This is a genomic window from Sphingomonas sp. jy18 (assembly GCF_056931895.1).
In genome coordinates, this window is sequence record NZ_JBXPBT010000002.1 from 677,133 (window position 1) to 734,803 (window position 57,671).

Sequence of the window (57,671 nt, forward strand, 5' to 3'; positions counted from 1 at the left end):
GGCTTCGCTGCGCTTCGTACCCCGCGGCGAGATGGAGAGCCAAGGTTACGGTGAATATCTCAACCAGGTGGAGGATATCTGATGACGACTGAACGCGCTGTTCTCGCCGGCGGCTGCTTCTGGGGCATGCAGGATCTTATCCGCAAGCTGCCCGGTGTAATCTCCACCCGTGTCGGTTACACGGGCGGCGATGTGCCGAATGCGACATATCGCAATCACGGCACTCATGCCGAGGCGATCGAGATCACCTTCGATCCCTCTCAGACCACCTATCGCCGATTGCTTGAGTTCTTCTTCCAGATCCACGACCCGACGACGCTCAACCGTCAGGGGAACGACCGAGGCGCGAGCTACCGTTCCGCGATCTATTTTACCAACGACCAGCAGAAGGCCGTTGCGCTCGATACGATTGCAGATGTTGAAGCGTCGGGCCTATGGCCAGGCAAGGTCGTCACCGAGGTCGAGCCAGTCGGTGATTTCTGGGAGGCAGAGCCCGAGCATCAGGATTATCTCGAGCGAATTCCCCACGGGTACACCTGCCACTTTGCACGTCCGGACTGGGTGTTGCCGCGCAGGGCCGGTGCTGCCGCTTAGCAAACCTGCGGCTCGTGGTTTAACGCCGCGAGCCGACATCGGAGGGCTTCATGGAAACGGGAATTGTGGGTCTGCCTGCCCCTCCGCTGGAGAATATCCGGTGGATCGATGAAAATGGTGACGAGCGTAGCTCCTTGACCTTGGCCGAGTTGGGGCAAGGTTTCAAAATATTGTACTTCTTTCAGGATTGGTGTGCAGGCTGTCATGCACATGGTTTTCCCACATTCGTGACCCTTGCCGAGGAATTTCGCGATAAGGGAGTTGGCTTGGCGGCGATACAGACTGTGTTCGAGGGTTCGGAAGTCAATACCTTCGATCGTCTGCGGGAAAACCAACGCCGATATGGACTGCGTCTTCCATTTGGTCATGCTGTCGCGGGCTCGGGCTCAGTAGACGCTGCGCCAGCAATCATGGAGGCCTACCGGTCCGGCGGAACCCCATGGTTTGTGGTGATCGCACCCGATGGTCGCGTCGTGTATAACGGGTTTCAGCTCGACGCGGAGAGCCTCATCCAGAAACTTCGGCCGCTCACGGCCTGATAAAAGGAGCCTGGATGCCGCGGCGGCCCAGCGGTATAATTCCCGGGCCGGTGAAGTCGTGCGCAGCCCTAGATGATCTCCGCAACGCATTCCGACAGAGAAAGAGAAAGAGAGAGAGAGAGAGAGCCCTGTCCTCGATGATCCCGCATCAGGTGCTCTATGCTATCTGATCAGATCGCGGGCAAAGCCTTTTCCTTTCTTGCGCAATCGAGCATTCCGAGAGCCGACGCTACGATTCCCTTCAGCAAAGCTGGCTCGGGTCGCACGCGCGCGAGCACGCGCAATCCCATCAGCACGCTCAGGAGATGCCGTGCCATATCCTCTGCCGGCAGCAGTGATGCGATCGTGGCATCGGCCTGACCCGACTCTATTCGGCCCAGGAAAAACATCTCGATGCGCATGAGCACGGCCGCGACGTTTTCCCGGAACGCTTCGTCGGGGGGTGCCGCGTCGAGCGCGGTGTTCACGAGCATGCATCCCTTGCGCTCAGGATCCTCAAGCGAGCGCTTCAAGACATCGGAAAAGAACGCTTCGATGGCTTCGCGGGGCGGCAATGCCTCGCAACGCCGGATCCGATCCGCAACGCTGTGTTCGACATAACGGTCCAGCGATTTGATGAAGAGCGCGCGTTTATCCCCGAATGCGTTGTAAAGGCTCGCACCGGTGATCCGGGTCTTGTCGATAAGATCGCGCACGGATGTTGCCTCGTATCCGCGGCGCCAGAAGCACTGCATTGCTGCGTCGAGCACGGCTTCCTCATCGAATTCTCTTGGTCTTGCCATCCGGCGCTCTCGCAAATTCCAGCTTCGCGTCTTGCCATATTGTCCGCGCCGATGCATTCTAGAACAAATGGACTAAAACTCAAGGTGTGACCGCCGTCATCGTTTCTCTGCCGGCAGCCTTGGACGATCCAAAGGCTGGAATCATGGCTGCCCAGGAGGCGATTGAAGTTACACGAGCGGAACGCATGGCGGGGCACGCGGCTTGAGGGTCTGCTCTGGGCTGCTCGGAGCCTGCGTCGTGACGGCTCCGGTGAGGCAAACCAGTCCGGCGTATTTTGGGCATGCGGAAAAATGTAATCTTCCTTCGCGAGCATCGTGAGCTCGGCGACGTCGCGTGGCAGCGCGATCACGATCGCAGCCAGCCGCTTGCGGGCGAAACCGCGTATGTACGCGGCCCTGTATGCTGCGCTGCGCCGACTGCACCTCCGTCATCGGACGGTTTGTCAGGACTCGAGATTCTGCGTGGCTGGACGCTGCGAGGGTCGGCATCGTGGCGGATCGTGCAACCCCAATGACGACACCGCTCGAAGCAGACCAAAGCCAATTACAACGAAGAGAGACGTACCAGATGACGCTGTTTGAACCATTCCTGCTGCGCGGTGTAACGCTAAAGAACCGGGTGGTCGTCTCACCGATGAGCCAGTACCGCGCGCAGCACGGCGTGGCGAACGACTGGCACTTGGTCCACCTCGGTCGGTTCGCACTCGGAGGCGCCGCGCTGGTGTTCTGCGAGGCTACTGCGGTGCAGGAGCATGGCCGGCGTACACATGGCGACCTCGGGATATGGTCGGACGCCCACATCGACCGGCTCGCGGCGGTCACTCGCTTCCTCTCGCAAGAGGGAGCAGTTGCAGGCATCCAGCTCGCCCATGCGGGCCGCAAGGCGAGCGAACGCCGCCCCTGGCACGGTGAGACACCGGTCGACTCGGAAGACATCGCACAGCGCGGTGAAAAACCGTGGGCTGCACTCGGGCCGAGTGCGATCCCATACGCGGAAGGCTGGCCTGCTCCGGCCGCGATGAGCATCGAGGACATCAGGGAAGTGATCGCGTCGTTCCGAATTGCCGCTGAGCGAGCACGCGAGGCCGGCTTCCGGGTGATCGAGGTCTACGCCGCGCATGGGTTTCTCATCCACCAGTTTTACTCGCCGCTCGCGAACCAACGGCGCGATGACTACGGCGGAAGCCTCGAAGGACGATGCCGTCTGGCACTCGAGATCGCCGCAGCGATCCGCGAGGTTTGGCCAGACGAATACCCACTGGTCTTCCGCCTATCGGTCACCGACTGGCATCCCGAGGGCTGGCAAGTGGACGACACAATCTACCTCGCACAACGACTGAAGGACCTCGGCGTCGACGCGATCGACTGCTCAAGCGGCGGCATCTCAGGACGGGAACGTCCGCAGGGCATGACCCTCGAGCACGGCTATCAGCTCGCCCTCGCCGCGCGGGTGAAGACGGCAGCACGCATCGCGACGATCGGTGTCGGACTTCTTTGGGACCCGAAGCTGGTCGACCGCTCGATCGACCAAGGCGATATCGACCTCGTCGCACTCGGTCGCGAACTGCTGGAGGACCCGAACTGGCCATTGCAGGCGGCCCGCGAACTTGGCGCCGACGGGGTTCATGGGATGTGGCACCCGGAGTTCGGGTGGTGGCTCGAGAAACGGGCGCGGGCTGTCCGCAGACTCGGGATACGCAAGTGATCGACCATTGATCATCAACAACGCCCTCGGCCCGAAATCCCGGCGCGATTGCTCTTGCCGCGACCCAGGATAGATACAACATCCCTTAGGACAGGAACTCGATGGAGGAGTAGGTAGCCGCGCACTGCGAGATCTAGACATCGTCATTGTTGACGTCGCCCGTGCATGAAGTGGCGGCCCCGTTCGAGATTGAGCAGGTATCGCAGATGAGCTGATAAAGCCTTGGCGGTCTCGGCTATGGTCCTTCACCCTACGATTTGCTGCAGGGCTTGCCGCCTGCACGACGATGGCCATGCGGTTATCTGCACAACGCAAGAGTCTCCCGCCTGAGCGAGCGCGAATGACAGTCGTGCATTCGAAACGTTCCGACATGATGCCCACCGATCTTTTCACACGAACGATTGTACTCGAAGGGCCACTCAATCACTCAATGACGACAGCGCCAGATGATTCTTGGGATAGCCGATCGCTGTCCAGTCGATCCGACCATGGTGCGCGGATCGGATATTCAGACCGGGCTCTATTGAGGGCAAGCTCTGTGGCGCAATGTAGCTGATGTCTATTTTGGTCGCACTGGGAATAAATCTACCAGCATCGTACTTCTAAACGTCAATTCTTTCGGCCGCACCATTGGTTTTTGGATGCATCGCCGAATGCATCGATTCCATAGCCGGAGGTCTTTGGCGGTGGAGACCTACGCTCATATTTTTGGGCTACAGGCATGGAAAAAAGAACACGGACCACCGAAAAAGTTGAGGCAGTGTCGCAGGCGACGTTATACTTTCGATCTTGAGGGAACACGAGATGTATGCACATATTTTGGTCGCAAGGGATGGCTCTAGTCTGGCGGTCGATCAGTCGATAGCCGCTCGAGATTTTCCGATTTCCCCGGCAGCACCTCCTCCATGAACTTGTGAAGGATAAGTCCGCGCTCGCGGCCGCCTCTGCCGCGAAACTATAGCGTGTCGGGGCGTCGTCCATCCATGATAACACTGGCACTAGAGGCGCCAGATAGTTACCCTGTTCCGGCCCAGATGCTTGGATTGATACAACGCCGCATCAACCTGGTGAAAGACGTCGGCCGGCGATTGTGGCCCTTCAAAAATCCCAAGCCCCATCGAAACCGTCACCACACCGTAGGGTTGGTTCCCGGGGTGTGTAATTGCCAACGCACCGACTCGATTCCGCAATGCCTCAAAAAAAGTGTGTGCGTCCAGAGCGGCGCGTGTACGACACGCCATGAGAAACTCCTCGCCGCCGATCCGGAAAAAAAGATCGTCGGCATTTGTTAAATGCGTGCGCAGAACCGTGCCTATTTGGCGCAGAACGTCGTCTCCAGCCGCATGGCCATGCCTGTCATTGTAGCTTTTGAAATTGTCGATATCGAGAATGGCGACGGATCGGAATAGGCCATCGTTGGCCGTGTTGAGATATTCTGGAAATTGTCGTGAGTAGGCATGCCGGTTCGGTATTCCCGTCAACGCGTCGATACTGGCGCTGCGTGCTTCGGTGATATCCGTAAAAATCCAGATTCGCGCAGCCAACCTTCCACCTTCATCGAACGGCACACTGCGCCGCGAAAAAATGCGGCCGTCCTTGAGCAGAATTTCGTCCTCGGAGGTCTCCTGGGCCAGCTGCAGCCGATCCACCTCGCGAAGGAAACCCTCCGGGTCCAGCAGTTGGTCCGTCACGAAAGTGAGCATGCCGAGCTCGTTCTTCGTGCTCACCAATTCGTCTGGAATCTTCCAGAGCTGAGCAAAAGAGCGATTCGCATAGACTACGCGACGCTCGGAGTCGGTTAGTAGGACGCCGTCCGGAAGCGCATCCAAAGTCCGCTCGAACAGCGAGCGCACGGCAGTCCCTCCAAATGTCATGCGCTTCAATCCTCTAGTCCGCCCCAATTGCGCTCGGTCATTGTATCCGGGAATGGTTGTAGTTTCGTCACTTACGCCCTTGCCCAATAGATCGAGGATGCGGTGTTCACGAGCATGCACTCCTTGCGCTCAGGATCCTCAAGCGATCGCTTCAAGACATCGGAAAAGAACGCTTCGATGGCTTCGCGGGGCGGTAATGCACGGCAACGTCGGATACGGTCGGCTACGCTGTTCTCCACATAGCGGTCCAACGATTTGGCGAAGAGCGTGCGCTCATCCCCGAATGCGTTGTAAAGGCTCGCGCCGGTGATCCGGGTCTTGTCGATAAGGTCGCGCACTGACGTTGCCTCGTTGCCTCGTAGCCATGGCGCCAGAAGCATTGCATTGCCGCGTCGAGCACGGCTTCCTCATCGAATTCTCTTGGTCTTGCCATCCGGCGCTCTCGCAAAATTCCAGCTTCGCGTCTTGCCATATTGTCCGCGCCGATGCATTCTAGAACAAGTGAACTAGAACTCAAGGTGTGACGGCCGTCATCGTTTCTCTGCCGGCAGCCTTGGACGATCCAAAGGCTGGAATCATGGCTGCCCAGGAGGCGATTGAAGTTACACGAGCGGAACGCGTGGCGTCATGGCGGGGCACGCGGCTTGAGGGTCTGCTCTGGGCTGCTCTATCGATCGCGATCTTTTCAGGCTGGTTCGTGGTGACCCGGTTCAGCGTCACGCGCGAATTGCAGGTCTGGGACGTGACCGCGCTTCGCTTCGGCGTGGGCGCCGTCCTCCTTGCCCCGGCTGTCCTGCGTCGCGGTTCGCGCCTTCCCATGTCTGCATGGGGTGAGGGGCTTTTGTTTGCATTGCTGTGGGGTGCACCCTTCGTGCTCCTCGTGGCGCTCGGGCTCAAACTGACTTCGGCGGCACAGGCCGCCTCCATTGCTCCAACGACGATGCCTCTCGTCGCAGGAATACTCTCCTTCGTCTTCCTGAAGGAACAGCAGGGGTGGATCCGGTGGACTGGATATGCCGCGATCCTCGCCGGACTGGTCTGCCTCACCGGAGCCGTCACGACACAGGCTCCGCCCAGTCCAGCCGGCGTTACGGCCCTAGCCGCGGCAGGTGGCATGTGGGCGGTCTATACGTTGCTGTTCCGCCGTAGCGGCCTGTCGTCGATCCAGGCGGCGGCGCTCATCTGCATCTGGTCGGCAGCTCTCTTTCTGCCGGCCTATGTCCTCTTCGGTCTCAGCCATCTCGGCCGCGCGTCCGCAAGCGAGATAGCGCTCCAGTTGTTTTACCAGGGTGTGTTGATGGGGGCGGTTGCGCTCGTCACCTTCAATAGAGCGGTTTCGCTGTTGGGCGCCTCGGCGGCGACGGCCATGATCGCTCTCGTTCCCGCTGCGGCATCGCTGCTTGCCATCCCGGCCCTGGGCGAAACGCCGTCGTTCGTCGAAGGCATTGCAATAGCAGTCATCGTTGTGGGCGTCCTGCTGGCGGCCAGCCGGCCATCGTCTGCAACACTGTCAATTCAACCGCAGGAGACACCATGATCCGCTTCTATTTCCATCCCACGCCGAACCCGGCCAAGATTGCCCTGTTCCTTGAGGAGGCAGGGGTTCCATATGAAACCGTGGCCGTCGACACCAGCAAGGGCGAGCAGCACGCTCCGGCGTTCCGGGCGATCAATCCGAACGGCAAGGTACCAGCCATTGTTGACACGGACGGTCCGGGAGGCAGGCAAGCGCGGGTTTTCGATTCCACTGCGATCCTGATCTACCTTGCCGAGAAAACGGCTAAGTTTCTCGGCACGCCGGAGGATCGGCCCGAACTGCTGTCCTGGCTGCTTTTCCTTGGCACGGGTCTCGGGCCTTTTTCGGGACAAGCCGTGCATTTCCAGTTCGCCGCGCCGGAGGGCCAGGAATACGCGACCAACCGCTATCGTCGCGAGGCCGAGCGCCACTATCAGGTCCTGAACGATCATCTTGAGGGGAGGGACTGGATCATAGGCGACAGCTACACGATCGCCGACATGTCCGCCTGGGGCTGGCTCGATCGCGCCTCCCGTGTACGCAAAGGGGCGGAAGACCCGCTGGCGGCCTTTCCCAACCTCAAGCGCCTATTCGAAGCTGTCGATGCACGGCCTGCCGCCTCCAGAGCGCGAGAAGTCGGCAAGGACCACGCCTTCAAGAAAGTGAACGACGAGGAGACAAAGCGCGCGCTGTTCCCGTCGAATTATCCTCCGGCGGCCTAAGCTGGCCATTGAGACGTCACAGGAGCGACCATGACGAATACCGCAGAGTACACGCCGCCGAAAGTCTGGACCTGGGAGAAGGGCAATGGTGGTCAGTTCGCCAGTATCAATCGCCCGATTTCCGGTTCCACCCATGATAAGGAGCTGCCCATCGGCAAGCATCCCTTCCAGCTCTATTCGCTGGGCACGCCGAACGGCCAGAAGGTCACTATCATGTTAGAGGAACTGCTCGAGGCCGGTCACAAGGGCGCCGAATATGACGCCTGGCTGATCAAGATCGGCGACGGCGACCAGTTCGGCTCCGGATTCGTCGAGGTCAATCCGAACTCCAAGATCCCTGCGCTGATGGACCGCTCCGGCCCGACGCCGATCCGCATCTTCGAATCCGGCGCGATTCTGATGCACCTGGCGGAAAAATTCGGCAGCGCCTTCCTGCCGACGGAACAGCCGATGCGCGCCGAAACGCTATCCTGGCTGTTCTGGCAGATGGGCTCGGCCCCGTTCCTCGGCGGCGGCTTCGGCCATTTCTATGCCTATGCGCCGGAGAAGATCAAATACGCCATCGACCGGTACGCGATGGAGGTGAAACGCCAGCTCGACGTTCTCGACCGGCGTCTTGCCGACAACGAGTATGTTGCCGGTTCGCAATATACCATCGCCGATATCGCGATCTGGCCCTGGTATGGCGGTGTGGTGAAGGGCTGGCAGTATGGCGACGCGGCGCAGTTTCTCTCTACGCACGAATACACGCACGTGAATCGCTGGGCCGAACAGATCTATGGCCGACCGGCGGTGACGCGCGGCCGCAAGGTCAACCGGACTTCGGGCGAGCCGTCGAGCCAACTCCACGAACGCCACAACGCGTCCGACTTCGAGAACAGGACACAGGATAAGCTGGAAGGAGCACGCTCGTGAACATTGATGGCAAACGCATTCTGATCACTGGCGGATCGAGCGGCATCGGACTGGCCCTTGCCCACGCGCTTCTGGCCAAGGGCGCGAGGGTAGCTATAACCGGCCGCCGCGCCAAAATGGTCGCGGATGCTGTCACCGAGCTGAAGGCAGGGGACAGTGAGGTTCACGGCGTCGTCGCCGACATTGCCACGCCGGAGGGCCGCGCTACAACGTTGGAAGGAGCGTTGCAAAAGCTCGGCGGCCTGGACATCCTCGTCAACAATGCAGGTGGGGTTCGGGCTGGACGCCTTGAGAACACGCCCGAAGCCGAACTGCAGGCGATGATCGATATCGATCTCGTGGCGCCGATCATGTTGACCCGGGCGGCGCTGCCAGTCCTGCGGGAAGGCGGCGATGCCGTGATTGTCAACATCTCCTCCGGGATAGCGCTCGTCGGTGCACCGTTCTATGCGACCTATGCCGCGGTGAAAGCCGGGCTTGCCAACTTCGGCGAGGCGTTGCGGCGCGAACTGAAGGGTGAGGGCATCCACGTGATGACCGTCTATCCGGGTGGCACCGATACGCCCATGATGAAATCGAACCGCGCCGGACCCGATCTAGGCTTTTCGCGCGAGCCGGCTTCCGCCGTCGCCGATGCGATCGTTGCCGGCATCGAAGCCCGGGCGTTCGAAGTAATCCGCGGCGGCGAGACACGTGCGCAGATGATCGCGCTCAACCGCGAAAACCCGGCCGCAGTCGACGAACGCTTTCTCGGGTTGAAGCGGGCGTTGGAAGAAGCGGTGAAGGACCACTCGGCGCTTTGAGCGCCAAAAGAATTTAACAAGGAGTGCAATTGTGATGCTGCAGAATGGCGACGTCTTTCCCTCATTCATCTTTGGTCGCGCTGGCGGCGGCGAAATCCACTTGCCCGGAGATCTGGCGGGCGGGTTCGGTGTTATCCTGTTCCACCGTGGTTCCTGGTGTCCATACTGCAACGCCCAGCTCGCCGAATTTGCGCGAGCGGCGGACAAGTTCGCCGAGGACGGGATCAGGGTCGTCTCAGTATCGACGGACGATCGGGAAAAATCGGAGGCGCTCGTCGACAAGCACAAGCTAGGGTTTCCGGTCGGCTACAGCGCGGATGCACGAGCAGTTTCCGCAGCCACCGGCGCCTTCGTCAATGAGAATCCGCTAGCCCTCCAAGCGACCGGGTTCGTCATCGATCCAGAGGGCCGGATCGTGACAGCTGTCTACTCGACCCGCGCGATCGGTCGCCTTATGCCCGCCGATGTTCTGAATTTTGTACGTCACTTCAAGTCCCTGGCAGGCAACTAAAAAAACGGTTGATCTGTCGCCGCGGAGCACGGTCAACGATTACTTCCGGCGATGGGACTGGGACGGGGCGCTGGAGCGCATCCATCACGCGCTCTATGTTGCGTGTCGTGAGGCAGCGGGCCGGGAGGCCAGTCCCACAGCGGCGATCATTGACAGCCAGACCGTCAAGGGCGCCGAAAAAAGGGGGCGCTCGGTCGATCCGCCAGGCTACGACGCCGGCAAGAAGATCAAAGGTAAGAAGTGGCACGTCCTGGTCGACACACAGGGCCTGTCGATGCGGGCCATCGTGCATGCCGCCGACGTGCAGGATCGCGACGGCGGTGTGTTGCTGATGGGCGCGCTGTTCGGCCTCTATCCGTTTCTGCTCAAGCTCTACGCCGACAGCGGTTAGCAGGGACCAAAATTCCGCGACGGCCTCGCCGCCGCCGGTGCCCAGGTCAACGTCGAGGTCGTCAAACGCTCGGACGTGCACAGGTTCGTCATCCTGCCTCGACGATGGATCGTCGAGCGCACCATCGCCTGGCTCAACCGTTGCCGCCGATTGGCAAAGGACTGGGAGTACCTCAACCGCACCGGCCTCACCTTCCTGCGCTGGGCCACCGTTCGCCTCATGCTCCGAAAGCTATGCAAAAACACGAATTGATCCCAGATGGACTCTAAGCGATCAAGCACGATCCATAGCGCTTTGTTCAATTCGCCTTGGGGCGCGGCACTGCACACGATTCTTGTCGTCCCACGCCTCAAGCTCATCGACCCGGTAGAGAACCGCTTTGCCGATTTTTACGAACGACGGCCCTATTTTCATCACACGCCAATTCCGAAGTGTGCCAACGGAAACGCTGCCACGATAGCGTTCGGCTACTTCTTCTGGTGTGAGGAATGTGGTCTGTGACATATGCCCTCCTTCAGCAAGAAAACCTGCCGCGGTCATTGTTGACGATCAAGCGCGAGACGCATTCCGAAATGCGTCTGTCATTGGAGAGGCATCGACGCGATGGCCGAGCTTCGATGGCGCACGCTCCTGCACGACCGAACATGAGCGCGCGCAAGTGGCCAGGGAAGTATCAATCTTCAGGCGTAGGGAACGCGGCTAGTCAGGGATATAAATAGGCGGGAAACTGCACGACGCCGACTGGGATGATCAGGCCGCGTGAGGGGCTGCTTGTCCCGCATGAACAGGATGGACGAGCCGGGAGCGCCGAATGGCAAGCCCGCTATTTATCGAGGTTCTTCTGTCGTGAAAATGCGGACAGATCGAGGGTCAATGCTTGCAGTGATCGCGTCGTTTCCACGTCGTGATGCGTCAGGAGATCGACAAGATCCTCTTGGTTCGGCTGTCCCAAAGCAAGGCGATAGAGCAGCCTCTGCGTCCTCAATTTCGCAAATCGATCAATGTCGCGACTTTGGGGAAGCGCGAACAAATGTCGCTTTAGATCTGCGCCTTCCATCGCCCACCACGGGCTGAGGCCGGTTTTATCATTCGCGAATGCCTTGTCGGCGTCGCGTGCGATGATGTCCCACGGCGACGATGCTTGGCCTCGTGCTTGCGCAAGCGCTTGTTCACCTAGTTTTCGGGCGAGCGGTTGTCGGACAGTCAGTCCGCCGAAGCGCTGAACGCGGCCTTCTCGTTGCTCCAGGTCAACCGGGCTGGAACAAAGATCCCAGTGGCCGAGCCTGTCGCACCAACTATGAAAGTCGAGACCTTCCTGTCCGACAGAGGTTGTTGCCAGGACGTGGGGCCAGAACGGCGTGTTGAACGCGCTGCGGATTTCCTCAGAGCGCGCCGGTGGCGGTTCATTGGGTCACGTCCGTCAATGAGGTGTAATTTGGGGTGTGGTCACCGGGCTGCATGGTCAGGCGGCCTTGGGTGTAATCTGTAGCGGCTGAGCCTCCTCGATCATTGGTGTGGCAAGGGCTGCCATGCCCTCGATCTGCATGTAGCGGTGCTGGAGCTGCCACTCGTCATTCTGCTCGAGCAGGACGGCGCCGACGAGTCGGATGATGCTGTCCTCGTTGGGGAAGATACCGACGACGTCAGCACGGCGCTTCACCTCCTTGTTCAGGCGCTCCAGCGGATTGGTGCTGTGCAGCTTGACCCGGTGCTGCTCGGGGAAGGTCATGTAGGCCAGGACATCGTGCTCGGCGTCGTCCATGCAGGTTCCCAGCTTCGGCCAGCGGGTGCGCAGTTGGTCGGCGACCTGGCGCCAGACCTGGGTAGCGGCCGCATGATCGGGCTGGAGGAAGACCTGCCGGATGGCGGCGGCGACCACGGTGTTCTGCCCCTTGGGCACGTAGGCCAGTGCGTTGCGCATGAAGTGGACGCGGCAGCGCTGCCAGGTGGCGCCGAGCACGCGGGTGATCGCCGCCTTGAGCCCCTCGTGGGCATCGGAGATGACCAGCTTCACTCCCTTGAGGCCGCGGCGGGCCAGGTCCTTGAGGAAGCTCGACCAGAACGGCTCGGCCTCGCTGGGACCGATGTGCAGGCCGACGATCTCGCGCTTGCCCTCGGTGTTGACCGCGACCGCTATTATCGCCGCGACACTGACGATACGGCCGCCCTCGCGGACCTTGAGGTAGGTCGCGTCCAGCCAGAGGTAAGGCCAGTCGCCCGCCAGCGGCCGCTTGAGGAAGGCGTGCACGCGTTCGTCGATGTCCTTGCACAGCTTCGAGACCGAAGACTTGGAGATGCCGGTCATGCCCATGGCCTGAACCAGCTCGTCGACGCGCCGGGTGCTGACGCCGGCGATCCATGCTTCCTGGATCACCGAGACCAGCGCCTTCTCGACGGTCTTCCTGGGTTCCAAGAAGCCAGGGAAGTAGGCCCCGGTCCTGAGCTTGGGGATCTTCAGGTTGAGCGTGCCGAGCCGGGTGTCGAGGCTGCGCTCTCGGTAGCCGTTACGCCAGGTCGTGCGGTCGCCGGATCGCTCGTGTCGGCCGGCGCCGATCACGCCGTCGACATCGGCCTCCATGATCAGCTGCAGCACGCTCTCGGCAATGCTGCGCAGGAAATCGCTGTCTCCGGTCTTCGCCATCAGCTCGGCAAGCGGTAGTCTGTCTTCGGTCATCGGGATCAACTCCTCGGGTGGGTGTGACGTGTGGAAACTCCACCTTACCGATGAGCCCGGTGGCCACCGAGATCGAAACTGCTGGTGGTGGGGCATGCCCCACCACCAGCAGCACCTAAATCTCCACCGAAAATTACACCACGAGCGCGGACGCTAACGTTCATTGACATCATGGTCCTGTCGATGCGCCTCTGTCTCGGCGCCCCCAAACGGCACCGCAGCGTGACAACGGATACGAATTTTGTCCTTCTTCTTCGCCCCCTTGAACCCGAAGGTGCCGACGTTCGCTGCGAGCGCCGTCGACAGATCCTCAATCAGCCCATCAGGGTTGACCTTGGATTTGCGCAGCCAAAAATGTTCGTCGAGGACGGCCTCCAGGCAGCCATCAACGCACGCATTCTGATATTTCTGCGTGGCGTCCTCGCCGGGCAAGACCGACCAGAAAACAGGGCGATCCAGATAGGTGCGCAGCCGTGTCCAGCAGAAGCGTACGAGCCGCGCGAAATGCTGCTCCTGGAAATCGAAAAGGTCCGGAAGGTGGCGATAGAGTGCTCGGCCAGTCACGACGCCAGGGGCGCCGAGAGCCATATCCACCAAGGCGTCCAACTCCCACCGGCTTAGCCAGGTGATCGCCTCTGCCTCTTGGCGCTGTTTGAGCAATGTTTGAAGTGTCGCATCCTTCTGTGCGACCCGGCCCCAGTTCTTCTGGACCACCGCGAACTCCCGCGCCAGCGGGGCCTTCTGCGCGTGCTCGATGGCAGCGAGGATCGCCCATGCTGGTTTGCGGCGTCGGTTGCTACGCGCATTCGGAGCATCCGGCGCGATCGTCGGGGGCAACGCCTGAATAATCTGCTGCCGTGCCCTGTCCCTGATCTGCTTCATCGCCGCCTTTCCCTTCACATCGAGCGGATCGACAGCGCGGATCAGGAAGGGGCTCGGGTGAAACAGGGCGAGCGTGGGCCCTTGGTTGGGCTTCGGATTTAGGTGGCGTTTCTTCCACGCGGCGGCGTAGGGAAGACTGCTTTTCCCAACGTATTTGCGCTCGACCTCTAGGCTGACAAGGGCTGCCAGGCTTTGCGGCGTGGCCCTGAACCGGCTGAAGATCAGCATCTTGGGTGATTGCGTCACCTTCGCCCATGGGCCGGAAGGCGCCCACCAAGTCAGCGATGGCAACACCCATGGGAGCGCAAGGGCCTCCGTCGGCACAAGGTCGTTGAGGGCGCGGAGCTTGGCGCTTCCCCAACCGTCTTTGGGCGGCTTGAAGCAATTGGTGACTCCAAGCCGGGGGACGCTGCGCGTGGCTGGAAAATCTATGTCGCGAGAAATCAGGTATCGGTCCCCCAACGCTTGCGCAGGGAGAGGCACTGAAAGCCAGTAGCCGATCGCGCTGCCCGCGAGCTTGGGCGGCACATGGTCGGTGAAATGGCGATAGACGTCGAGATCGTGGGGCTCGATCCTTACGGACGGCGGCGCAGGCTCTCCGGCATGGTCGGAAGCCGGACGCTCGGTCCGCGACATGAGCGGTGTGAGGAGCGCCTCGAGATGATGCTTGAGCGTTTGCGCCTCTTCGATCGCCGCCGTTCGGCTATCGGGTGGCAGGTGGCCGATCAAATGCAGGAGATCGCCAAAACGACGAAATTGGGTTTCAGCCTCAGCGCGTACAGCCGACCCGCCCAGAAATTCGATAATCTCGAAAAATTCGACATGAGGAGCAGCCCCAGCGCCGCTTTCCCAGCGCTCGGCATAGAAGCGATAGGGCGTGGCGGACAGGAGGAGGATCGGCGGCGGCGTCCCTCCATCTATTCCTGCCAGCAATTGACGCGCCAAGGGATTATCGGCGCCTGCGTCGAGCAGCTCGCGATAGCATTGGAACTCGTCGAAAATGACGAGATCGGGCGGGGCGGAATCCAAAGCGGCTTGAGCGAGCGCCTTCCGCATCCGGCCCAAGCTCTGGCCATGTTTGCTCGTATCGATCGCGTGCAGAATGTTTTCGCGGGCCGGCTTGCCAAATTCCGCGCGTAACGCTCGGCCATAAGCCGTCTTGAAGAGGGCGGAGACATTGTCGAACTTGCCTTGAGCTTCCTCGCACGCCCATGGCCAGCCGGACGTTGCGCCATATTCGATATAGCCTTCCGGAAAGGCCGCGGTCAGGCCCGGGTATAGTTCGTCCAACAGGAGCTTGATAAACGCGCGCTCGACAGCCTTTCCGCCGTAGAGGCGCTGCGAGCTGGAGAACGATGTGGTGGGTGTAAAGGCGTAGAGCCGCAGCTTTCCCTTCCGTTTTTCCTCGAACGGAATGAGACCGACCCGGTCGATGATGGAGAGTGCGTCCTTGGCGTCGTCCTTGTCGAGGAAGCGCAGCAGTTCGACCTTGTTCTGGTCCGCGACTTTGAGCCCGCTCGTAATATAATAGACCGTGAACTTACGCGCTTTGCCCGCCAACGCCGCAAGCGTATCTCGGGCGACGACGGTTTTTCCGAGGCCGACTTCGTCCGCAACAAGAAACCGGCGCAGTGGGTTGCATCCCGATAGGGCGGCAGTTGCAGCCTTGACCGTCGCGGCCTGGAAGGGTTTCGATCTTGCGCTCATGAGGCAAGCTGGGTCCGCGCGATAGCCCAGATCTGAGCGAGTTCGTTTAAGTCAGCTCTCTCCGTTTCGCTCAGGTTTTCGCCGTGGGCGAGAAGCGCATCCACATAGGGCGCAAAATGGCGATCGACCCGGCCGAAGGCTTTGCGATCGCGTGCCCAAGCCGTGAGAATATCCTCCAACGTAAGGCGGTCATAACCCAGGCCTTGGGAGCGGTTGCCCCGCGATCCGGCATCGTCATCCCATGCGCCGCCGCCGACCGGAAGCGCGTCGCCGTCGAGCATCGCACGCATCCAGTCATGAAATGCGCGAAGCCCCATGTGGCTGGCCAGCGCGGCTAGATCCCGCTGCTCTTCGAGAGGCGGATCGACAGTGACCCGCTGCATCCACCGCAAATCGCCGTCTGGGCTGCTTATCCTGACCTGAATGAAGGCAGATTGAAGTGACAAGGGGATCGGTCCAAGACCGAGGCGGACGGCGTCGGTCGGCCAAGTCAGCAGGTCGCCATTTGCAGGTCCGGCGTGCAGCACATGGTCAGGGTAGGCGAGCGAAGGAACCGCCCGGGCATCGATCGAGAAGCATTCCCCGTCGCGGCGCAGAACCGGGTCCCAGGAGGCCATGAGCACCTTGCGCGACTCTTCCAGCGCATCGGCTGCACTCACGCTGCCCAGGTCTGCGGCGGCGAGTTCCTCTATGGTGACAGGCGTCGCTTTGCCGACTAGGAACGCCAGGCCGGAAGAGAACGCTTCGCCCGCCTCGAGTTCGACCATGATTTCCGAGTTGCGCCCGGACCATGCCCTTTCGGTCGCATTGGCGCTTCCGACCCTCAAGATGGTCTTCTCGCCCGAGTGGAAGCAGAAGATCTTCGCATGGAGAGCAAGGGGCGCCGGCTCCACATCATCTTCGGCCACGGGTTCGTTGCCGCCGGGCAGAGCGAGCGTAGACTCGTCAGCGAGCACGTCTGGCGCCGCATAGGCCAGGATTTTCGAGAAGCCGGTCAGCGATGTCCTGGACAGGCTGGCGATATCGGCAAGAGCCGGCATCGACGAAATCAGCGTTCTGGATTCAGCGGGCCCCCACTTGCCGGCCCTTTTTAGAAAGTCGGACGATAAGAACGGGCTGATGACCGTTATGCCGTTGATCGCGCCGGATGGCGGCTCCACTGGCAAGGGAACGCCTTGGTCCAGCCCATTGAGGAGGCCGCGTAAGCGAAAGCCGTCGGGCGCATCCCACCAGATCGTCTCCAGCTGCTTCGAGATGTCATCGGCATCCTCGCGCGATGCGGAGCGTGCGAGAGTGCCTCCGAGCGCGCCGACGCCAGGGAGCCGAACCCGTCCCTTCGCGCGCTTTTCGCTGCCATCCAGCAAAACGCCAGCGTCGAGATCCTGAGATCGGGTGAGGTTCCGGCTGCCAATCCAGAGCTTCCAGCGCGTTTCCGCTTTGGGGCAGTTATAGGCGACCAGAGCAATCTTCGGATGCCAGCTGCGCTCTCGTTCATCGTAGGGTTGCTCGACGATGAACTGATCGAGGATGCCTGCGATACGGGGAAGCGCCACCGGGCGCGCGATCCTCCCGCGCTGGATGATGATCCTGACGTGATCGCGCAGCCTGTCTATCGCTTCGGCAAAATCGACCGCTGTTCCGCTGCCCTTGTCATTGTTGCGACCAATCAGGGCGAGCAACACTGCCGCGACCGCAGACAGGTCGACCGAGTAGGTCGCGAACAATGCGAGCTTGACCGTCTCCAATCGTCCAGGCCGCAGTTCGTCGAGGTATGGCTGGCCGTCCCAAGCCTGCCGATCGCTCATACGACATCCTCCAGATCTCGCAGGAGCCGCTTCACATTTCCCCAGCGATAATGCAGCGGCTCGGCGCGACCATGTCGCTCACCCTGCCATTCCATGCGCCGATCGACGCCGAATTGGTTGTTGGCGAGACGCGCACGATCATCCTTCCTGCTGACCTCCGCCCGCGCGTACACGTCGAGCAACGGCATCGGATCCTTGCCATTCGCCCGAACCCAGGCCGAAGTCTCCTTCAGAACCCCTTCAACCGCGGGCGGGAGGTGGCCGATTTCGGCGAGAAACAGGTTCATATCCAGCCGAGCGGCCGGTCCGCCCCATTGCTCGACCGCGTCTTTCAGCGCGGCGCGATGTAAATTTGGCTGCGGCCGCTTGTCGCGCGTTTCCTTGAGTATCTCGACCTGGGCCGCATAAATCGCCCTGCCAATGGCCGACAGCGCCGCCGCCTGGCCGGTCCGCTTCAGCATGGCGGCTTCCTTGTCGGCGAGCGCGAGAATTTCGCCGTCCCAGCAGTGATCTGCCTCGTCGAGCGGCTTTCCAACCAGTTTCGACAAGAGCGAGGGCTCCCCTGGATCTGTCGGTGAGCGAACGGCGCGCAGTTTGGTCGCGAGATAGATCTGCTCCGGCGGTGAAAGCTCGAGCGTGAGTTTCCCTCCGCCATCCCAGTCGCCGGGGGCATCGATCAAGCCTGAGATGGGCCAGGCAACCGTCTCGAAGGGCTTCCCGTCATCGTCATGAAGCGTGCGCTTGCCGACCGCCGCCAAGAGCTTCGCCATATCCGGGCGGCTCCACGGCCGGCCATCCGGGCGGGTGCCGATCAGTCCCCACTTGGCGAGGGCTGTCCAATAGACATAGGCTGGCGGCTGGCTGATCGCTCGGGGGAAGACGTCCCCGCCGATCACCCCATCTTTCTCTCCGCCCACGCCATCGACATATTTGAGACGGCCGGTCAGCTCGTGTTCGAGATCGGAAAAGGCTTGGCCAAAATCCTTGGGGACAGGGCGCTTCGTCCGCAGGCTTTGGTAAAGCCAGGGGATGAGAAGCGCGTAGCGCAGCCGTGTGTGCAGAACCGATGTGCCGGGGAAGAAGTGATCGGCATAGCGCTGGTGGACGATGAGGAACCCGACCTCATCGCGCACCCCCGCTGCGCCGCCGAACATCATCTGTTCGGCCTGGCCCAGCGCTTTGCGCGACAAAAAGGTGAACCCAAAAGATGACACGAAGCCTCCCCCAAGGCGTGATTAAACCTGCAGCTTAAGAATATTTCAGAGTCGAAAGACATCATTCGCTACCAATAATTTTCAACCTCATAGCGCGGGTTTCGAGTAAATAGGTTTCAACCCCGGCAAGGAGATGCAAGCCTTCTTCGCCGATTGCTTGCCGCGATAGCCCGGGTTGCACGATGCGGACGTCGAACTCGAAGCGGTGATCTTGCCACCCGACCTTGAGTTTCTTGATGGCGGCGGCCGAGCCTTGCTCAATCCGAGAACTGAGGCCGCGGTCCCGGCGCATCTTTTCGCGCCTCAGCATATGTTGAAGCATACGGCCTGGCCGGTCGCGCCACCGAGCGGATTTCTGAGCCTGGCCGCAAACCTCGTAGAGGTCGCTGAGACGCGCACCTGGCGTATCCGTCCCGGAATACTTGCAGTGATACAGGGTCACGGAAACGACGCTGTCGGTGATGCGCAGCGCCACGACATCAGCGATCTCGCCTTTGCCATCATCGTCGAAGATCACATCATAGGGATCGGGGGCCGCCAGCAGCGTGTCGATGACGAGACGCTGGACTGAGTCTGCGCGCTTACTCGTGCCTTGAGACTCGACGCGGATATTGGCCTTCGACCAATCCCAGGCTTCGATCTTGTCGGATGGGTAGGGCTCGATCGTTTCGCCTTCGGGCAGAGTGTAGAGATGGCTGTAGATGAGCAGCGAGCCATCGCCGAAGTCGATTTGTGGCGAATCCTCGCCGAAGGATTCGGACAGCGTCTGCATCTTGCTGCCGACCTTGATCGTCGCCTTGGGACCGGCGCGCTGGGGGTAGCGGGCATGCCCATCGCTGAAGACGATCTCGAACTCGGCCGTGTGGTCATCGCTCCGCACGGCGAAGCGCAACGGTCCGGAACGAGCGTTATCGAGCAACTCGATATCGCATTCCGCGAAGGTTACGGGCTCATCGCCGAACGAGATCTCGATCCGCTCCTCAAACTGCGTGATCAAAGATTCAGGCCAATGGATCGCCACGGGTGGAACAGCCGGGCGCTGGCTGATCTGGTGGGGGCGCATCGCGCTCTTGAAGACGCCGTCGGTCGTGATGCTGGGATCGTTCACCGTGCGACCGACATCCTGGCACCAGTCCACCCAGTCGGTCAGGTCATGGACCTTGGCGCTGGACCAGAACTTGCCCTTCGCCGAGCATCCGCGTGAGGCCGGCACGCCGTCGAGAAAACCAGTGGCGAAGATGTTGTTCTTGATCCGCGACTGGGATTTCGCGCTGTCGAGGCCGTCGGCGACGTCCACGCCCATATACATGGAATAGCGGACGCCGCGCCCCTGATGGTGGGTGAGGCCGAGGTTCCGCAGGATGAGCCGCTTGAACCCGTGGAGGCTGCGGAACACTTCCTCGCCTTCTACGCGGCGGGTCGTATCGCCGCAAACCGCCTTTGCCAGGCGGTCGAACGGCCCCTTGGCGGAACTGCTGATGTAGAGCAGGCCACTTGCCTGATCCCAGTGGAGCATGTGCAGATCCCAGGTGACGTTTACCGCCTGCTGCGCCGAGGTCCAGCGCGCCTGTTCCTCCGCCCGAGTCACGAAGATCGCGACCCGGTGATGCGGGTTCAGTTTCATGCCGAGATAGACGCCGGGATTGTAGAGTTCCTCCGCGCGAAACGGATCCCAAGCATCACAGGACGTCCGGTAAAGGACCGCGTTCATTTTCGGCTCGAGGGTCTGGAGCGGAATGTCGATCAGATCCCCCGAAAAGCCCTTGAACATCTCGGCGCGGCGAACCTGGCGTTCGATCTTGGCCGAACTGAGCGCCTCTACCAGCGCGTTCCAGTCGGCGTCCTCGGCGTAGAGCTTGGCCAGCGAACGATCAACATCGTCGATGCCGGTATTGGCGATCACCGTCGCATCACCCAGGGTTGGGTCCTGGCGGGTAAAGCGGCCGACGAACTGGATCGTCACCGCCACGCTCTTGTGATGATCGTGCAATGCAGCGATCTTCAGCTCGGGCAGGTCAAAGCCCTCGCCGAGCATGTCGACACATACGATAATCCGGCTCTCAAAGCGGCGTAGCGCTGCCAGATTTTCACGTCGCTCCTTCAGCGATTGCTGGCTGTGGACGATGACTGGTCGACAGTCCGGATAGGCCGCCGCATAGAGGCTATGCAGGTGCTTGGCGCGTTCGATCGTGCTGCAACGGGCCATAGCCAGATGATTGAGGCCGGCGTCCAGGTCCGAGTCAAGTACTTCGCCGAGTTTGTCGATGATCGCCTGGTCGGCATCGGGTTGATCGAGTCCGAATACGGCCTCGAAGCGGATCGGCTTGAAATAGCCTTCCTGCTGCGCCTTCTTCAGTGGGTAGGTGTAGATGAACTCCCCATCGACGCGGCCTCCATCCTCACGAAACGGGGTGGCTGTGAACTGGATCACCGGAATGGGCGGCTCGTGCTCAACGAAGAGCCCGCGAAAGGACTTCCAAGTCCGTGCCCCGATGTGATGTGCCTCGTCGATAAAGAGTGCGGAGGCACGGGCCGCCATCCGTTCCTGCACCGGCGCCTCCGCGCGGCCCGCGATCTGCATCGTGGTGACGACGACATTGGCGCTGTCGAAGATTTCATCGACTTCGGCCTCGCTCGCCGGAATGTGCGAGAGCCGCATGACCAAAGGGAAGGCTGCGGTCTCATCGAGACATTTCTGCTGTTTCAGGACGCCGAAGGTCTCGAATTTGCCCGCGATCTGCTCACGCAGAGCGTCGGTGGGGACCACCACCAGCAGGCGCTCGAACCGCCGTTTGGCATTGAGCGCCAGCATTGTCTCGGTCTTGCCCGTGCCCGTCGGCATGACGATGGTGGCCGGGTCCGTCGATCGTGTCGCATGGGCAAGCGCGGCGTGAAGCGCGCCGATCTGGGGACGCCGCAAGCCAGGCTGCGCCGGCTGACCGTCCGCCGCGGCTCGTCCCTCGCGCAGATGTATCGCGTCGATCCAGGACGCGGAGACCGCCTTCAGACGCTCGGCGCGTGCGGAACGATCCAGCGTGTCGATGCTGGTCGGCGGTGCATTCATCCACCGGCCTTCACCCAGTTCGAGCGCATCGGCGATCCGTTCCGGATCCGTTGCGCCGGGCACAAGGAGAACGAGATCGGCTTCCAATGGCGTCGCCGTCTTCGCACTGATGATCTTCAGAATCTCGCCGGATTCCAAGGTCGTCTCGTGACCATTGACGCGGCGGATGGCGAAGGGCCGCAGCCGGCATCGCACCCTCAGCGTCGGAACCACCAACTGGCGCACGGGGCTTCCCAGCACTTTGCCATCAATGGCAAGCCGAGCCGGCAGCAGGAGTTCGACCTCGGGATTGAAGAGATCGTCCTGATTGGGGCCGGCGGGGCGCTTGCGGGAGGCCATCGTGTCTCCCTCCGTTAGGTCGCCACCGTCTGTGGCGAGGGCGAGACGGCAATCACCATTCCCCTCGTCATCAGAACGATGAGCCCGCGCTCGGCGCCGGTCATATCGAGATAGGCGCGGACCTGAGCCCGATAGTGGTCGAGCGTTTGAGCCTCGGGATTCACGTCGCTCTTCCAGTCGACAACCACGACGGGCCGGCCATCCTCGCCAATAGTCAGAGCGTCTGTGATCCCGGCCGTTGCGGTTTCTACGCCATCGGACGCCTGTGCGGCATAGACGGGAAATTCGGCCAGAAGGTCCGGCCGCAGGATCGCAATGTCGGGTAGGGCGAGGGTTTGCACGACACAGGCGGCCAGTTCTTCAGCCGACAGCCCCGTCGCCGGGGCGGAGACCGGAGACCGGCCGAGGGCGTGGATGAGGTCGGCCGCCCGGTCGGTCAGGGCGGCTACCGCCTCCGAGGTTTCGCCGGTCAGCACCTCTTCCATGAGCTTGTGGAGGATCAGCCCGCGCTCCCGGCCGCCTTGCACGAGGGCAGCGGCTTCCAGCTCGGGAGGCTGGTCGTCGGCCAACCCGGTCCAGATTGCGGCTTCTTCCTCCCGCAGCACGATCCCGGCGGCGTTTTCGTCGCGGCTGGGAGCAAGCCAGGTCAGCCGCGTCTGCGCGGCTGTGATGGTTTCGGCCTCGGCGGCGAAGGTCGCGCGCGTCTGGGTATTGTCCGTGCCCGCTCCTGCGGCCGTGAGGCCGGCAGGCAGATGGGAGGCGTCCAAGCCGGGCAGGTCGGCGAGCGACAGATCGACGAGACCGATCCAGGCGGATTTCGACGGCGTGGTGTCGAGCCGGGGGAGGACGAGAAGTTCGCGGGCGCGAGTGGCCGCGACATACCAGAGCCGGATGCGTTCGCGGTCCAGCTCTTCCTTTTCCGCTTGGCGCGCGGTTTCGTAGCCTTCGGGTGCGACGCCCAGGACCGAGCAATAGAAAGTCTCGGTCTGGCGGTCGATGACGGCGCTTTCGGGCGCCATGACGCCGGTCATGGTATTCACCGGAATGACGATCGGCCATTCCAGCCCCTTGGCCGCGTGCATGGTGAAGAGCGCGACCGCTTCCTCCTGCGCGTCGGGCCGTCCCTCGACGGCGCGCGCCTCGTCGGACCACGCTGCTGTCATCGCCTCGGCGAAGGCGCGCAGGCCGCGCACGGCGTAGCCGGTCGACAGGCTGAGATAGAGGTCGATGTTGGCGAGCGCGCGCTCGGCCTGGCCGCGATGGCGCTCGAGGAGGAGCGGGCGGACGCGCATCACGTCCACGGCCTGCGAGAGCAGTTCGTGCGGGGTCGTGCTGTTGCCGCGCCGGGAGAGCGATTGCAGCCGCTCGATGACCGCGCGCGCGAGTGAGTGCGTGATGACGGCCGGGTCGATGCTGAGATCCAGGCGCGGAATCCGATCCGGCTGTTCCTTCGAGCGCGGAAGTCCCCAGACGATGTCCAGCAGGTCTTCTTCGGTGAGGCCGACCAGAGGTCCGCGCAGCAGCGCGCCGAGCGCCAGCGTGTCGCGGCGATCGGCCAGGACGCGGGTCAGCGCAATTAGGTCCTGGATTTCCTGGCGGCGGAACAGCCCCTTGCCGGCTTGGGTCGCCACAGGGATGCCCCGGCGCTCCAGGGCTTCCTCATAGCGCCACAGCTCCGCGCCGGTCGGCGCCAGCAAGGCGATGTCGCCCGGCTGGCAGGGACGCTCCGCGCCGCTGCGACGATCGATGATTGGGTGGCTTTCGATCAGTCGGGCGCACAGCTCGGCGATGGCGTCGGCTTCGGCGTCGCGCTGCTGTTCGGCGCTGGCCTTGCCGTTTTCGTCCGCTACCGCGATGTCGAGGGCCGCCACGCACAGGCCGCCTCGGTCGCTATGGAACGGGTCGAGAGCGGTGAAGCCCGGCTGCCCATCGGCCGAGAGCACGGCCTCGAAGCGTTCGTTGACGAAGGTGAGGATCGAGGCGCAGGAGCGGAAATTGGTGGAGATCGACAGGAGACTGTCGGGGTCTTGGACGCGAAAGGCGTCGCGCGCCTGCACATAGGCGCCGACATCGGCGCCACGGAAGCGGTAGATTGCCTGCTTGGGATCGCCGACCAGGAAGAGCGCTCCCGGCCGGATCCGGAAGCGGGTCCAGTCGTCATTGCCTTCGACCGGCTCGCCGCAGAGCCGCCAGAAGATCTCGGTTTGCAGGGGATCTGTGTCCTGGAACTCATCGACGAGGACATGAGCGAAACGCTGTCCCAGCGCGCGGCGAACCTCGTCATGGTCGCGCAGCATATCGCGCGCGGCGAAAATCAGATCGTCGAAGTCGAGCTGGGCGCTTGCGCGCTTGTGGTCGCGGTAGCGTTGCAGGACAGGACGCGCTTCTTCGATCAGCGCCGCCAGGGCCTGGCTGGCCGCAGCCTGAAGAAGCGAAATCCAGGCATCGCAGCAAGCGGTGTAATGAGCATCGGCGTCGTCGTTCAGCCGATCACCATCGGCTTTCGAGAGGCCAGCCTGTTTTGCAGCGGCGGCCCATTTGCCCTTCTTGCGATAGGAAGCGAAGGTGCCAGCCTTGGTGCAAAGGTCGGGATGCGGCCGTGACGTCAGGAGTTGGACGAGGCCGGCGGGGGTTGCGGGATCGGAGCCATTTGCCAACGCGGTCGCCATCTCGACCAGCCGTTCGACGATCACAACCGTTTCCGGCTCGGTCGTCCCTGTCCCATGCATGAAGCCCGCGAAATCCGCCGCGGCCTGCCGGAACGCCGTCAGGCGGCCGTCAAGCGGGGATATGGGCGGCGCGGCGAGGGTACGGCGGCGGCGCAGATTTTCGGCAATCTTGTGAACGAGCGCCACGGTTTCGCCGGGGCTGTGCAACACCATCTCTGCGAGGATGCCGCCCTGGCCGCCGGACAGGCGCTCGCGCAACCAGCCATCAACAATTTCGAGGAAGGTGAGATCGGCCTGATTGCGATCCATGACGCCGGCGCCGGGATCGATGTCGGCCTCCGCCGGATAGGGCTTGATCAGGCGCTGACAGAAGCCGTGGATGGTTGAACAGGTGATTTCGTCGATCGCGGTGCTTGCGGCGGCGAGATTATCGCGATGGGCCTGGGACAGGCCGTGGGGCAGCGCGACGCGCAGCTCGGTCGCGATCTTGCCGTCCGAGAGGTCGGCGACGAATTCGCGGACACGGGACAGCAGCTCGCTCGCGGCGAGTTCGGTAAAGGTGACGGCGGCAATGGCGCGCGGCGAGACCCCTTCGGCAAGCATCGCGGCGATGCGCCCTGCCATGACGGCGGTCTTGCCCGAACCCGCGCCGGCCTCAACGAGGATCGACCGATCATGGAGGCTGATCGCGTCGCGGCGCGCGCCGTCATCCTTCAGCACTGTGGACACTCTGCTCATCATTCCGCCTCCCAGATCTGAGCGACTTCGCCCAGCCGCTCCGTCGCGGCCGGGAGTTTGCGTTTGCAATAGGTGGCGCTGGCGTTGGCCGGCAGGGCGAAGGCGAGGTCGTCATAGTCGCCGCCAGTGTCCGGCCCAGGCAGCGCCGCGCCGCTGGCGAGGCTGGCCCTCGCCGCGCGGAGATAGCCCGTGATTTCCGTGAGCACCGCCTCGGGATCATCGAGCTGGAGATCGACCGGATCTCGCGGGTAGAGCAGCGAGGCGCTGATGGCGACGTCATCGCCAAGGAGCGCTTTCACCGCAAAGGCATAGAGGCAGCGCTGAAGCTCGCGCCCGCCGTTCAGCCGGATGTTTCCCTGCGGCGTCCGGCCCGTTTTGTAGTCGCGAACCAGCGCACGCTTGCCGTCGCCCGAAATGTCGAGCCGGTCGATATAGCCGGCGATATTGAAGCCGGTATCGGGAATCGTGACCGGCGCGGTCGCATCCCATGGGGCCTCCGCTTCGGATTTCGGTTCTGAGCCGCCGAACGGCACCTCGCCATAGGCGCGTGCGCCCGGCAAGGCGTCGTCCCCATAGGACAGGGCGCGGCCCGCCAGCGCGCGGGCGTCGTCGAGGGTGCGGCCCCAGATAACCGCCGGCGGAACAGGGCGTTCGCTTTCCCAATCGGCGGCGACGGTCTGCGCGGCTCGGGCCACTGCGATTTCGATCATGTCCGTGTCGGCAGATGCGAGCCCACCCCCGATCTCGAGGTCGCGCAAGGCGCGGTCGAGAACCAAGTGGACGAGATCGCCGATTCCGAGCGCGTCGAGCACCAGCGGCTCGGCGCTGCTTTGCGGTTCGCGCCATCCGAACGCATAGATCCACACGAAAGTGAGCGGATTGCGTAGCAGACGGCGAAGCGAACTGGCCGACTGGGTGCGATCGAGAATGGCGAGAACGAGCGGATGGTCCGCGCGGACGAGCCCGTCATGGGGCGTGATCTCAGTCTGCCGCCAGTCGCGCCAGCAACCTTGCGCGCCGATCGCTTGCGGATCAGCGGCGAATTCCTGTGGCCGCGCCATAAGACGGTCGGTTTCGCTGAAGGCGTGGGCCGGCGTCGCGTTGCGGCGGAGGTAGGTTTCGGCGCCATGCCCGGCAAGCAATGGGCTGCGTCCCAGGAGACGGCCGTCGCTGTCGCGCCGGGCGCGCGAGAGAACGACAGCGCCAGCCGTCGTGGCGAGGATCGTCTTGAAATCTCGGCGGTCGGCGAGGTTCACCGGAAGCGGATCGAGGACCGGGGTCGGGATGATGTGATCCGGGATCAAACGGTCCTCGGCGATCCCGCGTGGCCAGCGCGAGGAATTGAGGCCCAGCAGCCGCACGAAACGGCGGGGGGATGCCGCGAGCGCGCTGGCCGGCATCCAGGCGACGGAGACGCAGGCTTCCAGTCCGTCGTCCTGTTTCAAGATTTCCAGCGTTGCGTCGATCGAGGCGGCAGGCCCGGCGAGCAGTGCCTTGCGCCAGATTGCGTGCGCTCGGCCCTTGAGGAAGGCTTCACCGATCTCCGCCGCTGCGTCCGATCCTTTCGCCAGAATCTCAACCGCCGAGCGCAGTGTCGGCGCGTGGTTTGCGCCATCGGGCCAGTCGTCTGGCGTCAGCCTGGCCAGTAGGCGGTTCCAGGCGCTCGGCGTAGAGAGAGGAGCGTCTGTCGGCAGGACGCGCAACCAGCCTTCGGGCAGGGCCTCGAAAGGCCCGCCGTCCCGGCACAGCGCCGCGAGGCGGCGCAGGCGCGATTGCGACAGGCCGCGAACGACGATGTCGGCCAGCGCTGCGGCCGCCTGGCCCTCGCGCGTGGCGACGGTTCGGACGCCATGAACGAAGTGCAGGTCGATATTGGCGTCGGCGCGCAGGGCGAGGAAGTGATCATCATAATCTGCGGGCGACGCGGTCGCGAGGGCGATTTCCGAAGGCGATACGCCCGAGGCGAGGAGGCTTCGCACCCAGCGCATCGCCTCGATGGCCTCGTGATAGGCCGTTGCGGCGCTCACGGCGCGAATTTCCGGCGTGTGTGCCGGCGAGCGCGATATGGTGACGCCCGTGCTTTCGAGCCATGTGGGGACGCTCCTTGGGCCGGCCGTCCACTGCACGGGGATATGTGCGGTGAGGGCTGCGAGCAGCGGCCTCCAGCAGGGCGAGAGTTCGGTAAGGCCGACGATCTCAATCGGGCCGAGGACGGTCGGTGCGTGACCGATGCGGGCGATCGCGGCAGTGACGATGTCGAGAGGCCGCATCATGCCGGGCGGAAGCTGATCGAGGACGGCCGTTTCGAGGCGCGCAATCGCGGCGAGTCGGGGATGAGCGGCCGCGTGTGCGGCAAGGTTGATGCCCGCGCGCCAGGCTTTGCGGAGCGTATCGACTGCCGCGTCGATCATGCCGGGGAGGATTTTGATGCTCTCCAGTTCTCCCATCTGGGTCGCCGGCAAGGCCGCCTGAATGGCCGCGCGCAGGTTCTCGTCGTCAATCGGTCGGGCGAAGCCGCCGGCCAGCCGGACGACCGCCTGCTCGAAGGACATGACCTGCAGTCCGTGACGCGCGTTCCGGGCCGCCGCCAGCCGGCTTTCCCGCATGGCGAGGCGGCCATGAATGACCAGCGTGGATCGACTCGGGATGGTCATGGCCGCTCTCCTTCCGGTTGCTGTATTGCCCGGGCGCGGAGTTATCGCTGGGACCACTGTCGGTTGGCCGGTCATCTCGCGTTTCGAGTTGTGCCGCTGCATGACTTGCCCCGCCCATGTCCAATCGCCCATTGACGGGCGCCCTTAATGGGAATAATAATTACACGCACTTCATCGTGGTGTCCATATAGTTTTTATCCTCACTTACGAAACGGGAAGCAATGGCAGAGGCTGCAACGGCGCTGAAATGGGGGGTGGAGCGCCGACTCGAATTCATCGAGTTCCGGCTGTTCTGGGAGGGCTCGATCAACCGCGCCGACCTCGTGGAGGTGTTTGGTGTGTCGGTTCCGCAGGCGTCGAAGGATCTGACGCTCTACCAAGAGCGGGCGCCAGGGAACATGGAATATGACACGCGCGCCAAGCGCTACGTCGCGGCCGAGAAGTTCATGCTGCGCTTTCTCGATCCCGACCCTTACGTCTATCTCGCGCAGCTTCGTTCGGTCGCTGAAGGCGCTGTGCCATCTCATGATTCCTGGATCGCCGCGCTCCCCAGCGCCGACGTCGCACTGACTCCCAGGCGAGACATCGACATAGAGGTTCTGCGCAAGATGCTCGACGCGAGCCGTGAGGGGCACTCCGTCGAGATCTTCTATCAGTCGATGAACAAGGCGCGGCCGGACCCTATCTGGCGGCGCATCACCCCTCATGCCTTCGGCTACGATGGCTTCCGTTGGCATGTCCGGGCCTATTGCCACCTCGAACACAAGTTCAAGGATTTCCTGCTGCCGCGCATTCTGGAGGTAGGTGCGAAGGGTGAGCCGGGCGAGCCCGGCGAGCGGGATTGGCTCTGGAACAACTATTTCGACGTTATCATAGGTCCGCATCCAGCGCTCACCGCAAGCCAGAAGAAGGTCGTCGCCAAGGATTATGGGCTCGATTACGGTAACGGCGTGCTGACGGTTCGTTATGCAATGCTCTTCTATGTTTTGAAGCGTCTTGGTTTGCTTGGTGACGCTGCAAAGCAGAGCGCCCATACCCAGCATATTGTGACAATAAACCGCAAGGAAACTGAAGCCGCACTTGAGAAGGCGGAGTTTCAGCTATGAACGAATCGGGAGGCGCTGACTGATGGGGGCAAGGCTTGAAGAGATAAAGAACGGCGCATCCGTGCGAGGCGTTGCCTCGGCACAGGCCGTGCATGTCATTTCGGTCGATTGGATCGGCGATCAGGCGGTCAGCGTCGTCTTCCGCGATCACAACGGCGCGGTGGCGGAGGCGGTTCTTTATCGCGACGACGAGCACCGTCTGGAGATCGAACAGAACGGCCGGCCCTGGTCGTTCGACGCGGACGGTGCGTTGCTGCGTCTGGTGACGGAAGCCAACCGCATCAAGTTGGCGCACTATTTCGATCCGTATCTCGCCATCCACACCAGCCTGGTCGACCCGCTGCCGCACCAGATCTCTGCCGTTTATGGCGAGATGCTGCCGCGGCAGCCGCTTCGCTTCCTCCTTGCCGACGATCCCGGCGCCGGCAAGACGATTATGGCCGGGCTATTGATGAAGGAACTGATCGCCCGTAGCGATCTGGAGCGATGCCTCGTTGTCGCGCCGGGCGGCCTGGTCGAGCAGTGGCAGGACGAACTCGGCCAGAAGTTCAATCTTGAATTCGATATCCTCTCCCGCGACATGATCGAGAACTCGCGGTCGGGCAATCCGTTCAGCGACCGGGATCGGCTGATCGTCCGTCTCGACGTGCTGGCGCGCAACGAGGAGCTTCAGGAGAAGCTCATGAGCGCGCGCGAATGGGACCTGATCATCTGCGACGAGGCGCATCGCATGTCGGCCACCTATTTTGGTGGCGAGGTCAAATATACGCGCCGCTATCAGGTCGGTCAGAAGCTCGGCCAAGTCTGCCGGCATCTGCTGCTGATGTCGGCGACGCCGCACAATGGCAAGGAAGAGGATTTCCAGCTTTTCATGGCGTTGCTCGACGGTGATCGGTTTGAGGGCCGGTTCCGGGATGGCGTCCACTATGCCGATACCGAAGACATGATGAGGCGGCTGACCAAGGAGGAACTGCTGAAGTTCGATGGCCGGCCGCTCTTCCCGGAACGGCGGGCGCGCACCGTCAAATATCAGCTCTCGGAAGGGGAGGCCGCGCTCTACACCGCCGTCACCGAATATGTGCGCACTGAGATGAACCGCGTGCAGCGGTTCGCCGAAGGCGATGGGAAGAAGCGCAATAATGTCGGCTTCGCCTTGCAGATTCTCCAGCGGCGTCTCGCATCGTCGCCGGCCGCCATTTACCAGTCCCTCAAGCGACGGCGCGAACGGCTGGAAAACGAGCTGGGTGAGGCGCGCCTTGCCGCCAAGGGCCGCCGGGCGGGCATGGGTGAGCCGGCGATCAACGCCGATATGCTGCGCAATATCGAGGAATATGGCCAGGAGGAGATCGACGAGCTTGAGGATCTGATCTCGACGGGCGCGACGACGGCCGAGACGGTTGAGCAGCTCGCGTTGGAAGTTGAGACGCTGAAGGGCCTGGAGACGATGGCGCTCGGCGTGCTGCGCTCCGGCGTGGATACGAAGTGGAGCCAGCTCAATCGTATCCTCGACGACGATCTCATGATTGATTCCGCCGGCAATCGCCGCAAGCTGATCATCTTCACCGAACCCAAGGACACGTTGCACTACCTGCTCGACAAGGTGCGGGCGCGGCTTGGAAATCCCGAGGCCGTGGAAGTGATCCACGGCGGGGTGTCGCGCGAAGAGCGACGCAAGGTCGTCGAGCGCTTCATGCAGGATAAGGACATGCTGGTCCTCATCGCCAACGACGCGGCGGGCGAGGGCGTGAACCTTCAGCGCGGCCACCTCATGGTCAATTACGACTTGCCGTGGAATCCCAACAAGATCGAGCAGCGGTTCGGCCGTATCCACCGCATCGGCCAGACCGAGGTTTGTCATCTTTGGAATCTGGTCGCGGCCGACACGCGCGAGGGTGAGGTTTATGCCCGTCTGCTTGAGAAGCTGGAGGCAGCACGCGAGGCGCTGGGCGGCCGTGTCTATGACGTGCTCGGCGAATTGTTCGACGGCGTGGCGCTCAAGGATCTGCTGTTTGAGGCGATCCAGTATGGCGAGAAGGAAGAGGTAAAGGCGCGTCTGTTCCAGCAAGTCGATGGCGCGGTCGATCAGGCACATCTGCTCGAATTGTTGCGTCGCCGCGCTCTGACCAACGACACCATGCCGGAGGGCAGGGTCGAGGAGTTGCGGCTTGAAATGGAACGCGCCGACGCACTGCGTCTCCAGCCGCACCACGTCCAGAGCTTCTTCGTCGAGGCGTTCCAGCATCTGGGCGGTCGCATCAAGCGCCGCGAGGAGGGGCGCTGGGAGATCGCCCATGTGCCTGTGCGCATCCGCGAGCGGGATCGTCAGATCGGGACCGGCGCGCCGATCCAGACGCAATATGAGCGGATCTGCTTCGAGAAGGACAAGATCAACCAGCAGCCGGTCGCTGCCTTCGTCTGTCCCGGCCATCCGCTGCTGGAAGCGGTGATCAGCCTGATCCGTGAACAGTATGAGCAGATCATGCGGCAGGGCGCGATCCTGGTGGACGACACCGATACCGGCGACGCGCTGTCGGCGATTTTCCTGCTGGAGCATACGGTCCAGGACGGTCGAGTCACCAGCGCCGGCAAGCCGCATGTGATTTCGCAGCGGCTCCAGTTTGCTGCCATCGACAAGGCCGGAAACACCGTCAACGCCGGCATCGCACCGCATTTGAATCTGCGCCCCGCCAGGCCGGAAGAGGTCGCCAGCGTTCGCGATCTTCTGGACGAGAGCTGGCTGACTACCGATCTGGAGAGGGCCGCAATCCGGTTTGCGACGGTCGAGCTGGCGCAGGGCCATGTCGCCGAGGTCAAGGCGCGGCGCCTACCCGAGATCGAAAAGGTTGAGCAGGAGGTTCGCGCCCGGCTCAAGAAGGAGATCAATTATTGGGACTCGCGTGCCTTCGAGCTGAAGGAGGAGGAGCGCGCTGGCAAGAAGACGCGGGTGAATTGGCAGAACGCGCAACGACGGGCTGAAGATCTGGCAGATCGGCAGAAGCGCCGCATGGATCAGCTTGAGCGGGAGCGGTTCATCTCATCGCAGCCGCCGCGCGTGCGGGGTGGCATGGTGGTCATTCCGCGGGGCTTGTTGGAAGCACGCCAGTCGCCAAGCGTCCCGGACCATTTCGCAGAAGACCCGGCCGCTCGCCGGGTTATCGAGCTTGCGGCGATGGAGGCGGTCATGGCGGCCGAGCGGGCGCTGGGCAACGAGCCGGCCGACGTCTCCGCCCAGAAGATCGGCTACGACATAGCTTCCCACGATCCGAGGGCGGGGCATCTGCGTTTCATCGAGGTCAAGGGACGCATCGATGGCGCCGACAGCGTGATGGTCACGCGGCAGGAGGTCATCACCTCGCTGCACGAGCCGGAGAAGTTCATTCTCGCCATCGTGCCGGTCGCCGCCGGCTTCGCCCATGCACCGCGTTATGTGCGCGGCCCGCTCGTCGAACGGGAGCCGTCGTTCCTCGAAACTGCAATCCAGTTTGACCTCCGGCGCCTGCTGGAGCGGGCGCAAGAGCCGGCATAGGGGGCGACATGACCGGCATTTCGGATTTTTCCATCCTGGCCCCCGTGCCGTTGGAGCACCTGCAATCGGGGCGCACGATCGCCAGCGCCACGGGTTTTGTCGCTTTTGGATCGCGGAAGTGGGAGCTGTTTCGCAAGGTGGATGAACTGCGCGGCGGTGCGCGCGTGCCAGTCTTGATCTATCCGTCGCACGAGGATGTGGCCGCCAAGCTTAGTTTTGTCGTGTCCTGGCTCGGTTGGTATGTCGGCTGCGAGGAAAGCGGAAACGGCAAACACTCAAAGGCAATGTCGCATCGCCCGCCGACGACCGGCCAATATACGGCCGATAATCAGGGCCACTGGGCGGTGTTCTGGCACGTTTGCGATCTGCAAGAGTTGCCAGCCGGGCAGCGGATGCCGATCTCCGCCATCCAGTCCGTCAAGGGCGGCTGGCGCAAGACGGCCCCGCCGCGCGGACCTGAGCTGGTCGCCACGCCATCGACGCTGGAGGTTCCGTTGTGAGCGCGGGCCGCCAGATCGAAACCATCCTCGCCGACCCTCCTGGCTATTTTCGGTCGATTCAGGAGCGCGCCACCAAGCGCTGGGATCAGCTCGATGCCGACCCGGAACTTGCCGGACCTTGGCACCAGCTCTTCAAGCAGGTGCAGAGCCCGCGCCATATTCTGTCCGAGCTACTCCAGAACGCTGACGACGCCGGGGCCAGCGAAGCGCGGGTGTCGATCGAGAACGATCGCTTTGTGTTCGAGCACAATGGCGAGGACTTCATCGAGGCTCACTTCGCCTCGATCTGCCGGTTCGGTTATTCCAACAAGCGCGCGCTGCACACGATCGGTTTCCGTGGGATCGGGTTCAAAAGCACGTTCAGCTTGGGCGATCGGGTCGAGCTTTTCACGCCGACCCTAGCAGTCGCCTTCGAGCGCACGCGGTTCACCCAGCCGCATTGGGTCGATAGCCGTCGCCTGACATCGGGAACTACGCGCGTTGAAGTGGCGATCGCCAACCCGCTGCTGTGCCGCGAGGTGGAGAAGAATCTCGACGAGTGGCTGAAGAGTCCGGTGTCGCTGCTGTTTTTCAAGAAGATTCGCCGCCTGCGGATCGGCGACAGCGAGGTGCATTGGCAGAGTCTCGGGCCTGGCCCCGTCGCCGAGAGCGAATGGATGGCTTTGGATGAGAAAGCGGACGATCCCTTTCTCCTCGTGCGGTCAGGGGAGGAAGCCTTCCCGGCCGAAGCGCTCGATGAGATCCGCAAGGAGCGGATGCTGGGGGCCGAGGATGGCGGCGATTTTCCGCCCTGCCGCGTGGAAATCGTGCTGGGCGCGAAGGGCCGGCTCTATGTCGTGCTGCCGACCGGCGTGGAAACGACGCTACCTTTCGCCTGCAACGCGCCCTTCATCCAGGACCCCGCTCGTCTCAAGATCAAGGACCCGGAAACCTCGCCGACCAACCGCTGGCTCCTGAACCGCGCTGGAGAATTGGCCGCCAGCGCCATGATGGAGTGGCTGGAGCAGACCAAGACCAGCGCGCGGGATCGGGCAGACGCCTATGGCTTGCTGCCTGACGTCGACCGTGAGGCGGCCACGCTCGAAGGGGCGTGCGGCGCGATTGTCGAGCTGGCGTTTGACGCGGCCATCGAAGGCCGACCGATGCTTCTGACTGAAGAGGGACGACTGGTCGACGCCAAGGCCGCGATCACCGTGCCGCGGCCTGTCTTCGACATCTGGCCGGCGGACCAGGCCATGGCGCTGCTCGACGTCAAATCCCGGCCGGCGCTGTGCCAGCATGTATCGGCCAAGAACCGGACCAAGCTCGTTCACTGGGGTCTGGTCGAGGAGTTCTCGAAGTCCGATCTGCTCGAGCGCCTGCGCAGCCATCATCTGCCGCGGCCTGCGACCTGGCGGCACCTGTTGAATCTGTGGGCCTATATCGCGCCCGAGGTGACGGGTTGGCAGTGCCACGACACCGACGGCCTGCGGATCGTGCCTGTGCAGGGCAAGGAGGTGCTCTACGCGGCGTCGGAGATCGTTCGGCTCGGCGAGAAGAAGCTGCTTCAGTCGGAAGAGGATTGGGAGTTTCTCGCCAGCCATTTGATCGTCCTCAACCAGAACTGGACCCGGTTCCTCGCCGAGCAGCGCCGTGACAAGGCGGAGGGAGAGAACCGCAAAGACCCGGTTGAGGCGGCCTTCGCGGTGCTGGAGGAGATCGGCCTCGACGGGACGAGCGACGTCAACGCGGTGATCGAGCGGGTCGCCGCCGACTATTTCGCGGCTGGCCAACCGAAGCTCGCCGAGTGTGTCCAGCTCGCCCAGATCGCGGCCAAGCTGGGCGTCACCATTGGCGACGCCTTCCGATATGCCTGCGCCGACTTGAAACTTCGGCCGATCGGCAAGGGGGTGTTGTTCGACGAGAATGGCGCGCTCGAGGAGTTGCTGCCGGAGTCCGTCCGAAAGACGCAGCTCCTGCACGGTGATTATGTAGCGAGCTTCAAATCCTGCACGCGGGAGGATTGGCTGCGCTGGGTATCGTCGGGCCGTTCGGGGCTTCAGACGATGGCGCCGCTCGCGCAGAAGCGGACCAGCCTTTACGGACGTCAGCGCGCGGTGACGGAGGCGCAGGCGCGCGGCCAGCGTCAGGGGCTTTACTACGCCTATGTCACGGAGAGCTTCGTTCTCGATGACTGGGACTTCTCGGCCGATTACTGGCGGCATTGGGAGGCGTTGTCGAAGGCCGATCCCGGCATCTGGGCCAAGGTGGTTGGAAAGATTCTGGAACAGCGTGACATCTATTGGTCGCGGGCGTCGAGCGCTCGCCTGTTGCAGGTGGCGACAACCGGATCGACGCGAGCAGTCAGCTCGGAACCGTTGCTGGCGGACTGGTTGCTGAAGTTGCGGGCCAAGCCCTGCCTTCCCGACACCCGCAACATCATCCAGCTCCCGGCCGACGTGGTGCGCAGGACACCGGAGACGGAGGCGCTGATCGACGTCGAGCCCTTCGTGCATGGCTTGCTCGATCGGGAAACGACGCGCCCGCTGCTCGATCTTCTCGGTGTCCGCAGCACGCCGAGCGGTCCCGGACGCCTGCTCGACCGGCTGCGCGCCTTGGCGAAATCCGACAAGGCTCCGGCGCATGAGGTGGAGAAATGGTATCGTCGCCTGGATCAGATGCTCGACGGGTGCTCGACCGCTGACGCGCAAAACATCAAGAACGCCTTCAAAACCGAGAAGCTGGTCCTCGCCCAGGACGGGACTTGGGTGACGTCGGCCGGCGTTTTCCTGGCCGGGGACGAGGAGGATGTTCCCGGCGCGGCGGTCGTCCGCGCCTCCGTGCTCGACCTCAGCCTATGGCATCGTATCGGTGTCGCCGATCGCCCGTCCGCGGACCTGGCGCTGCAATGGCTTGGGACGCTGGCCTCGGGGAAAGCGCTCTCGGCCGACGACGCCCGGCGTGTTCGCACCTTGCTGGTCCGATACCCGATCCGCATCTGGGAGGAGCGCGGGCACTGGCTGAACCTCGTGGGGGAGTGGGCGCCGGTCGAAACGCTTGCCTATGGCCTCAGCATGCAGACCCTGTTCCGGTGGAGCCATCTGCACGAATGGGTCAAGCGCAAGACCGCCGATTTTCAGCGGTTGTCGGGGGAGACGGTGCAGGCGCCGCCATTCTCGGCATTGCCGGCTTTGTCGGACCTCGTGGAGGAGCATTTCAACCAGCCGTCGCTGCTGGCCGGCATCGAAGATCGCCGCGCCTGGCTGACGGCGTTCGGAACCCAACTCGGGCGGATCGAGCTTGCCGATTCCACCGAGACCGAGCGCGTGCGGGCGCTGGCAGAAGCGATCGCGGCGACGAGCTGGGTCCAGACCCCCAAGCTGGAGGTCATTCCCTATCTCGACGGCGTGCCCGCCGGAACGGCGCGGCTCACCGACATCCTGTGGCTCGACGGCAAGCTGTTCGTTAGCCCGCTATCCAAGGCCAAGCTCGCGAAGCGGGTCCCGGAAGAGATCGGCAGGAATCTGAGCGCGGACATTCGCGCGGCGCTGGCCTATGCGTTCGAGCGCTCGTCCGAGGACATCAAGGAGTATCTCGAAGAGAATTTCACCCTCGGTCCTGAGCAGATCGTCGTCGCACCGATGGCCCAGCACGTCGTCGAAGCCGACGATGATGATGGTGTCGACGTGGTTGCCGAAGACGCGCACAGCGATGGTGAGCCGGTCGCTGCGAAAGATCTCCACCCCGACGAGGATGAGCCCGAAACGCAGCCTACAGCCGCGCCCTCGGCCGGGGAGCCAGATCGAGAGCTGATCGAAACGGAGGTGGCGACCAGGCCCCGGGCCGCGCCGAAACCGCCCCGTCCGAGCGTGATGGCGCGGTTTGCATTCGCCCAAGGCTATAAGGCCGATGGCGAAGATCGCTTTTTCCATGTGGACGGAAGCTGGATCGGTCGTGGCAACGGCGCGCGCTTTCCATGGGAGCGCCGCTCGGCCAGCGGCGAGATTCTGCGGCACTACTATCCCAAAGACCATTGCCTGGAGCACGAACCGCTCCAGCTCGAAGCTGACGTCTGGGGCCTGCTGGACCAGAAGCCGGATCTCTATTCGTTCATTCTCATCAACCCGGAAGGTGGTCCCGTCGAAATGACGGGCGCCCGCCTGCGCGCTCTACGCGACGGCGGCGAACTGACCATCCATCCCGCAACGTACAGGCTTGTTTATGACCTCGACGACTAACCCCAAGAAGAAACTGATCGAGGTTGCGATCCCGCTCGAAGCGATCAACGCCGCCTCCGCACGCGAGAAGTCGATCCGGCATGGGCATCCGTCCACGCTTCATCTGTGGTGGGCACGGCGGCCGCTGGCGGCCTGCCGCGCGGTTCTGTTCGCCCAGCTTGTCGATGATCCGTCGAGCGACCTCGACAAATTCCCCACGCACGAAGCTCAAGAGGCTGAGCGCAAGCGCCTGTTCGGCATCATTGAAGAACTGGTGAAGTGGGAGAACTCGACCAACGAGGAGGTGCTGGAGCGCGCCCGCGCCGAAATCCGCAAGAGCTGCGGCGGCGAGCTACCGCCGGTCTATGATCCGTTCTCGGGCGGCGGGTCGATCCCGCTAGAGGCGCAACGTCTCGGCCTGCCCGCCTATGGGTCAGACCTGAACCCGGTCGCGGTGATGATCGGCAAGGCGATGATCGAGATTCCGCCGAAGTTCAAGGACAAGGAGCCGATCCATCCCGGCGCGAAGGACCGGCAGTTCTATCGCAATGCCGAGGGGCTCGCAGAGGACGTCAAGTGCTATGGCGAATGGGTGCGTGAAAAGGCGTGGGAGCGCATCGGGCATTTCTACCCGCAGGTGGACCTGCCGAAAGAGCACGGCGGCGGCAAAGGGACGGTGATCGCTTGGATTTGGGCACGAACGGTGCCCAGCCCTGATCCTGCCTTCTCCAACGTGGAGGTCCCGATCGCGTCGAGCTTCCTACTCAGCGCTAAGGCTGGGAAGGAAACGTGGGTAGAGCCGATTGTCGACAAACAGGCGAAGACCATCTCCTATCGCATCAGGCATGGCGGTACAAAAGCCGAACTCGCTGCTGCAAAGGAAGGAACCAAAGCAGGTCGCGGTGCGAATTTCCGCTGCCTTATGTCGGATACGGCGATCACTCCTGACTATGTGAAAAGTAATGGTCGCGCTGGCAACATGGGTCAGACGCTGATCGCGATCGTTGCGGAAGGCAATCGTGGCCGGGCGTATGTCACACCTGCCGAAGCGCACGAGAATCTGGCCTTTTCGGCAAAACCCGACTGGAAACCGGAAACCAGCCTGCCGAACGACCCACGGAATTTCTGGACTGTGGACTACGGTTTGACGACCTTCGGTGATTTGTTCACCGACCGGCAATTGGTAGCGCTGAATACCTTCAGCGATCTGGTCCAAGCGGCGCGAACGCAGATCGAAGCCGACGCATTGGTCGCCGGGCTATCTTCTGATCCGACCCCGCTGCGCGATGGTGGCATAGGCGCCAAAGCCTACGCCGAAGCTGTCAGCGTGTATTTGTCCTTTGCGATTGACCGGCTTGCGGATGCTGGCAGTTCGATCGCCACATGGTCGTCATCAGAGTTCATCCGTTTCACGTTTGCTCGGCAGGCTATCCCGATGACTTGGGATTTCGCTGAATGCAATGTCTTCAGCGATAGTACCGGAAACTATCTCGGTGCCGTCGATTGGGTCTGGAAGGCTCTCTCTGGGCTAGTTCCAAACGCGGCTGGCACTGAGATTCAGCACGACGCGCAGAATGTACGTTTGCCGAGTGGAGCGGTCGTCTCGACTGACCCGCCATACTACGACAATATCGGCTACGCGGATCTGTCGGATTACTTCTATGTTTGGCTTAGGCGTAACATTAAGGATGTTTATCCTGATCTCGGGAGCACCATTTCAGTTCCTAAAGAAGAGGAACTGGTCGCGACGCCTTATCGACACGGCGGGAAAGCGAATGCTGAGGAGCATTTCCTGACGGGTATGACGGCGGCTATATCCAGCCTTGCCCGTCAATCGTCTTCATTGTTCCCTGCGACAATCTACTATGCCTTTAAGCAAAGCGAGGTCGAGCAAGACGGACTGAGTTCGACTGGGTGGGCAACCTTCCTACAGGCTGTGATTGAAGCGGGTTACGCTATTGTTGGAACTTGGCCCGTTCGCACGGAGCGCTCAGCTCGGACAATTGCTACTGGCACCAATGCTCTCGCGAATTCGGTCGTCTTGGTGTGCCGGAAAAAGGAGAGTACGGCCGAGGTCGTCACCCGTGCCGAATTCATCCGTGCTCTGAAACGTGAATTGCCGCCGGCGATCTCAGAGCTTCAGGCGGCCACCATCGCACCAGCGGATATGCCACAATCAGCCATCGGTCCGGGCATGGGCGTATTTTCGCGTTACAAGGCCGTGCTGGAGTCGGACGACAATCCGATGAGCGTGAAAGCCGCGCTCCAACTCATCAACAAGGAACTCGACGAATATCTGGGCGGTATCCAGGGTGAGTTCGACGCGGACACCCGGTTCGCCATCACCTGGTTCGAGCAGCACGGAAACGGCAAGGGGGACTATGGTGTCGCCGACAACCTTGCCCGTGCGCGCGGTATCGCGGTCGAAAGCGTCAAGCATGCCGGGATCGTCGACAGCGCCGCTGGCAAGGTCCGCATCCTCGCGCGTGACGAACTCGACGAGGATTGGGACCCGGAAGAGGACCGACACTTGACGGTGTGGGAGTGCCTCCAGCATCTGGTCCGTCTGCACGAGAAGGACGGTATCTCCCACGACACCGCCGTGCTTTTGAAGAAGATCATCACCCAGGCCGAGGCGGTAAAAGATCTCGCCTACTGCCTCTACGACATCAGCGCCAACAAGCGGAAGGATGCGAAAGAGGCCACGGCCTATAACGCCCTGATCGCCGATTGGACCGAGCTGACGAAGGCTGCGGCGGCCATCCACGACACAAGCGGCGATCGTCAGATCCGGCTGGATATTTAAGGGGAACGGAACGTGGCAAAAAGCACGCGCCAATATGTGTTTGAGGGAATGGAACTGCTGCCTGCGGCGCTGATCCCCTTCGTCGAGAAGCGTCTCGAAACCTCGCTCAAGGGGCACTGGCAAGTCCAGGTGCTGGAAAAGCTGCCAAACCTGCGCCCCAACAGCAGCGGCGAGGTCGGTTGGGACCAGGCCGCGCTGTTCAACGCCATGGATCGCTTCTGGAGCGAAGCCTTCAAGGCAGTGCTCGGCCGTGCCGAACGCTCGCTGGTCAATGAACTGGGCGATGTCCGCAACAAGCTCTCGCACAACGAGACCTTCACCTACGACGATGCCGAGCGCGCTCTCGACACCATGCGGCGCCTAATGGAGGCGATCAGCGCCGGCGAGACGGCGGAGCAGCTCGGCAAGATGCGCGACACCATCCTGCGCACGAAGTTCACCGAGCTTCAGCGGAACGAGGAGCGGCGGAAAACCCAGCGTCTCGAAATCTCGGTCGAGACCGTGGCCGGCCTGTTGCCGTGGCGCGAGGTGGTCGAGCCGCATCAGGATGTTGCCACCGGCGAATTCCAGCAGGCCGAGTTCGCAGCCGACCTCGCCAAGGTGCATTCCGGCAGCGCGCCGCCGGAATACCGCGACCCGCGTCAGTTCTTCAGCCGCACCTATCTGACGGAAGGTTTGAGCGCGCTGCTGATCGGAGCCGCGAAGCGGCTGTCCGGCACGGGCGGCGATCCGGTCGTCGAACTGCAAACCAACTTCGGGGGTGGCAAGACGCACTCGATGTTGGCGCTCTATCATATGGCGGGGCCGACGCCGGTGCAGGACCTCTCCGGCCTGGACCAGTTGCTCGAAAAGCAGGGCCTCAGCGTGCCGAAGGCCATCAACCGCGCCGTGCTCGTCGGCACATCGCGAGGGCCGCAGGACGTGCTCCATGCCGAGGGCGACCGGAAAATCCGAACAACCTGGGGTGAACTCGCCTGGCAGCTCGGCGGCGCCGATGCCTACGCGATGGTGGCGGAGAATGACGCCAGCGGTATCGCGCCAGGCTCGAACCTGCTTGAGGCGCTTTTCAAGAAGTATGCGCCGTGTCTGATCCTTATCGACGAATGGGTCGCCTATCTGCGGCAGATCTACAAAGTCGAGGGGCTGCCGTCCGGCTCGTTCGATGCGAACCTGTCCTTCGTCCAGTCGCTGACCGAGGCGGTCAAGGCTAGCCCCGGCACGCTGCTGGTCGCCTCCTTGCCGGCCTCGCAAATCGAGGTCGGCGGTGAAGGTGGTCAGGAAGCGCTTGCGCGCCTCAAGCAGACTTTCAGCCGCGTGGAGTCCTCGTGGCGGCCGGCGAGCCAGGAAGAGAGCTATGAGATCGTCCGGCGGCGGCTGTTCAAAGACATCCCCGGCGACAAGTTCCATCATCGTGATAACACGCTGAAACAGTTCGCCAAGCTTTATCGGGAGAACGCCAACGATTTCCCGCAGGGCTGCGCGGACGAAGACTATCGGCGCAAGCTGGAGAAGGCTTATCCGATCCATCCCGAGTTGTTCGACCAGCTCTACACGAGCTGGGGATCGCTCGAAAAATTCCAACGCACGCGCGGCGTGCTGCGCCTGATGGCGCAGGCCATTCACGAGCTTTGGATGAACGCTGATCCATCGGTCATGATTATGCCCGGCAGCGTGGCCGTGAGTTCGCCGCGCGTGGAGCCGGAATTGCTCCACTATCTGGACGTGAGCTGGCAAGCGATCATCGCCGGCGATGTCGATGGCACGACGTCGACACCCTATAAAGTCGATCAATCCGCGCCCAACCTGAATCGCTATTCGGCTACCCGGCGCGTCGCCCGCGCGATTTTCATGGGAACCGCGCCCACCGCCCAGCAGCAGAATACCGGCCTCGACGACAAGCAGATCAATCTTGGTGTCGTGCAGCCCGGCGAGCGTCCGGCGATCTTCGGTGATGCCCTGCGGCGACTGACCAACCAAGCCAAGTTCATGCACGCCGATCTTGGGCGCTACTGGTATTCGATGTCTGCGAGCCTCAACCGCATCGCGGCGGACAAGGCGGCGCAGATCGAGGCGGCGCTGGTCGACGTGACGATTGACGCGGAACTCGGAAAATATGTGAACGGTCTCGCTGATCGCGGGCATTTCGACGCCGTGCAGGTCGCGCCGGCCTCGTCGGCCGAAGTGCCCGATGAAGCGGGTGGTGTTCGGGCCGTCGTGCTGGGCGTCAAATATCCGCACAATGGCCGCGACGGCTCGGAAGCGCTGGTCGAAGCGAAAGACATCCTCACGCAGCGCGGGAGCACACCGCGCGTCTATCGCAACATGTTGGTATTCATCGCCGCGGAAAGCCGTCAGCTCGATCATCTGAAAGACGCCGTGCGTGCTTCCCTCGCGTGGGGGGAGATCGTCCGCGACACCGAGCGGCTGAACCTCACCCAGAGCGACAGCGCGCTAGCCAAGACGAAGTTGGCCGAAGCCAACGAGACGATGAAGACGCGCCTCAAAGAGGCATGGTGCTATCTGCACTATCCGGCCCAGGAGAGCGCGCAGGCGGATTGGGAGTGGGTGTCCGGCAAGATTCCGGCGCAGGACGGGCTGTTGGCTCGCGCCAGCAAGAAGCTGGTGGCGGAAGAGGGCTTGCTAGTCGAGTTGGGGCCATCACGTCTTGATCGTGACCTTCAAAAATACATCTGGAACGACAAGCCGCACCTGTCGCTGAAAGATCTGCGGGAATACCTGAATCGCTACATCTATCTGCCGCGCCTCAAGGGCCAGGACGTGCTGGTGAAGGCGGTACAGGCCGCCGTGAGCGGGATGCTCCCCGGTCCCTTCGCCTATGCCGAACGGTGGGACGAAAAGTCGGACAGCTATCTGGGGCTGGCGATCGAACGTGCGGCAAACGCCGTGGTCGTGATCGACAGCGACAGTGTCATTGTGAAACCGGATGTGGCCGAGGCGCATCGTCCAGCGCCGGTGCAACCTGGCCAGGGTGACACGCCTGCTGGTTCTGGCGATGGCGCGCCACCCTCGGATGGACAGCCTTCAGAAAGCGGTGCGACCACATCTCCAGGGGAAAAGAAGCCGACACGCTTCACTGGGGCCGTGATGATCTCGCCGGAGCGGCCAGCCCGCGACATCCATCAGATTGTGGAAGCGATCGTTGAACAGCTTACGACGCTGCCCGGCAGTCAAGTGAGGCTCAGACTCGAGATCGAGGCGGACGTGCCCGGCGGTTTGGAGCGCGCCAAGGTACGGACGTTGGTGGAGAACGCCAATACACTCGGATTTATAGAAAAATCTGTGGAATGAGGTGTTGAATTTTTTGCCGTAAATGACCGTGCAGATTGAAACTATACTTATTCAGATACGGGGAACCATGGTGAGGTAAGGTGCTATTCGGCAAACTTGGAGAAAGGTGGCTCCAGTATGATCGAGTTGCGCCATATCCATTATTTTGTCGCAGCCGTAGAGCAGGGTAGCTTTCGCAAAGCGGCGAGGCTCTTGAATATTCAGGAGTCTGCGGTGAGCCGGCGCATCCGAGATCTCGAAGATCGGCTTGGAGCCTCCCTGTTTCACCGCCATTCCGGCGGCGTGGCTCTTACAGTGGCGGGGCAGCGCTTCCTTCGCCGTGTCCGCATCGCTCTCCAGCAGATCGAGGATGGCATTAATGATGTCGCTGCGATCGGCCGATCCGAGGATGGCATGGTCAAGATCGGCATCTTCTCATCGCTGGCATCCGGTTTCATGTTCGATCTGCTGAAGACGTTCGACGAGAAGCATCCACGGGTGTCAGTCGAGCTGATCGAGGGCAATCCGGCGGTTCATGTTGCCGCAATCCGCCAGCTTCAACTCGACGTGGCGCTCATAACCGGCACAGGCGATTGGCCCGGCTGCGAAACCGAACAACTTTGGACGGAAGGGGTATTCGCCGTCCTGCCAACCGAGCACGGCCTTGCGAAGAAGCAGAAGGTGCGCTGGCGCGATCTTGCCGAAGAGACCTTCATCGTCAGCGATGGGGCGCCGGGGCCGGAAATCCGCGACTATCTGGTCCAGCGTCTTGCAGACCTCGGCCGCCATCCGAACATCCACCCTCAATATGTCGGGCGTGATGTCCTTTTATCGATGGTCGCCGTCGGGCGCGGGCTCACTGTGGTCAGCGAGGCGGCGACAGGGGCGCAGTTTCCCGGCATCGTCTATCGGCAGATCGTGGATGAGGTCTTGCCCTTCAGTGCGATATGGTCGCGCAAGAACGATAACCCGGCATGCCGGAGGTTTCTCAGCCTTGCCCGAACATTGTCACGATCAGCAAGCGCGGCAATCACGCGGTTGAATGGGGCGTCGGAGACGACTGCCTCGCCTTCGCAAAGCCTCGATCTGTCGCCATGAAGCGCTCCAGCATGGGAACGATCAGGCGCACCGGATCGGCAGCTGGCTGTCCGGCCTCGCGGCCGAGGATTTCCGCGTAGGCGGTGAGATCCCGATGGAGCCTGGCGGGCAGCTCAAGCGTGATCTTGACCGGCTTGTCGTCAGTGATCGGACCAAGTTTCAGCTTCGCCATATCAGCCTCTGTAGGGTTCGAGCACCAGGTCGCGCGTAACGATGACGCGGACAGGAAAGCCGGGCCGGATAGTGAGTGTCGGCGCGATGTTGAGCTGGCGCTGGACGATCTGTTGGCCGGTCTGGCTGATGCTGTCAGAGGCGCCGTTGCGCAGAGCGCGCACGATGTCGCTTTCCTGCCCGGATGAGCCCGCCTCGGCGCCGACGCTGAGCAAGGTCGACAGCGCTGCGGCCTTGAACAGTTCACTCCAATGGTAATCGACGCCATCCTCAAGCCCGGCATAGCCTTCGGCGTCTGCGCCTGGCTGGCGCTCGAGAACGATGCTGCGGCCGTTCGGGAAGATCAGCCGGTTCCAGACCAGCAGGATGCGGCGCTGGCCGAAGCCGACGCCGCTGTCATATTGCCCGATGACGCGCGTGCCCTGTGGGATCAGCAGGATGCGCCCGGTCGGGCTGTCGTAAATGTTTTCCGTCACCTGCGCGGTGATCTGGCCGGGAAGGTCGGAGCGGATGCCGGTGATGAGCGCCGCCGAGATCACCGCGCCGGCCTGAAGGACATTGGCCGATGCGGGGGCCGCGATCCGATCGGGCGAGACGGTACGCTTGTCGGGCGTCTGGTTGAGGAACGCGAGCTGGCGGTCCTGTGCCGAAGGCGTCGCCGGCTGTGGTGCGAGGCCGAGGCTGGTGAGGTCTGTGGCGGGTGTGGCTGCCGGCGCCGCCGTCGGCGTGCTGGCGGGTCTTGTCTCCGTGGTTGAAAACAGACGTGCAGTGCGCGCCGCCTCCAGTTCCTGTGCCCGGCGCTGTTCCTCCGGGCTGGGGCCGGCGGGCGCCGGGTTTGCTATGCCGGGTGTCGGAACCAGTTGGCCGCCGTTCTGCGCGTTGAGGATCGGTCGGCCGAGATCGCCGGGGAGCGGCGGGCCGAGTCTCGGAACCGCGGTATAGTCCCTCGGCAGACCGTTCAGGCCGTCCGGCGTGGTGCGGTTGTCGGTGGAATAGAGTTCCTGCCCCTGATTGCCGCCGTTGCGTGTCTGGAGCGCATAGACCAGCGCTCCGCCGACGCCGAGGCTGGCGACCAGGCCGAGACCGGCCAGCACCTTGCGCGACAGGCGGGTGACGCGCGGCGGTTCGGGCCGCAGCCGCATCGGCGCGGCCGGGTCGCCCTTGAGCGGCTGACTGTCATTTTCGTCTGCCGCCTCCGGCCTCGGCGCCCTATCGAGCGCCTGTCCTTCGTCCTTTTCGGGACCGCGTTCGTCGTTCACGATGCCGGCCTCCCATCGGTGCGGGAGATACGCACGCGCTTCTGGTTCTTACCTGCGCCGAAGCGCAGCTCGGCGGCGGCGAACAGTCGGTCCACGATCATGTAGTTGCCGCGCACGCGGTAGTTCACCAGCTCGGACGTGTTGCCCTCCGGCCCGACCACGAACAGTGGTGGCATCTCGCCCTGGCCGATGCCGCGCGGGAACTCGATAAAGACCTGCTTGCCATCGTCGAAAGCGCGCAGCGGCCGCCAAGGCGCACGGTCGCCTGACACCTCATAGCGGAAGTTGACGCGCGACAGGTCGATGCCGTTGGAAACCGGCTGCGCGGCCTGCGCGTCGGCATTCTGCCGCCGGAGCGCGATGAGCTGGTCCTGCGGATATTGCCAGGAAACCGAGGCCATATAGGTCGAAGGCGTCGAGCGCAGTTCCATGTGGTAGGTGCGACGGTCGGTGTTGATGATGAGATTGGTCAGCAGATCGGGCCGCGTCGGCTTGACGAGGATGTGGATTTGTTTGCCCGCCCCCGTGCCACTCTCGGTATCTCCGATGATCCAGCGCACCGTATCGCCGGCGGCGACGGGGCCGACGCCGACGAACTGCTCGCCGGGCTGGAGCGCGATGTCGGTGATCTGCCCCGGTGAGGCATAGACCTGATAAAGCGCGCCATCGACGAAGGGATAGACCTGCATCGAGTTGATGAAGCCATCGCGGACGGGCTGAACACGCGCGGCGGCGTTGGCCTGGTTGACGCGCACGGTCGGATCGGCAGCTTCGGGGACGGGCTTGCCGTCCTTACCGACCGGTTTCAACTGGCCGGGAAGTGGCAAGGGCCTGGGCAGCTCCACCACCTGTACGGGCCTGGGCGGCTCGGTCGCCTGTACGGCGGGGATGGCGTTGTCATAGGCGATTTCCGGGGGCGGTGTGTTGGTGGCGCAACCGGAGAGCGCAGACGTGCAGAGCAGCAGAAGCGGCAAGCCGGATTTACGGAAAGCCGGACGCCCTGCACTCCAGGGGGCGGCTTTGTGGAGTGCTGGCGTCATTGTCCAAGCTCCTTCGACCAGTTGATTGCGTTGACGTAGATTCCGAGCGGGTTCTTCTTCAGCGTGTCGGCGTCGCGCGGGGTCTGCACGGCGACGGTGAGGATGGCGGACCAGCGTTCGGTCGAGGCGAGAGAGCCGTCCTGATAGCGGCGCTCGATCCAGGCGATGCGGAAGCTCGATGGCGAGGCGCGGATGACCGACGACACCTCGATCGCGACCTGTTGTTTGCCGACCTTGGCGAAGGGATCGTTCGACCGGGCGTAGTCGTTGAGCGCCAGCGCACCGCCCTGCGTAGTGAAGTCGTAGGCGCGCAGCCAGTTCTGGCGCACGATGATCGCATCGGCCGGGATCGAGCGGACCTGCTCGATGAACCGCGCGAGATAGAAGGCGATCTGTGGGTCGTTCGGTTGATAGTCGGCCGTCGCCGGCGCCACGGCCTGCGCCTGGCCGAGCCGGTCGACCTGCACCACCCAGGGTACGATCGAGCCATTGGCGGATTGCCAGACCAGCGCGGCGGCAAGGCCCATCGACAGCGCCAGCGAGCCGAAGGCCATGAAGCGCCAGTTGCGGGCCTGCACACGGGCGGAGCCGATACGCTCGTCCCAGACCTGGGCGGCGCGCTGATAGGGCGTCTCAGGCTCGGGTGATTTGCCGTAATGGGTGGCCGGTCGTTTGAACATGGTCAGTCGCTTTCGGAAAGGTTGACGGAAGAGCCGCCGCCGTGGCTATCGCCGCCGCGAACGGCGTGAGCGGCGGCCTGGACGCCGTGTGTCATCTGCTGCGAGCGCTTCATGCGCTTGGCCCAGGCCGGCGGCCCGTCTGCGGAGGAAGATGAGGTCGAGGACGCACCTTCGGCCTCGCCGCCGACGGTCCCGGCGGTCGATGACCCGCCGGTTGCGCTGAAGGCGGTGCGCGCGCCGGATCGGTAGCTCTGCTTCAGGCTGTCAGCGGCGCGGCCAGCCGCGCGTTTGAGCGGGGAGGCGGCGGCTTGCGCGCCGGCGCTGGCGACATTGCCGAGGCCGGAGGCGACGGCGGCGGCGCCGGATTCCCCGGCTGCGCCAAGGCTGTAGGCGGTCGATGCGCCGCCAGCCAATGCGGCTCCACCACGAGCAGCGGCGGCCGCGCCACCGGCCAGGGCTGTGCCGCCGGAAGCGACGGCGCCCACTGCGGCAGCGCCGGCCGCGACCGCGCCGCCTGCGGCCAGGCCGGTGCCGATCGCCGCGCCAGCGCCGAGCTGCGGCCCGCCGGAGACGAGGCCATTGGCGATACCGGGACCGAAGATACCGAGGCCAAGCAGCGACAGGGCGGCGAGCACGATCGCCATCGCATCGTCGATCGACGGCGTGGCGCCGCCGAAGCCCGCGGTGAACTCGGAGAACAGGGTCGAACCGATGCCGATAATAACGGCGAGCACCAGCACCTTGATGCCCGACGAAATTACATTGCCGAGCACCCGTTCGGCCATGAAGGCGGATTTACCGAACAGGCCAAAGGGGATCAGCACGAAGCCGGCGAGCGTTGTCAGCTTGAACTCGATCAGGGTGATGAAGAGCTGGATGGCGAGAACGAAGAAGGCGAGCAGCACCAGCACCCAGGCGAACAACATGCAGACGATCTGGATGAAGTTCTCGAAGAACGACCAGTAGCCCATCAGGCTGGAGATGGAGTCGAGCAGCGGTCGTCCGGCGTCGAGGCCGGTCTGCGCCACCTTTCCGGGGCGCAGCAGGTCGGTGACGGTGAAGCTCGTGCCGGACGCCTTCAGGCCCAGGCCGGCGAAGCTCTCGAAGACGATGCGGGCGAGGTTGTTCCAGTTGCCGATGATGTAGGCGAAGACACCGACGAACAGCGTCTTCTTCACCAGCCGGGCGATGATGTTCTCATCCGCGCCCCAGCTCCAGAATAGGGCGGCGAGCGTCACGTCGATGACGATCAGCGTTGTGGCGATGAAGCCGACTTCCGGTTGCAGGAGGCCGAAGCCGCCGTCGATGTAGCGGGTGAAGACCTCGAGGAAATGGTCGATGACGCCGGTGCCGCCCACGATCAGCGTGCCTCCGGTTGAGCCGGTTCCACCTGAATGGTGGGCGCGGCGCTGCCAGGAGCCGTATCGGCGGGCGTGTTCGGGAACAGTGTGGCCCGACCGGACGGCGCTGTCGCCGGCGCGGGTTTCCCAAGGAAGCGCTGACGGCTCTCAGCCCAGGCGCGCAGACAGGACGGATCGCGCGGCCCGGCTTCGCCCATGCCGCTGCACCGCGCCAGTTCCGCATCGAGCGGATCTCGCTCCGTGATGGAACGCATCTGCGTCGTCGGGCTGTTCTGCCGGTCGTCCTTGCGGGTCATTTCGATCGCGGTCGCCGTCACCGCGATCGCGACGAAAACGACAGCGCCGAGGCGCGCGAGGGTCTTGCCGTCCATCGCCTTGCCCTCAATTGCCGTGGAACATCTGCGCGTTGCCGGGCTGATAGCCGGTGCCCGGCGTCAGGAAGCGGCGGCGCTGCTCGCGGCCTTGTTCGGCGGCTGCGGCCTGTTCCGCAGATTGCAGCGCCTGCGCCCGACCGTTGGCGGTGACGACGGCGGTGAGATCGGCGAGCTGCTGCGCCTGAAGGGCGAGAAGCTGATTGCCGGCCTGGGTGGCTTGAAGCGCGCCGGCTGCCGACTGGCTGGCGCCGACCAGTGCAGACATCTGCGTGCGGTTGGTGTCGATGTTACCGACGACGGTGGCCTGCACGCGCATGGCGTCCTGCAAGCCGCCGACTGTATTCTGCCAGCGAGCCTTGGCGTCGGCGATCAGTTGCGTATTCGACGCCGACATCGACACATTGGCGTATTTGGTCTGGAACGCCTGATCGATCTGCTGGACGTCGTAGGCGATGTTCTGCGCCTGCTGGAGCAGTTGTTGGGTGCGCTGCACCGATTGCTGAAGCTGTTGCAGCGACGAATAAGGCAGGCTGGCGAGATTACGGGCCTGATTGATGAGCATCTGCGCTTCGTTCTGAAGCGAGGTGATCTGATTGGTGATCTGCTGAAGGCTGCGCGCGGCCGTCAGCACGTTCTGCACATAGTTCGTCGGGTCATAGACGATCCATTGCGCCTGCGCCGGCGCAGCCCACATCGGGGCGAGAACGACAGGGGTGACGAGCAGCGCGGCGGCGAGCCGCGCCGCGCGGGAGCGCGGCAAGGTCATGGCAGTTTCTCCGTTGTGGTGAGTGTTGGGATGAGGTCGGCCGCCCAGCCGAGATCGCGGTGGCGGAGCCAAGCGGTGAGGAAGCCCGCCTGACCATGTTCGGCGAACAGCCGTGCGATCGCGGTCTGGTCGGTTTTGGAAGACGCGGCGCAGAGCGCTAGGGCGACGTCCGACAGCCCCAACTCGAACAGGCGGTTGCCGCGCCGGGACTGGCAGTAATAGTCGCGCTTGGGCATGGCCCGCGCGATGATCTCGATCTGCCGGTCGTTAAGACCGAAGCGGCGATAGATCGCGGTGATCTGCGGCTCGATGGCTCGCTCGTTCGGCAACAGGAGCCGGGTCTGGCAGCTCTCGATGATCGCAGGCGCGATCGCCGAGCCGTCGATGTCGGACAGCGACTGCGTAGCGAAGATGACGCTGGCGTTCTTCTTGCGGAGGGTCTTCAGCCACTCGCGGAGCTGGCTGGCGAAGCCTTCGTCGTCGAGCGCCAGCCAGCCCTCGTCGATGATGAGAAGGGTCGGCGATCCGTCGAGGCGGTCTTCGATGCGGTGGAACAGATAGGAGAGCACGGCGGGCGCGGCGCCGGTGCCGATCAGCCCTTCGGTCTCGAACGCCTGCACGGTTGCGGTGCCGAGATGCTCACGCTCGGCGTCGAGCAGCCGTCCGTAGGGACCGCCGATGCAATAGGCGCGCAGCGCCTGCTTCAGATCGTTGGACTGGAGCAGGACGCAAAGGCCGGTGATGGTGCGTTCCTCGACCGGCGCCGAGGCCAGCGAAGTCAGCGCCGTCCAGATGTGTTCCTTCACCTCCGGCGTGATGGCGACGCCTTCGCGTGTCAGGATGGCCACGATCCAGTCGGCCGCCCACGCGCGCTCGGGAACATCGTTGATGCCGGCCAGTGGCTGGAGGCTGACCGAGGCTTCCGCTCCATCGGACAGATCGCCACCGAGGTCGTGCCAGTCGCCGCCCATGGCGAGTGCCGCGGCCCGGATCGAGCCGCCGAAATCGAAGGCGAAGACCTGTGCTTGGCGGTAGCGCCGGAACTGCAAGGCCATCAGCGCCAACAACACGGACTTGCCGGCGCCGGTCGGGCCGACGATCAGCGTATGTCCGACATCGCCGACGTGAAGCGAAAACCGGAATGGGGTGGAGCCTTCGGTCTTGCCGAAGAGCAGTGGCGGTGCTGCAAAATGCTCGTCCCGTTCCGGCCCCGCCCACACCGCCGAGAGCGGAATCATGTGAGCGAGATTGAGGGTGGAAACCGGCGGCTGCCGGACATTGGCATAGACATGCCCTGGCAGGCTGCCGAGCCAGGCGTCCACCGCGTTGATGGTCTCGGCCATCACCGTGAAGTCGCGGCCCTGAATGACCTTCTCGACCAGGCGCAGCTTCTCGTCAGCGGTGCGCGGATCGGCGTCCCACACCGTCACCGTCGCGGTGACATAGGCGATACCGGCATAGTCGGCGCCGAGTTCCTGTAGCGCGAGATCGGCGTCCGCGGCCTTGTTCGACGCATCGGTGTCCACGAGAACGGACGCCTCGTTGGTCATCACCTCCTTGAGGATCGCCGCGACGGATTTGCGCTTGGCGAACCATTGCCGCCGGATCTTGGTCAGCAGCTTTGTCGCGTCGGTTTTGTCGAGCAGGATCGCGCGGGTGCTCCACCGATAGGGAAAGGCGAGCCGATTCAGCTCGTCGAGCAGGCCGGGCGTGGTCGCAGTGGGGAAACCGGTGACGGTGAGCACGCGCAAGTGCGATTGTCCGAGGCGAGGCTCCAGCCCGCCGGTCAGCGGCTGGTCGGCCAGCAGCGCGTCGAGATAAATCGGGGTTTCGGGCACCCGGACGCGGTGCCGGTGCGTGGAAACGCAGCCATGCAGATAGGTCAGCGTCTCGCCGTCATCGAGCCAGCGGCATTCCGGCATGAAGGCTTCGACCAGGCGCAGCAGCCGGTCGGTGCGGTCGGTGAAACCGCCCATCGCTTCGTGCGGATCGAGCCCCTTCTGGTCACGGCCCTCATAGAGCCAGCTTTCGGCGCGAGCCGCGTCTTCGGCCGGCGGCAGGTAGGTGAAGGTCAGGAAGTAGCTGGACTCGAAATGCGCCCCGGCCTCCTCGAAGTCAGCCTTGCGCTCGGCGTCGACCAGGGCGGAAGCGGCATCGGGAAAACTGCTGTCGGGATAGCGGTTCGAGGGATGGCGCTGCGCCTCGACAAAGATCGCCCAACCCGAGCCGAGGCGGCGGAAAGCGTTGTTGAGGCGACCGGCGACGGCGACCAGTTCAGCCGGCACCGCGGAATCGAGATCCGGCCCCCGGAACCTCGCCGTGCGTTGAAAGCTGCCATCCTTGTTGAGCACGACGCCGGTGCCGACGAGCGCCGCCCAGGGCAGGAAATCGGCGAGCCGGGTGTTCTTGTTGCGATATTCGGCGAGGTTCATCATCGTAGCGCGCTCCTTAAACCGAGAGGTGCGCGGGGATGCGCAAGTGTCGGCGGCCGACATCGACGAACAGCGGATCGCGTTTGGCCGCCCACACCGCCGCGAAATGGCCGATGGCCCAGACGATGAGGCCGACCAGCCAGAGGCGCAGGCCCAAGCCGAGCGCACCGGCCAGCGTGCCGTTCATGATGGCGATGGCGCGCGGAGCGCCGCCGAGCAGGATCGGCTCGGACAGTGCTCTGTGAACCGCCACGGTGAAGCCCGGCACGTCGTCGGCCACCCCCGCCATCAGACGAGCGCCCCGCCGCCGAACGAGAAGAACGACAGAAAGAAGCTCGACGCCGCAAAGGCGATCGACAGGCCGAAGACGATCTGGATCAGGCGACGGAACCCCCCGGAGGTGTCGCCGAAGGCCAACGTCAGTCCGGTCGTGATAATGATGATGACGGCGACGATCTTGGCCACCGGCCCTTCGATCGACTGAAGGATGGATTGCAGCGGTGCTTCCCACGGCATGGATGAACCGGAGGCATGGGCGGGCGCCGCCATCACGACGGAGAGCGTGGCGACGGACAGCGCCGAGACGAGGCGATGGCGCGTTTGATGCAGGCGTTGGATCACAGGGTTTCTCCTTCAAGGCTGGTGGGGTTGAGAGAGGCCGCGCGGTCGTCGCTCCCGGAGGCTGGTGCGTCGGCGGGCGTGACGCGGTAATCGCCGTCCGGGCCGAGGCCCTCGACGCGGACGAGTTCGGAGAGGCGGCGTGCCGAGCCGCGGCCGGAGAGCACGGCTACGAGGTCGATCGTTTCAGCGATCAGCGCGCGCGGGACGGTGACGACGGCTTCCTGGATGAGCTGTTCCATCCGCCGCAGCGCGCCGATGGCGCTGCCGGCGTGAATCGTGCCGACGCCGCCGGGATGGCCGGTGCCCCAGGCTTTGAGGAGGTCGAGCGCCTCGGCGCCACGCACCTCGCCGATCGGGATGCGGTCGGGGCGCAGGCGCAGCGAGGACCGGACGAGATCGGAGAGCGAGGCGACGCCATCCTTGGTCCGCATGGCGACGAGGTTGGGCGCGGCGCATTGCAGCTCGCGCGTGTCTTCGATGATGACGACGCGATCGGAGGTCTTCGCTACCTCGGCCAACAACGCATTGGTCAGCGTCGTCTTCCCGGTCGAGGTGCCGCCGGCGACAAGAATGTTGGCGCGGGTAGCGACGCCGGCCCGCAGCGCCTCGGCCTGCGTGACGGACATGATCCCCGCGCGGACATAATCGTCGAGCGTGAACACGGCGACGGCGGGCTTGCGGATGGCGAAGGCCGGGGCCGCGACCACCGGGGGCAACAACCCCTCGAACCGCTCCCCCGTCTCGGGCAACTCGGCCGAGACACGCGGGCTGCCGGTGTGGACTTCGGCGCCGACATGGTGCGCGACCAGGCGCACGATGCGCTCGCCGTTGGCGGGAGACAGCCGCTCGCCCGTGTCGGCCAGCCCTTCGGCGAGCCGGTCGATCCAGATACGCCCGTCGGGGTTCAGCATCACCTCGACGACGGAGGCGTCTTCCATGAAGCGGGCGATGGCGGGACCGAGCGCCGTGCGCAGCATCCGTGCGCCACGCGCCAGCCCTTCTGAATTGTGCTGAGAAATCGCCATCTGATCCCCGATCCAACCGGGATAAGCTCAGACGCTCCCCGGACGGGGATGATTAAAAGAGCCAGAAATCAGGCCAGTTCAACAAGAGTTGGTCGTAGTAGTAGCGTGGCGCGCAAATACAGGAGAAAGGCGGAGTTGAGTCTTTATGCCGGCCTCGTCTGGCAGCCATTCACCCCTGATCGGCGGCCTTGTCGCGGCGTGAGTCGATGTCGCGCGACAGATCTTTGAGGAACCGATCGCCGGTCGCCAGCTTCCGGCCGAGTGTTTGCAGGAAACCCTCGAACCGTTCCATGCCCTTGGCGCGCGCCGATGGATGTGCGGCGTCAGGCAATGGCGGGGTGAGAGTCATCCAGAAGCGGATGAACAGCGAGAGCGTCTCGCCGAGAATGGCGAGATCTTCGTCCATGCCGTCGATCTGGCGCCCGATCCTGTCCATGCGACGAGCAAAGACGGCCTCCAGCCGTTCGGAGGCGTCGGCTGAGAGGAAAGACGCGACGGCAGCTTCGATTACAGCGGACTTCGAGACGCGGCGCCGGAGCGCCAGCGCCTCGACCTTCCTCAACAATTCCGGCTCGAAATAGACGTTCATGCGGGTTTTGGTCTGCATGGTTGGCCCTGCTACAACTCGATGCCATCGGCCGGGTCCATTGTCGCCTGCCGGGCGATAGATGTGACCTGACGACGAAGGCTGCGGGCCTTGGCGGCGTCCGTGTCCGGCTCGTCGTCGAGCAGGGCGAACTCTCCAATTGCCGGACGCTCGGGGGGTGCGATCTCTTCATGCTCCGGCAATTCCGGCTCGCGGCGGATACCTGCATTGGCCGGATCGGTGATCGGGCCGGTTTCGGTATTGGCCGTTACGCCGGCCGATGCGGTCGGGATCGCCAGTGCGGACCAATCATCGGTGGGCGGCTTGGCCGAGCCTTTTGTGGCTGCGGATTTCGGCGGCGGCATGATCCGCTCACGGAACCGCGCATCCTCGTAGTAGCGGGCCTTCTTCGCGCGCACCGGCGGGACGCCCGCGACCAGCAGCAATTCATCGGCGGGTGGAAGCTGCATGACCTCGCCGGGAGTAAGCAACGGCCTGGCCGTCTCCTGCCGCGACACCATGAGATGCCCCAGCCAGGGCGAAAGCCGGTGGCCGGCATAGTTGGTGGAATCGCGCATCTCGGTCGCGGTGCCCAATGCGTCCGACACGCGCTTGGCTGTGCGCTCGTCGTTGGTGGCGAAGGCGACGCGGACATGGCAGTTGTCGAGCACGCTGTTGTTGGCGCCATACGCCTTTTCGATCTGGTTGAGGCTCTGCGCGATCAAAAAGCTCTTGATCCCGTAGCCCGCCATGAAAGCCAGCGCGGACTCGAAGAAATCCAACCTTCCCAGCGCCGGAAACTCGTCGAGCATCAACAGCAGCCGGTGGCGATTGGCCGAGGTCGTCAGGTCTTCGGTCAAGCGCCGCCCGACCTGATTGAGCAGCAGGCGGATCAGCGGTTTGGTGCGGTTGATGTCCGACGGCGGCACCACGAGGTAGAGGCTGACGGGCCTGTCGCCCGAGACGAGATCGGCGATGCGCCAGTCGCAGCGCGCCGTCACTTTCGCCACCACGGGATCACGATAGAGGCCGAGGAACGACATGGCGGTCGACAGCACGCCCGATCGTTCGTTGTCGCTCTTGTTCAGCAGCTCGCGCGCCGACGACGCGATGACGGGATGCACGCCGGCCTCGCCGAGATGCGGGGTATTCATCATGGCGCGCAACGTCGCCTCGACGGGTCGCTTCGGATCGGACAGGAAATTGGCGACGCCCGCCAGCGTCTTGTCGGCTTCCGCGTAGAGAACATGCAGGATCGCGCCGACCAGAAGCGAATGGCTGGTCTTTTCCCAATGGTTCCTTTTGTCCAAAGCACCTTCGGGATCGACGAGGATATCGGCGATGTTCTGCACGTCGCGGACTTCTTTGTCGCCGCGCCGCACCTCGAGCAGCGGATTATAGGCCGACGAGGTGGGATTGGTCGGATCGAACAGCAGCACGCGGCCGTGCCGAGAGCGGAAGCCGGCGGTCAGCCCCCAATTCTCCCCCTTGATGTCATGGATGATCGTGCTGCCGGGCCAGGTCAGCAGGGTCGGTACGACGAGACCGACGCCCTTGCCCGATCTGGTCGGCGCGAAGCACAGCACATGCTCCGGGCCATCGTGGCGGAGATAGTCGCGGTCATAGCGACCAAGCACCACGCCGTCCGCGCCGAGCAATCCGGCTGCCTTGATCTCGTTCAGCTCGGCCCAGCGCGCCGAGCCATAGGTGACGACGTTCTTCGCGTCCCGCGCTCGGATCACAGACAGGGTGATGGCGACGACGATCGAGACCAAGCCGCCCGATACCGCGATCATGGCGCCTTCGAGGAAAATCGACGGCGCATAGGCGTCGAACGAGAACCACCACCAGAAGAAGATCGGCGGGTAATAGACCGGCCAACCCGCTACCACGAACCACGGCTGTCCGAGCTGCGCCTGAAACCCGAGACGCCATGCCGTCCATTCCGTTGCGCACCATATCGCGGTGAGCACGATGGCGAGGACGATTGCGACTTGTCCCCAAAGGACACGGCTTCCAGACATAGAGGCTCCGACCGGCAAAAGAGTGGAGCCGATCAAAGAATATCCGTTATGGCGAGAAGCAACAGAAAATCCGAAGCGTCGAGATTTCGGATGCTGTGGCTGACAAATCGGACGGTCGACGTCCAGGCGCCACGCCTCGACTACTGTTCTGCTGCCCCGAAGGTTGGCCATCCCAGGCCGTCATCGGTTCAGATCGGTCTGCATCAAAGCCCCAATCCTCTCTGCCGCCCCAGTTGCCACGACACCGATCCCCCTCGCACGATGCCCATGACCTCGCGGCCGAGCTGACGGTCGATGACCGGCCGCCACGGAACAAGGGTGAACTCGTGTGACTTCTCGACGATGGCGAACTTGCCGCTGGCGAGCTGCGTGGTTCCAGTGAAGGCGCCGGTTAAGGTCTCGCCATCGGCGGCCTTTCGGAAGGGGAGCGACTTCTTTGCCGCCAGTTCTTCGCCCGCGCGGGCAACCTCGCGCTCCTGAAGCGTGGCGATCAGGTTGCGCCGATAGGCGACGCGGCCGTCCGGCTGACGGGCGGCGTCGCCATGCTCGATATGATGTTCGCGGCGGCGCTCCATGGCCGCGCGCATCTGTTCACCGAAGCCGGCCGGCGACAGGTCCGATCCGTCCGCGCTGAGGAGGCGCCGGTCCAGCCAGGTCGCCCCATCCGATCCGATCTGGCGTTCCAGATCGAAGGTCGAGAGGATGCGGATATTG

The 57,671-nt window shown here is 63.2% G+C and carries 42 protein-coding genes and 1 pseudogene (2 of these 43 cut by a window edge); 17 read left to right on the top strand and 26 right to left on the bottom strand.

What is annotated here, in order from left to right; genetic code table 11:
* The 3 genes in view from msrB to AC0QC4_RS08230 are tightly spaced (at most 50 nt apart) and all read left to right on the top strand, a layout consistent with a single transcriptional unit that may run on beyond the window.
* Window positions 1-82, top strand: the 3' end of a protein-coding gene (gene msrB / locus AC0QC4_RS08220; protein ID WP_012114949.1) for a peptide-methionine (R)-S-oxide reductase MsrB. It extends 365 nt beyond the left edge of the window; 82 of the gene's 447 nt are visible here — the last part of the coding sequence; its start codon lies beyond the left edge, outside the window; it ends in the stop codon at window positions 80-82.
* Complete coding sequence (gene msrA / locus AC0QC4_RS08225) at window positions 82-594, top strand: peptide-methionine (S)-S-oxide reductase MsrA (protein WP_012114950.1); 513 nt, start codon at window positions 82-84, stop codon at window positions 592-594. Before msrB ends, msrA begins: the two co-directional genes overlap by 1 nt.
* Window positions 595-644: 50 nt before the next feature.
* Window positions 645-1,133 (top strand): peroxiredoxin family protein, encoded by a 489-nt coding sequence (locus tag AC0QC4_RS08230; RefSeq protein WP_012114951.1) that lies wholly within the window; start codon window positions 645-647, stop codon window positions 1,131-1,133.
* Between the two features lie 170 nt (window positions 1,134-1,303).
* Here AC0QC4_RS08230 and AC0QC4_RS08235 read toward each other — a convergent pair whose 3' ends face one another.
* On the bottom strand, window positions 1,304-1,915 hold the full coding sequence (locus AC0QC4_RS08235) for a TetR/AcrR family transcriptional regulator (protein ID WP_041575652.1): 612 nt from the start codon (window positions 1,913-1,915) through the stop codon (window positions 1,304-1,306).
* A gap of 511 nt (window positions 1,916-2,426) precedes the next feature.
* On the opposite strand from AC0QC4_RS08235, the gene AC0QC4_RS08240 reads away from it, so the two are divergent.
* Window positions 2,427-3,620, top strand: a complete 1,194-nt coding sequence (locus tag AC0QC4_RS08240) for an NADH:flavin oxidoreductase/NADH oxidase (RefSeq protein WP_197715666.1) — start codon at window positions 2,427-2,429, stop codon at window positions 3,618-3,620.
* 998 nt (window positions 3,621-4,618) lie between these two features.
* On the opposite strand, the gene AC0QC4_RS08245 is transcribed toward AC0QC4_RS08240, so the two are convergent.
* Window positions 4,619-5,473: a sensor domain-containing diguanylate cyclase gene (locus tag AC0QC4_RS08245; protein WP_041575655.1), complete on the bottom strand. Its 855-nt coding sequence runs from the start codon at window positions 5,471-5,473 to the stop codon at window positions 4,619-4,621.
* A gap of 92 nt (window positions 5,474-5,565) precedes the next feature.
* Window positions 5,566-5,832 (bottom strand): hypothetical protein, encoded by a 267-nt coding sequence (locus AC0QC4_RS08250; RefSeq protein ID WP_049775953.1) that lies wholly within the window; start codon window positions 5,830-5,832, stop codon window positions 5,566-5,568.
* 239 nt (window positions 5,833-6,071) lie between these two features.
* Between AC0QC4_RS08250 and AC0QC4_RS08255 the strand changes: the two genes are divergently transcribed.
* The 6 genes and pseudogenes from AC0QC4_RS08255 to AC0QC4_RS08280 all read left to right on the top strand — a co-directional run.
* Window positions 6,072-7,031: a DMT family transporter gene (locus AC0QC4_RS08255; protein WP_012114956.1), complete on the top strand. Its 960-nt coding sequence runs from the start codon at window positions 6,072-6,074 to the stop codon at window positions 7,029-7,031.
* Window positions 7,028-7,732 (top strand): glutathione S-transferase family protein, encoded by a 705-nt coding sequence (locus AC0QC4_RS08260; protein ID WP_012114957.1) that lies wholly within the window; start codon window positions 7,028-7,030, stop codon window positions 7,730-7,732. The genes AC0QC4_RS08255 and AC0QC4_RS08260 overlap by 4 nt, the downstream gene beginning before the upstream one ends.
* 30 nt (window positions 7,733-7,762) lie before the next feature.
* Window positions 7,763-8,647 carry a glutathione-dependent disulfide-bond oxidoreductase gene (yghU, locus tag AC0QC4_RS08265; protein WP_012114958.1) on the top strand — a complete coding sequence of 295 codons (885 nt, stop codon included), beginning with the start codon at window positions 7,763-7,765 and terminating at the stop codon, window positions 8,645-8,647.
* Window positions 8,644-9,450: an SDR family NAD(P)-dependent oxidoreductase gene (locus AC0QC4_RS08270; RefSeq protein ID WP_012114959.1), complete on the top strand. Its 807-nt coding sequence runs from the start codon at window positions 8,644-8,646 to the stop codon at window positions 9,448-9,450. Before yghU ends, AC0QC4_RS08270 begins: the two co-directional genes overlap by 4 nt.
* A 34-nt stretch (window positions 9,451-9,484) precedes the next feature.
* Complete coding sequence (locus AC0QC4_RS08275) at window positions 9,485-9,961, top strand: peroxiredoxin family protein (RefSeq protein WP_012114960.1); 477 nt, start codon at window positions 9,485-9,487, stop codon at window positions 9,959-9,961.
* Window positions 9,962-9,971: 10 nt separating this feature from the next.
* Window positions 9,972-10,604 (top strand): annotated as a pseudogene (locus AC0QC4_RS08280) (IS5 family transposase); the annotation flags it as partial.
* Between the two features lie 21 nt (window positions 10,605-10,625).
* Here the strand turns inward: AC0QC4_RS08280 and AC0QC4_RS08285 are convergent.
* The 9 genes from AC0QC4_RS08285 to AC0QC4_RS08325 form a co-directional block, all read right to left on the bottom strand.
* Window positions 10,626-10,856 carry a helix-turn-helix transcriptional regulator gene (locus AC0QC4_RS08285; RefSeq protein ID WP_012114961.1) on the bottom strand — a complete coding sequence of 77 codons (231 nt, stop codon included), beginning with the start codon at window positions 10,854-10,856 and terminating at the stop codon, window positions 10,626-10,628.
* Window positions 10,857-11,175: 319 nt separating this feature from the next.
* Complete coding sequence (locus AC0QC4_RS08290) at window positions 11,176-11,730, bottom strand: hypothetical protein (protein WP_483659366.1); 555 nt, start codon at window positions 11,728-11,730, stop codon at window positions 11,176-11,178.
* Window positions 11,731-11,814: 84 nt separating this feature from the next.
* On the bottom strand, window positions 11,815-13,026 hold the full coding sequence (locus AC0QC4_RS08295) for an IS256 family transposase (RefSeq protein ID WP_058456888.1): 1,212 nt from the start codon (window positions 13,024-13,026) through the stop codon (window positions 11,815-11,817).
* Between the two features lie 153 nt (window positions 13,027-13,179).
* On the bottom strand, window positions 13,180-15,615 hold the full coding sequence (locus AC0QC4_RS08300; protein WP_483659315.1) for a helicase: 2,436 nt from the start codon (window positions 15,613-15,615) through the stop codon (window positions 13,180-13,182).
* Entirely contained in the window at window positions 15,612-17,420 is a 1,809-nt protein-coding gene (locus AC0QC4_RS08305; RefSeq protein WP_012114963.1) for a phospholipase D family protein, read from the bottom strand. Before AC0QC4_RS08305 ends, AC0QC4_RS08300 begins: the two co-directional genes overlap by 4 nt.
* The gene (locus AC0QC4_RS08310) at window positions 17,417-18,634 is read right to left on the bottom strand and encodes a DUF6361 family protein (RefSeq protein WP_012114964.1); all 1,218 of its coding nucleotides are present in this window, start codon (window positions 18,632-18,634) and stop codon (window positions 17,417-17,419) included. The genes AC0QC4_RS08305 and AC0QC4_RS08310 overlap by 4 nt, the downstream gene beginning before the upstream one ends.
* Window positions 18,635-18,695: 61 nt before the next feature.
* Window positions 18,696-22,037 carry a DEAD/DEAH box helicase gene (locus tag AC0QC4_RS08315; protein WP_483659316.1) on the bottom strand — a complete coding sequence of 1,114 codons (3,342 nt, stop codon included), beginning with the start codon at window positions 22,035-22,037 and terminating at the stop codon, window positions 18,696-18,698.
* Between the two features lie 14 nt (window positions 22,038-22,051).
* On the bottom strand, window positions 22,052-25,444 hold the full coding sequence (locus AC0QC4_RS08320) for a UvrD-helicase domain-containing protein (protein WP_483659317.1): 3,393 nt from the start codon (window positions 25,442-25,444) through the stop codon (window positions 22,052-22,054).
* A complete protein-coding gene (locus tag AC0QC4_RS08325; RefSeq protein WP_012114967.1) occupies window positions 25,444-28,098 on the bottom strand; it encodes a PD-(D/E)XK nuclease family protein in 2,655 nt (884 codons plus the stop codon). The genes AC0QC4_RS08320 and AC0QC4_RS08325 overlap by 1 nt, the downstream gene beginning before the upstream one ends.
* Before the next feature lie 221 nt (window positions 28,099-28,319).
* Between AC0QC4_RS08325 and AC0QC4_RS08330 the strand changes: the two genes are divergently transcribed.
* From AC0QC4_RS08330 to AC0QC4_RS08360, 7 genes are all read left to right on the top strand, one after another.
* On the top strand, window positions 28,320-29,204 hold the full coding sequence (locus AC0QC4_RS08330) for a BrxR family helix-turn-helix transcriptional regulator (protein ID WP_012114968.1): 885 nt from the start codon (window positions 28,320-28,322) through the stop codon (window positions 29,202-29,204).
* 22 nt (window positions 29,205-29,226) lie between these two features.
* Window positions 29,227-32,730, top strand: coding sequence for a helicase-related protein (locus AC0QC4_RS08335; RefSeq protein ID WP_012114969.1), 3,504 nt, complete (start codon window positions 29,227-29,229; stop codon window positions 32,728-32,730).
* 8 nt (window positions 32,731-32,738) lie between these two features.
* Window positions 32,739-33,230, top strand: a complete 492-nt coding sequence (locus tag AC0QC4_RS08340; protein ID WP_012114970.1) for a hypothetical protein — start codon at window positions 32,739-32,741, stop codon at window positions 33,228-33,230.
* Window positions 33,227-37,447: a sacsin N-terminal ATP-binding-like domain-containing protein gene (locus tag AC0QC4_RS08345; RefSeq protein ID WP_012114971.1), complete on the top strand. Its 4,221-nt coding sequence runs from the start codon at window positions 33,227-33,229 to the stop codon at window positions 37,445-37,447. Before AC0QC4_RS08340 ends, AC0QC4_RS08345 begins: the two co-directional genes overlap by 4 nt.
* Window positions 37,431-40,232, top strand: a complete 2,802-nt coding sequence (locus AC0QC4_RS08350; RefSeq protein WP_012114972.1) for a DUF1156 domain-containing protein — start codon at window positions 37,431-37,433, stop codon at window positions 40,230-40,232. Before AC0QC4_RS08345 ends, AC0QC4_RS08350 begins: the two co-directional genes overlap by 17 nt.
* A gap of 12 nt (window positions 40,233-40,244) precedes the next feature.
* Window positions 40,245-43,541: a DUF499 domain-containing protein gene (locus AC0QC4_RS08355; RefSeq protein ID WP_012114973.1), complete on the top strand. Its 3,297-nt coding sequence runs from the start codon at window positions 40,245-40,247 to the stop codon at window positions 43,539-43,541.
* Between the two features lie 117 nt (window positions 43,542-43,658).
* Entirely contained in the window at window positions 43,659-44,618 is a 960-nt protein-coding gene (locus AC0QC4_RS08360; RefSeq protein WP_012114974.1) for a LysR family transcriptional regulator, read from the top strand.
* Here AC0QC4_RS08360 and AC0QC4_RS08365 read toward each other — a convergent pair.
* From AC0QC4_RS08365 to AC0QC4_RS08430, 14 genes are all read right to left on the bottom strand, one after another.
* A complete protein-coding gene (locus tag AC0QC4_RS08365; protein ID WP_081437066.1) occupies window positions 44,551-44,790 on the bottom strand; it encodes a DUF2274 domain-containing protein in 240 nt (79 codons plus the stop codon). The genes AC0QC4_RS08360 and AC0QC4_RS08365 overlap by 68 nt on opposite strands.
* A gap of 1 nt (window position 44,791) precedes the next feature.
* Window positions 44,792-45,931 carry a TraB/TrbI/VirB10 family type IV secretion system protein gene (locus tag AC0QC4_RS08370; RefSeq protein WP_483659368.1) on the bottom strand — a complete coding sequence of 380 codons (1,140 nt, stop codon included), beginning with the start codon at window positions 45,929-45,931 and terminating at the stop codon, window positions 44,792-44,794.
* Between the two features lie 113 nt (window positions 45,932-46,044).
* Window positions 46,045-47,088, bottom strand: a complete 1,044-nt coding sequence (gene trbG / locus AC0QC4_RS08375) for a P-type conjugative transfer protein TrbG (RefSeq protein ID WP_012114976.1) — start codon at window positions 47,086-47,088, stop codon at window positions 46,045-46,047.
* On the bottom strand, window positions 47,085-47,768 hold the full coding sequence (trbF, locus tag AC0QC4_RS08380) for a conjugal transfer protein TrbF (RefSeq protein WP_012114977.1): 684 nt from the start codon (window positions 47,766-47,768) through the stop codon (window positions 47,085-47,087). The genes trbG and trbF overlap by 4 nt, the downstream gene beginning before the upstream one ends.
* Before the next feature lie 2 nt (window positions 47,769-47,770).
* Window positions 47,771-49,126, bottom strand: coding sequence for a P-type conjugative transfer protein TrbL (gene trbL, locus AC0QC4_RS08385; RefSeq protein ID WP_012114978.1), 1,356 nt, complete (start codon window positions 49,124-49,126; stop codon window positions 47,771-47,773).
* 2 nt (window positions 49,127-49,128) lie between these two features.
* A complete protein-coding gene (gene trbK-alt, locus AC0QC4_RS08390; protein ID WP_012114979.1) occupies window positions 49,129-49,500 on the bottom strand; it encodes a putative entry exclusion protein TrbK-alt in 372 nt (123 codons plus the stop codon).
* A 10-nt stretch (window positions 49,501-49,510) separates the two neighbouring features.
* Window positions 49,511-50,269 carry a P-type conjugative transfer protein TrbJ gene (gene trbJ, locus AC0QC4_RS08395; protein WP_012114980.1) on the bottom strand — a complete coding sequence of 253 codons (759 nt, stop codon included), beginning with the start codon at window positions 50,267-50,269 and terminating at the stop codon, window positions 49,511-49,513.
* Window positions 50,266-52,704, bottom strand: a complete 2,439-nt coding sequence (gene trbE / locus AC0QC4_RS08400) for a conjugal transfer protein TrbE (protein WP_012114981.1) — start codon at window positions 52,702-52,704, stop codon at window positions 50,266-50,268. Before trbE ends, trbJ begins: the two co-directional genes overlap by 4 nt.
* Window positions 52,705-52,717: 13 nt before the next feature.
* Entirely contained in the window at window positions 52,718-52,990 is a 273-nt protein-coding gene (locus AC0QC4_RS08405; protein WP_012114982.1) for a VirB3 family type IV secretion system protein, read from the bottom strand.
* Window positions 52,990-53,310: a TrbC/VirB2 family type IV secretion system protein gene (locus tag AC0QC4_RS08410; RefSeq protein WP_483659370.1), complete on the bottom strand. Its 321-nt coding sequence runs from the start codon at window positions 53,308-53,310 to the stop codon at window positions 52,990-52,992. The genes AC0QC4_RS08405 and AC0QC4_RS08410 overlap by 1 nt, the downstream gene beginning before the upstream one ends.
* Before the next feature lie 8 nt (window positions 53,311-53,318).
* Window positions 53,319-54,347, bottom strand: coding sequence for a P-type conjugative transfer ATPase TrbB (trbB, locus tag AC0QC4_RS08415; protein ID WP_012114984.1), 1,029 nt, complete (start codon window positions 54,345-54,347; stop codon window positions 53,319-53,321).
* 169 nt (window positions 54,348-54,516) lie between these two features.
* Window positions 54,517-54,954 carry a ribbon-helix-helix protein, CopG family gene (locus tag AC0QC4_RS08420; RefSeq protein WP_012114985.1) on the bottom strand — a complete coding sequence of 146 codons (438 nt, stop codon included), beginning with the start codon at window positions 54,952-54,954 and terminating at the stop codon, window positions 54,517-54,519.
* Window positions 54,955-54,965: 11 nt separating this feature from the next.
* Window positions 54,966-56,957: a conjugal transfer protein TraG gene (locus tag AC0QC4_RS08425; protein WP_012114986.1), complete on the bottom strand. Its 1,992-nt coding sequence runs from the start codon at window positions 56,955-56,957 to the stop codon at window positions 54,966-54,968.
* Window positions 56,958-57,160: 203 nt separating this feature from the next.
* Window positions 57,161-57,671, bottom strand: partial view of a relaxase/mobilization nuclease domain-containing protein gene (locus AC0QC4_RS08430; protein WP_012114987.1) — the end only. The gene runs 1,613 nt beyond the window's last position; only the last 511 of its 2,124 coding nucleotides appear in the window; the start codon falls outside the window, past its right edge — the gene reads right to left on this strand; its stop codon occupies window positions 57,161-57,163.

Excerpts from the sequence above, each read along its gene's own strand:
- AC0QC4_RS08260 (WP_012114957.1), top strand. The coding sequence starts at position 7,028 with ATGATCCGCTTCTATTTCCATCCCACGCCGAACCCGGCCAAGATTGCC.
- AC0QC4_RS08275 (WP_012114960.1), top strand. The coding sequence starts at position 9,485 with ATGCTGCAGAATGGCGACGTCTTTCCCTCATTCATCTTTGGTCGCGCT.
- AC0QC4_RS08305 (WP_012114963.1), bottom strand. The coding sequence starts at position 17,420 with ATGAGCGATCGGCAGGCTTGGGACGGCCAGCCATACCTCGACGAACTG.
- AC0QC4_RS08255 (WP_012114956.1), top strand. The coding sequence starts at position 6,072 with ATGGCTGCCCAGGAGGCGATTGAAGTTACACGAGCGGAACGCGTGGCG.
- AC0QC4_RS08325 (WP_012114967.1), bottom strand. The coding sequence starts at position 28,098 with ATGACCATCCCGAGTCGATCCACGCTGGTCATTCATGGCCGCCTCGCC.
- AC0QC4_RS08295 (WP_058456888.1), bottom strand. The coding sequence starts at position 13,026 with ATGACCGAAGACAGACTACCGCTTGCCGAGCTGATGGCGAAGACCGGA.
- AC0QC4_RS08370 (WP_483659368.1), bottom strand. The coding sequence starts at position 45,931 with ATGCGGCTGCGGCCCGAACCGCCGCGCGTCACCCGCCTGTCGCGCAAG.
- yghU (WP_012114958.1), top strand. The coding sequence starts at position 7,763 with ATGACGAATACCGCAGAGTACACGCCGCCGAAAGTCTGGACCTGGGAG.
- trbJ (WP_012114980.1), bottom strand. The coding sequence starts at position 50,269 with ATGACCTTGCCGCGCTCCCGCGCGGCGCGGCTCGCCGCCGCGCTGCTC.
- AC0QC4_RS08340 (WP_012114970.1), top strand. The coding sequence starts at position 32,739 with ATGACCGGCATTTCGGATTTTTCCATCCTGGCCCCCGTGCCGTTGGAG.
- trbB (WP_012114984.1), bottom strand. The coding sequence starts at position 54,347 with ATGGCGATTTCTCAGCACAATTCAGAAGGGCTGGCGCGTGGCGCACGG.
- AC0QC4_RS08240 (WP_197715666.1), top strand. The coding sequence starts at position 2,427 with ATGACGACACCGCTCGAAGCAGACCAAAGCCAATTACAACGAAGAGAG.
- AC0QC4_RS08330 (WP_012114968.1), top strand. The coding sequence starts at position 28,320 with ATGGCAGAGGCTGCAACGGCGCTGAAATGGGGGGTGGAGCGCCGACTC.
- AC0QC4_RS08405 (WP_012114982.1), bottom strand. The coding sequence starts at position 52,990 with ATGGCGGGGGTGGCCGACGACGTGCCGGGCTTCACCGTGGCGGTTCAC.
- AC0QC4_RS08420 (WP_012114985.1), bottom strand. The coding sequence starts at position 54,954 with ATGCAGACCAAAACCCGCATGAACGTCTATTTCGAGCCGGAATTGTTG.
- trbG (WP_012114976.1), bottom strand. The coding sequence starts at position 47,088 with ATGACGCCAGCACTCCACAAAGCCGCCCCCTGGAGTGCAGGGCGTCCG.
- AC0QC4_RS08315 (WP_483659316.1), bottom strand. The coding sequence starts at position 22,037 with ATGGCCTCCCGCAAGCGCCCCGCCGGCCCCAATCAGGACGATCTCTTC.
- trbK-alt (WP_012114979.1), bottom strand. The coding sequence starts at position 49,500 with ATGGACGGCAAGACCCTCGCGCGCCTCGGCGCTGTCGTTTTCGTCGCG.
- AC0QC4_RS08230 (WP_012114951.1), top strand. The coding sequence starts at position 645 with ATGGAAACGGGAATTGTGGGTCTGCCTGCCCCTCCGCTGGAGAATATC.
- AC0QC4_RS08360 (WP_012114974.1), top strand. The coding sequence starts at position 43,659 with ATGATCGAGTTGCGCCATATCCATTATTTTGTCGCAGCCGTAGAGCAG.
- AC0QC4_RS08365 (WP_081437066.1), bottom strand. The coding sequence starts at position 44,790 with ATGGCGAAGCTGAAACTTGGTCCGATCACTGACGACAAGCCGGTCAAG.
- trbF (WP_012114977.1), bottom strand. The coding sequence starts at position 47,768 with ATGTTCAAACGACCGGCCACCCATTACGGCAAATCACCCGAGCCTGAG.
- AC0QC4_RS08425 (WP_012114986.1), bottom strand. The coding sequence starts at position 56,957 with ATGTCTGGAAGCCGTGTCCTTTGGGGACAAGTCGCAATCGTCCTCGCC.
- AC0QC4_RS08235 (WP_041575652.1), bottom strand. The coding sequence starts at position 1,915 with ATGGCAAGACCAAGAGAATTCGATGAGGAAGCCGTGCTCGACGCAGCA.
- AC0QC4_RS08300 (WP_483659315.1), bottom strand. The coding sequence starts at position 15,615 with ATGAGCGCAAGATCGAAACCCTTCCAGGCCGCGACGGTCAAGGCTGCA.
- AC0QC4_RS08320 (WP_483659317.1), bottom strand. The coding sequence starts at position 25,444 with ATGAGCAGAGTGTCCACAGTGCTGAAGGATGACGGCGCGCGCCGCGAC.
- trbE (WP_012114981.1), bottom strand. The coding sequence starts at position 52,704 with ATGATGAACCTCGCCGAATATCGCAACAAGAACACCCGGCTCGCCGAT.
- msrA (WP_012114950.1), top strand. The coding sequence starts at position 82 with ATGACGACTGAACGCGCTGTTCTCGCCGGCGGCTGCTTCTGGGGCATG.
- AC0QC4_RS08335 (WP_012114969.1), top strand. The coding sequence starts at position 29,227 with ATGGGGGCAAGGCTTGAAGAGATAAAGAACGGCGCATCCGTGCGAGGC.
- AC0QC4_RS08350 (WP_012114972.1), top strand. The coding sequence starts at position 37,431 with ATGACCTCGACGACTAACCCCAAGAAGAAACTGATCGAGGTTGCGATC.
- AC0QC4_RS08285 (WP_012114961.1), bottom strand. The coding sequence starts at position 10,856 with ATGTCACAGACCACATTCCTCACACCAGAAGAAGTAGCCGAACGCTAT.